The 57,406-nt window shown below is 37.5% G+C and carries 57 protein-coding genes, 2 tRNA genes and 1 pseudogene (2 of these 60 running past the window's edge); 21 read left to right on the top strand and 39 right to left on the bottom strand.

The genetic code is table 11. The annotated features are described in order from the left end of the window. Positions 1 to 192 carry the 3' portion of an START domain-containing protein gene (locus CH361_RS01440; RefSeq protein ID WP_100789040.1) on the top strand. Its footprint begins 492 nt before the window's first position, so the window shows 192 of its 684 coding nt (coding positions 493–684); its start codon lies off the left edge, out of view; its stop codon occupies positions 190 to 192. Between the two features lie 64 nt (positions 193 to 256). On the opposite strand, the gene CH361_RS01435 is transcribed toward CH361_RS01440, so the two are convergent. The 4 genes from CH361_RS01435 to CH361_RS01420 all read right to left on the bottom strand — a co-directional run bounded on the left by CH361_RS01435 (position 257) and on the right by CH361_RS01420 (position 4,078). Beyond that, positions 257 to 913 (bottom strand): hypothetical protein, encoded by a 657-nt coding sequence (locus CH361_RS01435; protein WP_100789039.1) that lies wholly within the window; start codon positions 911 to 913, stop codon positions 257 to 259. Between the two features lie 17 nt (positions 914 to 930). Further along, the gene (locus CH361_RS01430) at positions 931 to 1,647 is read right to left on the bottom strand and encodes a hypothetical protein (RefSeq protein WP_425268656.1); all 717 of its coding nucleotides are present in this window, start codon (positions 1,645 to 1,647) and stop codon (positions 931 to 933) included. A 204-nt stretch (positions 1,648 to 1,851) separates the two neighbouring features. Then, positions 1,852 to 2,202 carry a bleomycin resistance protein gene (locus CH361_RS01425; RefSeq protein WP_100789037.1) on the bottom strand — a complete coding sequence of 117 codons (351 nt, stop codon included), beginning with the start codon at positions 2,200 to 2,202 and terminating at the stop codon, positions 1,852 to 1,854. A 199-nt stretch (positions 2,203 to 2,401) separates the two neighbouring features. Beyond that, entirely contained in the window at positions 2,402 to 4,078 is a 1,677-nt protein-coding gene (locus CH361_RS01420; RefSeq protein ID WP_100789036.1) for an acyl-CoA dehydrogenase family protein, read from the bottom strand. A 132-nt stretch (positions 4,079 to 4,210) separates the two neighbouring features. Between CH361_RS01420 and CH361_RS01415 the strand changes: the two genes are divergently transcribed. Further along, on the top strand, positions 4,211 to 4,687 hold the full coding sequence (locus tag CH361_RS01415) for a crossover junction endodeoxyribonuclease RuvC (protein WP_100789035.1): 477 nt from the start codon (positions 4,211 to 4,213) through the stop codon (positions 4,685 to 4,687). Here CH361_RS01415 and CH361_RS01410 read toward each other — a convergent pair. Then, complete coding sequence (locus CH361_RS01410) at positions 4,679 to 5,431, bottom strand: SDR family oxidoreductase (protein WP_100789034.1); 753 nt, start codon at positions 5,429 to 5,431, stop codon at positions 4,679 to 4,681. The two genes, CH361_RS01415 and CH361_RS01410, sit on opposite strands and share 9 nt — an antisense overlap. 145 nt (positions 5,432 to 5,576) lie before the next feature. Between CH361_RS01410 and CH361_RS01405 the strand changes: the two genes are divergently transcribed. Further along, positions 5,577 to 6,167 carry a TetR/AcrR family transcriptional regulator gene (locus tag CH361_RS01405; RefSeq protein WP_100789033.1) on the top strand — a complete coding sequence of 197 codons (591 nt, stop codon included), beginning with the start codon at positions 5,577 to 5,579 and terminating at the stop codon, positions 6,165 to 6,167. Between the two features lie 66 nt (positions 6,168 to 6,233). Here the strand turns inward: CH361_RS01405 and CH361_RS01400 are convergent, their stop codons facing one another. From CH361_RS01400 to CH361_RS01385, 4 genes are all read right to left on the bottom strand, one after another. Then, positions 6,234 to 6,764 carry a DUF1697 domain-containing protein gene (locus CH361_RS01400; RefSeq protein ID WP_100789032.1) on the bottom strand — a complete coding sequence of 177 codons (531 nt, stop codon included), beginning with the start codon at positions 6,762 to 6,764 and terminating at the stop codon, positions 6,234 to 6,236. A gap of 149 nt (positions 6,765 to 6,913) precedes the next feature. Further along, the gene (locus CH361_RS01395) at positions 6,914 to 8,605 is read right to left on the bottom strand and encodes a HEPN domain-containing protein (protein ID WP_100789031.1); all 1,692 of its coding nucleotides are present in this window, start codon (positions 8,603 to 8,605) and stop codon (positions 6,914 to 6,916) included. Positions 8,606 to 8,660: 55 nt separating this feature from the next. Next, positions 8,661 to 9,521 carry a restriction endonuclease gene (locus CH361_RS01390; RefSeq protein WP_100789030.1) on the bottom strand — a complete coding sequence of 287 codons (861 nt, stop codon included), beginning with the start codon at positions 9,519 to 9,521 and terminating at the stop codon, positions 8,661 to 8,663. Between the two features lie 148 nt (positions 9,522 to 9,669). Beyond that, complete coding sequence (locus tag CH361_RS01385; protein WP_100789029.1) at positions 9,670 to 10,710, bottom strand: SMP-30/gluconolactonase/LRE family protein; 1,041 nt, start codon at positions 10,708 to 10,710, stop codon at positions 9,670 to 9,672. 98 nt (positions 10,711 to 10,808) lie between these two features. Between CH361_RS01385 and CH361_RS01380 the strand changes: the two genes are divergently transcribed. Further along, complete coding sequence (locus CH361_RS01380; RefSeq protein WP_100789028.1) at positions 10,809 to 11,099, top strand: LIMLP_16025 family protein; 291 nt, start codon at positions 10,809 to 10,811, stop codon at positions 11,097 to 11,099. A gap of 88 nt (positions 11,100 to 11,187) precedes the next feature. Here CH361_RS01380 and CH361_RS01375 read toward each other — a convergent pair. Together CH361_RS01375 and sixA are read right to left on the bottom strand one after the other, a co-directional pair. Further along, positions 11,188 to 11,259: transfer RNA gene (locus tag CH361_RS01375), tRNA-Pro, on the bottom strand. Between the two features lie 63 nt (positions 11,260 to 11,322). Next, entirely contained in the window at positions 11,323 to 11,811 is a 489-nt protein-coding gene (sixA, locus tag CH361_RS01370; RefSeq protein ID WP_100789027.1) for a phosphohistidine phosphatase SixA, read from the bottom strand. Between the two features lie 72 nt (positions 11,812 to 11,883). Here sixA and CH361_RS01365 point away from each other — a divergent pair, with 72 nt between their 5' ends. From CH361_RS01365 to CH361_RS01350, 4 genes are read left to right on the top strand one after another with little or no spacing between them, the layout of a single operon-like run. Continuing rightward, positions 11,884 to 12,402 (top strand): RNA pyrophosphohydrolase, encoded by a 519-nt coding sequence (locus CH361_RS01365; RefSeq protein WP_100789026.1) that lies wholly within the window; start codon positions 11,884 to 11,886, stop codon positions 12,400 to 12,402. 21 nt (positions 12,403 to 12,423) lie between these two features. Further along, positions 12,424 to 12,711 carry an acylphosphatase gene (locus CH361_RS01360; RefSeq protein ID WP_100789025.1) on the top strand — a complete coding sequence of 96 codons (288 nt, stop codon included), beginning with the start codon at positions 12,424 to 12,426 and terminating at the stop codon, positions 12,709 to 12,711. Position 12,712: 1 nt separating this feature from the next. Beyond that, a complete protein-coding gene (locus CH361_RS01355) occupies positions 12,713 to 13,729 on the top strand; it encodes an aldo/keto reductase (RefSeq protein ID WP_100789024.1) in 1,017 nt (338 codons plus the stop codon). Positions 13,730 to 13,742: 13 nt separating this feature from the next. Next, a complete protein-coding gene (locus tag CH361_RS01350) occupies positions 13,743 to 14,432 on the top strand; it encodes a hypothetical protein (RefSeq protein WP_100789413.1) in 690 nt (229 codons plus the stop codon). Positions 14,433 to 14,434: 2 nt separating this feature from the next. Here CH361_RS01350 and CH361_RS01345 read toward each other — a convergent pair whose 3' ends face one another. From CH361_RS01345 to CH361_RS01320, 6 genes are all read right to left on the bottom strand, one after another. After that, positions 14,435 to 15,148: a histidine phosphatase family protein gene (locus CH361_RS01345; protein ID WP_100789023.1), complete on the bottom strand. Its 714-nt coding sequence runs from the start codon at positions 15,146 to 15,148 to the stop codon at positions 14,435 to 14,437. After that, positions 15,149 to 15,577, bottom strand: a complete 429-nt coding sequence (locus CH361_RS01340) for a hypothetical protein (protein WP_100789022.1) — start codon at positions 15,575 to 15,577, stop codon at positions 15,149 to 15,151. Positions 15,578 to 15,598: 21 nt separating this feature from the next. Then, positions 15,599 to 16,357, bottom strand: a complete 759-nt coding sequence (locus CH361_RS01335; protein ID WP_100789021.1) for an EAL domain-containing protein — start codon at positions 16,355 to 16,357, stop codon at positions 15,599 to 15,601. A gap of 109 nt (positions 16,358 to 16,466) precedes the next feature. Beyond that, entirely contained in the window at positions 16,467 to 17,486 is a 1,020-nt protein-coding gene (locus CH361_RS01330; protein WP_100789020.1) for a phosphotransferase family protein, read from the bottom strand. 12 nt (positions 17,487 to 17,498) lie between these two features. After that, positions 17,499 to 18,674 (bottom strand): acyl-CoA dehydrogenase family protein, encoded by a 1,176-nt coding sequence (locus CH361_RS01325; RefSeq protein WP_100789019.1) that lies wholly within the window; start codon positions 18,672 to 18,674, stop codon positions 17,499 to 17,501. A gap of 46 nt (positions 18,675 to 18,720) precedes the next feature. Further along, positions 18,721 to 19,623: a LysM peptidoglycan-binding domain-containing M23 family metallopeptidase gene (locus CH361_RS01320; protein WP_100789018.1), complete on the bottom strand. Its 903-nt coding sequence runs from the start codon at positions 19,621 to 19,623 to the stop codon at positions 18,721 to 18,723. A 78-nt stretch (positions 19,624 to 19,701) separates the two neighbouring features. Here CH361_RS01320 and CH361_RS01315 point away from each other — a divergent pair, with 78 nt between their 5' ends. After that, positions 19,702 to 20,601, top strand: a complete 900-nt coding sequence (locus CH361_RS01315) for a CPBP family intramembrane glutamic endopeptidase (protein WP_100789017.1) — start codon at positions 19,702 to 19,704, stop codon at positions 20,599 to 20,601. Further along, complete coding sequence (locus CH361_RS01310; protein WP_100789016.1) at positions 20,598 to 21,359, top strand: hypothetical protein; 762 nt, start codon at positions 20,598 to 20,600, stop codon at positions 21,357 to 21,359. The genes CH361_RS01315 and CH361_RS01310 overlap by 4 nt, the downstream gene beginning before the upstream one ends. A 34-nt stretch (positions 21,360 to 21,393) precedes the next feature. On the opposite strand, the gene CH361_RS01305 is transcribed toward CH361_RS01310, so the two are convergent. Beyond that, positions 21,394 to 21,729, bottom strand: coding sequence for a hypothetical protein (locus tag CH361_RS01305; protein WP_100789015.1), 336 nt, complete (start codon positions 21,727 to 21,729; stop codon positions 21,394 to 21,396). Between the two features lie 21 nt (positions 21,730 to 21,750). Here CH361_RS01305 and CH361_RS01300 point away from each other — a divergent pair, with 21 nt between their 5' ends. Further along, positions 21,751 to 22,179 (top strand): DUF423 domain-containing protein, encoded by a 429-nt coding sequence (locus CH361_RS01300; RefSeq protein WP_100789014.1) that lies wholly within the window; start codon positions 21,751 to 21,753, stop codon positions 22,177 to 22,179. On the opposite strand, the gene CH361_RS01295 is transcribed toward CH361_RS01300, so the two are convergent. Beyond that, positions 22,155 to 22,481 carry a hypothetical protein gene (locus CH361_RS01295; protein WP_100789013.1) on the bottom strand — a complete coding sequence of 109 codons (327 nt, stop codon included), beginning with the start codon at positions 22,479 to 22,481 and terminating at the stop codon, positions 22,155 to 22,157. The genes CH361_RS01300 and CH361_RS01295 overlap by 25 nt on opposite strands. A 34-nt stretch (positions 22,482 to 22,515) precedes the next feature. Then, a complete protein-coding gene (locus tag CH361_RS01290) occupies positions 22,516 to 24,021 on the bottom strand; it encodes a carboxypeptidase M32 (protein ID WP_100789012.1) in 1,506 nt (501 codons plus the stop codon). 83 nt (positions 24,022 to 24,104) lie between these two features. On the opposite strand from CH361_RS01290, the gene CH361_RS01285 reads away from it, so the two are divergent. Beyond that, a tRNA-Gly gene (locus CH361_RS01285) sits at positions 24,105 to 24,175 on the top strand. 376 nt (positions 24,176 to 24,551) lie between these two features. On the opposite strand, the gene CH361_RS01280 is transcribed toward CH361_RS01285, so the two are convergent. From CH361_RS01280 to CH361_RS01265, 4 genes are all read right to left on the bottom strand, one after another. Next, positions 24,552 to 25,160 carry a beta-class carbonic anhydrase gene (locus tag CH361_RS01280; protein ID WP_100789412.1) on the bottom strand — a complete coding sequence of 203 codons (609 nt, stop codon included), beginning with the start codon at positions 25,158 to 25,160 and terminating at the stop codon, positions 24,552 to 24,554. Between the two features lie 322 nt (positions 25,161 to 25,482). Further along, a complete protein-coding gene (locus CH361_RS01275) occupies positions 25,483 to 26,559 on the bottom strand; it encodes an alkene reductase (protein WP_100789011.1) in 1,077 nt (358 codons plus the stop codon). Between the two features lie 97 nt (positions 26,560 to 26,656). Further along, complete coding sequence (locus tag CH361_RS01270) at positions 26,657 to 28,651, bottom strand: SpoIIE family protein phosphatase (RefSeq protein ID WP_244279461.1); 1,995 nt, start codon at positions 28,649 to 28,651, stop codon at positions 26,657 to 26,659. Between the two features lie 29 nt (positions 28,652 to 28,680). Continuing rightward, positions 28,681 to 30,435, bottom strand: a complete 1,755-nt coding sequence (locus CH361_RS01265) for a hypothetical protein (protein WP_208861360.1) — start codon at positions 30,433 to 30,435, stop codon at positions 28,681 to 28,683. A 132-nt stretch (positions 30,436 to 30,567) separates the two neighbouring features. On the opposite strand from CH361_RS01265, the gene CH361_RS01260 reads away from it, so the two are divergent. The 3 genes from CH361_RS01260 (at position 30,568) to CH361_RS01250 (ending at position 34,136) form a co-directional block, all read left to right on the top strand. Beyond that, complete coding sequence (locus CH361_RS01260) at positions 30,568 to 31,839, top strand: PAS domain-containing sensor histidine kinase (protein WP_100789009.1); 1,272 nt, start codon at positions 30,568 to 30,570, stop codon at positions 31,837 to 31,839. An 82-nt stretch (positions 31,840 to 31,921) separates the two neighbouring features. Continuing rightward, positions 31,922 to 33,061 (top strand): hypothetical protein, encoded by a 1,140-nt coding sequence (locus CH361_RS01255; protein WP_100789008.1) that lies wholly within the window; start codon positions 31,922 to 31,924, stop codon positions 33,059 to 33,061. 55 nt (positions 33,062 to 33,116) lie between these two features. Beyond that, positions 33,117 to 34,136, top strand: coding sequence for a pirin family protein (locus tag CH361_RS01250; RefSeq protein ID WP_100789007.1), 1,020 nt, complete (start codon positions 33,117 to 33,119; stop codon positions 34,134 to 34,136). Between the two features lie 25 nt (positions 34,137 to 34,161). Here CH361_RS01250 and ilvD read toward each other — a convergent pair whose 3' ends face one another. From ilvD to CH361_RS01230, 4 genes are all read right to left on the bottom strand, one after another. After that, complete coding sequence (gene ilvD, locus CH361_RS01245) at positions 34,162 to 35,838, bottom strand: dihydroxy-acid dehydratase (RefSeq protein WP_100789006.1); 1,677 nt, start codon at positions 35,836 to 35,838, stop codon at positions 34,162 to 34,164. 69 nt (positions 35,839 to 35,907) lie between these two features. After that, complete coding sequence (locus tag CH361_RS01240; RefSeq protein ID WP_100789005.1) at positions 35,908 to 36,555, bottom strand: hypothetical protein; 648 nt, start codon at positions 36,553 to 36,555, stop codon at positions 35,908 to 35,910. After that, positions 36,552 to 39,206, bottom strand: a complete 2,655-nt coding sequence (locus CH361_RS01235) for a TonB-dependent receptor plug domain-containing protein (protein WP_100789004.1) — start codon at positions 39,204 to 39,206, stop codon at positions 36,552 to 36,554. The genes CH361_RS01240 and CH361_RS01235 overlap by 4 nt, the downstream gene beginning before the upstream one ends. Beyond that, the gene (locus tag CH361_RS01230) at positions 39,203 to 39,784 is read right to left on the bottom strand and encodes a TetR/AcrR family transcriptional regulator (RefSeq protein WP_100789003.1); all 582 of its coding nucleotides are present in this window, start codon (positions 39,782 to 39,784) and stop codon (positions 39,203 to 39,205) included. Before CH361_RS01230 ends, CH361_RS01235 begins: the two co-directional genes overlap by 4 nt. A gap of 115 nt (positions 39,785 to 39,899) precedes the next feature. Between CH361_RS01230 and CH361_RS01225 the strand changes: the two are divergent. From CH361_RS01225 to CH361_RS01215, 3 genes and pseudogenes are all read left to right on the top strand, one after another. Continuing rightward, a pseudogene (locus tag CH361_RS01225) lies at positions 39,900 to 40,589 on the top strand (nitroreductase). Positions 40,590 to 40,729: 140 nt separating this feature from the next. Further along, complete coding sequence (locus CH361_RS01220; protein WP_100789410.1) at positions 40,730 to 42,169, top strand: M20/M25/M40 family metallo-hydrolase; 1,440 nt, start codon at positions 40,730 to 40,732, stop codon at positions 42,167 to 42,169. Between the two features lie 144 nt (positions 42,170 to 42,313). After that, the gene (locus tag CH361_RS01215) at positions 42,314 to 42,808 is read left to right on the top strand and encodes a GNAT family N-acetyltransferase (protein WP_100789002.1); all 495 of its coding nucleotides are present in this window, start codon (positions 42,314 to 42,316) and stop codon (positions 42,806 to 42,808) included. Between the two features lie 133 nt (positions 42,809 to 42,941). On the opposite strand, the gene CH361_RS01210 is transcribed toward CH361_RS01215, so the two are convergent. After that, entirely contained in the window at positions 42,942 to 43,283 is a 342-nt protein-coding gene (locus CH361_RS01210) for a winged helix-turn-helix transcriptional regulator (RefSeq protein WP_100789001.1), read from the bottom strand. Positions 43,284 to 43,387: 104 nt separating this feature from the next. Here CH361_RS01210 and CH361_RS01205 point away from each other — a divergent pair, with 104 nt between their 5' ends. Further along, positions 43,388 to 44,020 (top strand): NAD(P)-dependent oxidoreductase, encoded by a 633-nt coding sequence (locus tag CH361_RS01205; RefSeq protein WP_100789000.1) that lies wholly within the window; start codon positions 43,388 to 43,390, stop codon positions 44,018 to 44,020. Positions 44,021 to 44,181: 161 nt separating this feature from the next. On the opposite strand, the gene CH361_RS01200 is transcribed toward CH361_RS01205, so the two are convergent. Next, positions 44,182 to 44,919 (bottom strand): nucleoside phosphorylase-I family protein, encoded by a 738-nt coding sequence (locus CH361_RS01200; protein ID WP_100788999.1) that lies wholly within the window; start codon positions 44,917 to 44,919, stop codon positions 44,182 to 44,184. A gap of 68 nt (positions 44,920 to 44,987) precedes the next feature. Then, positions 44,988 to 45,482: an ankyrin repeat domain-containing protein gene (locus tag CH361_RS01195; RefSeq protein WP_100788998.1), complete on the bottom strand. Its 495-nt coding sequence runs from the start codon at positions 45,480 to 45,482 to the stop codon at positions 44,988 to 44,990. 24 nt (positions 45,483 to 45,506) lie between these two features. Between CH361_RS01195 and CH361_RS01190 the strand changes: the two genes are divergently transcribed. After that, a complete protein-coding gene (locus tag CH361_RS01190) occupies positions 45,507 to 46,334 on the top strand; it encodes a prohibitin family protein (protein ID WP_100788997.1) in 828 nt (275 codons plus the stop codon). A 49-nt stretch (positions 46,335 to 46,383) separates the two neighbouring features. Here the strand turns inward: CH361_RS01190 and CH361_RS01185 are convergent, their stop codons facing one another. The 7 genes from CH361_RS01185 to CH361_RS01155 all read right to left on the bottom strand — a co-directional run bounded on the left by CH361_RS01185 (position 46,384) and on the right by CH361_RS01155 (position 56,551). Then, on the bottom strand, positions 46,384 to 48,249 hold the full coding sequence (locus CH361_RS01185) for an ankyrin repeat domain-containing protein (RefSeq protein ID WP_100788996.1): 1,866 nt from the start codon (positions 48,247 to 48,249) through the stop codon (positions 46,384 to 46,386). Positions 48,250 to 48,425: 176 nt separating this feature from the next. Further along, positions 48,426 to 51,410, bottom strand: coding sequence for a TonB-dependent receptor (locus tag CH361_RS01180; protein ID WP_100788995.1), 2,985 nt, complete (start codon positions 51,408 to 51,410; stop codon positions 48,426 to 48,428). A gap of 107 nt (positions 51,411 to 51,517) precedes the next feature. Further along, entirely contained in the window at positions 51,518 to 52,090 is a 573-nt protein-coding gene (locus CH361_RS19810; protein ID WP_244279460.1) for a hypothetical protein, read from the bottom strand. 54 nt (positions 52,091 to 52,144) lie between these two features. Next, positions 52,145 to 53,917 carry a hypothetical protein gene (locus CH361_RS01170; RefSeq protein WP_100788993.1) on the bottom strand — a complete coding sequence of 591 codons (1,773 nt, stop codon included), beginning with the start codon at positions 53,915 to 53,917 and terminating at the stop codon, positions 52,145 to 52,147. Positions 53,918 to 54,077: 160 nt separating this feature from the next. Then, entirely contained in the window at positions 54,078 to 54,335 is a 258-nt protein-coding gene (locus CH361_RS01165; RefSeq protein WP_100788992.1) for a hypothetical protein, read from the bottom strand. Positions 54,336 to 54,397: 62 nt separating this feature from the next. Further along, the gene (mltG, locus tag CH361_RS01160) at positions 54,398 to 55,420 is read right to left on the bottom strand and encodes an endolytic transglycosylase MltG (protein ID WP_100788991.1); all 1,023 of its coding nucleotides are present in this window, start codon (positions 55,418 to 55,420) and stop codon (positions 54,398 to 54,400) included. A gap of 45 nt (positions 55,421 to 55,465) precedes the next feature. After that, positions 55,466 to 56,551: a UDP-N-acetylmuramate dehydrogenase gene (locus tag CH361_RS01155; protein WP_100788990.1), complete on the bottom strand. Its 1,086-nt coding sequence runs from the start codon at positions 56,549 to 56,551 to the stop codon at positions 55,466 to 55,468. A gap of 50 nt (positions 56,552 to 56,601) precedes the next feature. Here CH361_RS01155 and CH361_RS01150 point away from each other — a divergent pair, with 50 nt between their 5' ends. Beyond that, entirely contained in the window at positions 56,602 to 56,964 is a 363-nt protein-coding gene (locus tag CH361_RS01150; RefSeq protein ID WP_100788989.1) for a Spx/MgsR family RNA polymerase-binding regulatory protein, read from the top strand. Positions 56,965 to 57,121: 157 nt separating this feature from the next. On the opposite strand, the gene CH361_RS01145 is transcribed toward CH361_RS01150, so the two are convergent. Beyond that, positions 57,122 to 57,406, bottom strand: partial view of an efflux RND transporter permease subunit gene (locus CH361_RS01145; RefSeq protein ID WP_100788988.1) — the final stretch only. It continues 2,937 nt past the right edge of the window; 285 of the gene's 3,222 nt are visible here — the last part of the coding sequence; the start codon falls outside the window, past its right edge — the gene reads right to left on this strand; the stop codon is at positions 57,122 to 57,124.

Genomic DNA, 57,406 nt, shown 5'->3' with positions numbered 1-57,406 from the left:
GGAAAACTAAAAATTGAATACCAAGCACATTTTGAACCAGGTGGTTCCGTCCCACAATCGGTAATTAATCTTGTTTTAACAGATACTCCTTATGAATCCCTTCTCAACGTACAAAAGTTAGTGGAAGAGGGAAAACATAAAGACGCAAAATTTGATTGGATCAAAGAACCGGCGAAAAGTAATTCCAATTAATTATTTTTAGTTAGTTCGAGGAGTTGATTCTGCGAGTGTTTTGTTATAGATTACACTTGCGGAATCAAAAACTAGTTCTGAATCCATAACTAATAAAATTGGATCCACAATTAGGATCAGGTGGGCAATAAAGTCCAAAAATTCCTGACCGGTGATGAACCCGTAAAAACAGTTCCGTTTTTCTCTCGAAAGGTAAATAAGAACTAAACTCGACCATCAAGTAATTGAGTAGTGCTCGTGATTCAATGGCATCTTTTTGCAAACCATCTAAATAATATCCTTTGGCTTTGTTCTCTAGTTTTGGGTTTTCGGATGCAAGGGACAAACCTTCACCTAATGATAAACTAAAAGGAGAATCAAACATTCGATCAATTTTGACAATATAAAATCCGTTCAGCTCCCAATGGTTCATCTCACCAAAATGTTTGGTCACATTTCCTTCCCATAAAAAATCAAACCATCGAATCCGGTAATCAAGGGGGCGAGAAATTCCCACAGTACCTATATAGGATTTTTTATAATCAGTATCTTGTCGGAGTACGATAGGGAGTAGGTCCGTGGTAGTAAAAATTCCTCCATACAAAACCAAACTCCAATTTTCTTTTGGAATCGAAACAGAATTAAGATCTCTCAGAGGAAGAGTCGTTCCGAATAAAACAAAAGATAGAATCAGAACCAATTTACGAAACGGTTGGAATTTAAGTTTTTTTATCTGAATCAAATGAAACTATCCTTAAGTTAAGGTTGGAACCAATCCTGGTTTCTTTTTTCCCATTCCTTTAATTGTGAATGGATGGTATCATAATTTTGCAAAAGAAGTCTTTTTAAGAACGTTCCATACTCTTTACAATTTTCAGACTGTGATTGGTTTAATGCCTCTCTCAGTTTTGTTGGTTTTTCTTGTGTACAGTATTTTTGTAAAATGGAGGGATAACGGTTAGAATTGACAACTGGCCCTACAATACTCGAGCCAGTTCCAATATAAAACGGCATAGGAGCCCAGATCGTTTCATGGGTAGATAAAAAAGAAATTCTATGAAGATTTGTTTCTCCAGATGTCCAAACTAGTTCGGCTTCTGTTTCCATAGTTCCATAATATAACATCGTTAATGCGAGTAGACTAATCCCTATGCTATAAAATGGTTTTTGGCTTTCTTTACGAATGACGATTGTCAGATTATCTATATTGGATAATTCAAAACCACGATCCCATCTAGGAAGTTCATTGGGATTGATTGGTTTTTCTTCCTTTGGTTTTGGTGCATGGTCTGGGTTTGGTTCAGGAAGTGGGACCGTCGTTAAGTCGACTACATTTGTTGTTTCATCCAAAAGAATGGCCGGGGGAACTGGAAAAATCTCGTTAAATACTTTTGCCAAAATTGGATCAGTAGTTGTCCACCTTATGGAAATCATTTTTCCTTTAGATAGTTTTGCCTCTGAACTTAGCTCTGGCATTGGAGTTTTGCAAGAGAGATTAAAAATCAGTAAAATGATAAAATAAATAATCGGCTTAAGATTCATATTCGATTAAAGTTCATATTCCCATTCTGTAACATGATTAACTCCTCAAGTATCAAAACAATACTTAAAAAATGCAATTAACACATATCAGATTATCATCATATCCATTAGACAATTAAATATTAGTTTTAATTTTTGTTAATTTTCTATCGTTTTTCCAAACTTTAATAAATTGCCATCCAAATCCAAAACATAGAATTCTCTCATACCCCAAGGTTTATCCGAAAGATGGGCATTTTTATGGACAATTCCTTTGTTATTGTAGTCTGCATACATAGAATCTATGGAATCGACATGATAGTAAACACTAGAATTCTGAGGAATGGATGGATCATCACATAACCATAAATGCAATTCGAATCCATCTTTTTCCAATAAAAGAATATCATCGTACTCTTTTAGAGTTTTAAATCCTAATTTTTCTTCATAAAATTTTTTGGACTTTAAAAGATCTAAAGATGGTAATTGTGGAATTGATTTTTTAATCATCTATTTCAGTTAGTCTCTAATTCAAGATTCAAAGTTTCCAACTTTATTTTCCTTCTATTTTGCTGTATCTGTTTCTAAATGAAAACCACTTCTAACAAAAAGGCCAAACCAGGGCATAAAAAAAGCCCGATTTCTCGGGCCTTTTCCCTATTATTTACCGAGAGTGATCCTCTCGGTAAAAACTAAACTTAGTTTCTAATTAAGAAGCGAGCGCTTGGTCAAGTAAGTCTTTCGCTACTACGCGAAGAGCCATTACTTCTTCTGCACCTTCAAAGATGGAGAATACACGAGCATCCACGAAATAACGTGATACAGGATATTCTTCCGCATAACCCATACCACCATGAATTTGCATTGCTTCTCTGGTCACCCACTCAGCAATTTTGGATGCATACAATTTAACAAGTGTTGCTTCCATTTGTCCCTTGTGGTTGTCGAGTAAAGTTGCTACATAGTTAGTGTATTGGCGCGTTGCTTGCACAATCATTGCCATCTTTGCGATTTTAAACTTAGTCAAAGTGTAATCGTAAATTGGTTTTGCGAATACTTTACGTTCTTGGGAATAACGAAGTGCTGCTTCTAGAGCGGCTTGCATCACACCATTGGCACGAGCTGCTGTTTGGATACGACCACCAGCAAATCCTTCCATTTGGAAATAGAATCCTTTGCCACGTCCTGCATCCCCACCAAGAAGGTTTTCTTTCGGAACAAAATAATCTTCAAAAGATACTTCATAGGAGTGCATTCCTCGGTAACCGATCGTTCCGATTGCTTTTCCTTGGATGGTTCCTCCACCGTCTTGTTTGTAGCTGAACTCATGTCCGTCAAAACTAGGTTTTTCAGCTAGAATGATGGAAAGACCTCTGTGTTTGAGACTTGGATCAGATTCTGTACGGCAAAGGATGAGAAGTAGATTCGCATAACCTGCAAATGTACACCAAGTTTTTACACCGTTAATCACAAATCCGCCGTCCACTTCTTTAGCAGTTACGGAAACACCAGCGACATCTGAACCGTAGTTAGGTTCTGTTACCATGATTCCTGCAAATTTTTCACCAGATGCAAGAAGAGGTAACCATTTGTTTTTTTGTTCGTCCGTTCCCCCTTTGAGGAGAGCCTTAGACATGATTTCTGGTCTTGTGATAAGTGATCCTGCAGCACCAAGGGAACCACGAGAAAGTTCTTCTGTTACCACTAACATAGAAATGTTATCTGGACGATCATCTGGTTGGATTCCACCAAATTGTTCTGGAATACAAAGTCCAAAACAACCCATGTCTTTTAATCCATTGATAATCTCTGCCGGAATCAAATCATCATGTCTATGGATGTGTTCTGCATGAGGAACCACTACGTTTTCAGCAAAATCTTTGAAGATTCCACGGAAGTTTTCATGATCTTCAGAAAGACCATAAGCACCAAAATGTCCAAGATCTACGATCTTATCCACGATTGCTTCGTAGTTTTCCATTTTCGATGCTGCTTCTACATAAGCATTGATTTCATCGGAAAAAAGTTTGGAGAATAGTTCTTGGTAAGTAAGTTCATATTCAGCGGGGCGGGCTGCAAGCTCCGAACGAATGTTAGATACAGTTTCAGCCACAAATGTAAGGGCCATTTTTTGTTCCAATTCGCCTGTTCCCTTGGAAGCATCCCAAGCATAAACGATAAAGTTCTCAGCAACACGTTGTTGAGCTGTCATCCAAGCCAATTGGTAAAACACGTGTTGTGTTTTGTCCATTTTGCTTACGGATACTTTGCCGTTATCGGAATTTTTCTGAGCTAGTCGTTTGGTAACTTCATTGAGGAGGGCGGCTTGGGCACTAAGAGCCTTCTCCGCCTGGGATTTTTCGAGTTTCACTGCCGTTGCGGTCATGTGTTTAACGTTCCTGCGGTGGTTTTCTTCCACTATACGGAAGGAAAGTACCTTGTCATTTTCATTTTTAGGCTAGGTTTTTGGGTTGGGGAGGTCCAAACTAGGCAAAAGTACACACTAGGAAAGAAATGATTGAAAATCATCGGCATCGACCCTGGATCCCACCGCGTAGGATATGCAATTCTTTCCTTTCCCGAAGGGCAACGTCGCAATCCAGAACTTTTGACATATGGAACCATTGAAGTGGCTCCGAAAACCCCTTCTCCGGATAATTTACTGCAAATTCGGAAGGAACTCATGGGAATCCTTGAAGAATACAAACCGAACGCTGCCGCCGTGGAAGAGCTATTCTTTGTTCAGAACACAACGACCGGAATGAAGGTTTCGGAATCTCGGGGGGTCATCTTACTTTCTCTTGGCGAAAAACAAATTCCGAGTGTTTCTTTAACGGCGACACAAATCAAAAAAGGAATCTCTACCAAAGGGAACGCCACCAAAAAAGAAGTTCGCGCAGCGATCCAAATGATTTTGGGATTTAAAGATCTCAAAGGCCACGATGACTCTTGGGATGCCATCGCTTGTGCCTTTGTCGGTCGCTCTTTAGTTTAATCCATTACTGCGAGCAGTGTTCATAGACAAAAAGATTTCATCCTTTTGTTCCCTACTGGCATTTGCGGAGACTGTGGAAAAACCAGTTGTGATTTCTAAATCTCCTTTGCGTAATCCTTCAATCACTCCATCTGCATATTCATCTAGATTTAATCCCGCCGTATGTGTGTTAGGAATTCCTAAATCCGTATCGACCATAGGTGGTGAAACTTCAATCACTTCAATTGGCTGGTTACGAAATTGAAATCGTAATGTCAATGTGAAGGAATGTAAGGCCGCTTTGGTCGCACTATACACAGGAGCATAAGCCAGTGGAATATGCGACAACCCAGAAGTTGTATTTAAAATTGCCGCATTTTTCTTTGCAAACAAGTGTTTAGCGAATAACATGGAAAGATGGATAGGAGCTCCGAAATTTAAGTCGATTTCTTTTCCTAAGTCCGCCCAAGGTTCTGGTTCACCAAGTTTGGGATACCTCTGCATACCCGCATTATTGAATAACACATTGAGTTCTGGATAATCTTTTGTTGTCTCGCGAAACAAACGTTCCCTTTCCTCTGGCCTGGAGATATCAGAAAGATAAGTTCCCCAATGAGGATAGTTCTTTTTGATTTCTTCCATCTTCTTTGCGTTCGTACCGCAAATTAAAATTTGGTTTCCCAAATCAGAAAATCGTTTTGCTAGTGCGAGTCCGATCCCACTGGTTCCCCCAGTGATGAGAATTGTATTTCCGTTTAATAACATGGTTGTACCATTTCCTTATTCAATACTTACATTTATATTATTTTGTAAGTTACAAAAAGTCAAGTCCGTAAGTTTCAAAACTAACATTTTTTTCATTTTGTAATTTGAGATTGACCCTCTCGACTCTTGGTTAGATCCTTTCCTTATGCCAAGAACGGGCCTCAGTGCATCGGAAATTCAGGACAAAGCCGTAGAAATTGCCATAAACCAGATGCGGGCCAAAGGTTTTGAAAAGGTTCGTTTGGTGGATGTGGCCAAAGAAATGGGAATTAGCCATGCGGCCCTCTACTCTCATTTTCAAGATAAAACCGCTCTTCTGGATGCAGTTTCCGAACGTTGGTTAGTGAAGTTGGATGAGAAACAGGATTTACTTGTGTTAGAGAAACGAGATCCAATTCAGAAGATTCTCTCTTGGTTTCAAAATCTCCACAGGATGAAATTGGAAAAAGTGAAACTGGATCCCGAATTGTATAAGGCATTCGATATGGCAGCGGAAGAGTCCAAACCTTTCATCCAAACTCATTTATCCAATATGCACCGCCAAATGTCAAAGTTGGTCACAGAAGCCATGGAACAAAAGAAGTTAAAAAAACGCGATGTGAACCAAATTACAGAAATTTTGATCTCAGCGGGAACTGCTTTCACACACCCGAAACTTGTAGCACAACATTCGGATGAGAATAGAGAACCATTATTACAACAAACTTTGGAAGCGGTATTAAAAGGTTTAGGTTAGAAAATGATTCTTTGAATGACTCTGTTATTCCAATCATATCCGAAAGATTGGCGCTACCGATTTGTTTTACTTTTTTTCTCCTGCTAAAAATCTCGCGGTATTCACATTACGTATGGTCATGGACTGATACAGTTTGTGACTAATCAATTTGGCAAGTTGGCTTTTGTTTACATTTTCTCTTTTGATATTCCAAATGAGAGCTCCCTTACAATAAAGGATCTCTAAAAATTCTTTTTTAAGTGGTAAGTCTTCAATGATTTTTTTGGAATCTGCCTCTGCAAACAGATAGGCAACATCCGTCTTTTGGTTATCATCATTTTGCCATTCTTCAGGAATCATAGCGGCAATTTTTTTCATTTCTTTTTCCGTCTTTAGAAGAGTAGGAATTTCAAAATCAAAATTCTTTTCTAAACAAGTTTGTATTTTTGAGAAAACTTTTTTTGTATCAAACTCTGATTCAAAGATAATATTTCCGGAATTGATATAAGTGAAAACTTCAGTAAATCCTAAGGACTCAAAAAGTATCTTAAGTTTTTTCATTTCCACTTTTCTATTCCCTCCGACATTGATTCCTCTAAATAGTGCGATGTATTTCATGATGAGTTAAATCCTTTAAATATAGAAAAATGATTCATTATAGGAAAGGGAACCGTGAATAAAAATCAACATAACAAAATAGAACGCTTGATGTCGTTCACAATTAAGTTCCATCGATGCAACCCAAGCAAATGATGTAACAATCAATCTTATTTAATTGAAATTAAACACAAATAATCTATTTTTATTTGGCTTTGCATATCATCAGTTTCAACATAACCTATTGAACAAAATTCGACTTGTGCATCTTCATGATACATTTTTTGGATTACTTTCCGTAAATCGTAGTTCTCTGGGCCAGAACTAATATTCCAATTATCATATGCGCTAACTGAATATTCAAAATTCAATTTGTATTTTTTCTTTAATTCAAGTATAACCAATGAAAGCTTGTTTTCCTTTATTTTTTTAAACTCGGAATCGGTTATCTTTATAAAAGGAAATTTTTTACTTAATCGATCAAGTAATAATTCGTTTAAATTTGAATTTCTTATTATTTGATTATAGCTATTAGCCATGCTTTCTAAAAAAGCATCATGCTTTATCCCTAAGTCTAATAAGATAAAATAAAATAAAAGAATCGTAATTTTGTTCTTAAGTATGTTTATTTTTGTATAATCTATTTCTTCATAATTTATTGTATTTGAATGTGCAATATCGTCTCTTAGCTTTTTAATAACCTTAAAATCTTCCTTACTTAAATCAATGATATCTATCAAGTTCTTATCTACAGAATTTAAAAGAAATTCAAAGTTCTCATTAAATGTTCCCAAAGATGAAATTTTTAAGCTATTAATTTGATCTCTTAATACTTTTTTTATTTCTTCGCTTTCTAATGGTTCTTTTTCTATAATATCATTAAGCTTAGTTTTTAACTTTTTGAAGTAATTCTTCGAGATACTTCGTTTTGGCCTATTTTTGGATGCGAAATTTGAAACGTGATGATCTAGTAAGCTAACGAATCCGATAAATTCATAATCCCAGATGCCATTGTAATCAAGTAGACTATAAATTTTTGACCACTTATCTTTGAATACTGAATACTTTTTATGATGAAAATAATTATGAATGATATCAGTAAATGAATTTTCTTTTAATAGTTTCTTAATATCAATTAAAGAAAACAATCTACTATATTCAATTTTTTTGCTAGGTTCAATTCTGGGAAAATAGAAACCCAACCAGGTTTTATTTTCTAAAACCCATACTAACTCTGGAATAATAGGTAGGCCGACTAAAAAGGTAAACAAAAGCGAAATATCGTGAATAAGATTTTCAATTTCCGTTAAGTTAAAATTGCCAGAATTACTCTTAATGTTGATTGTTGGGTATTCTTCGATAATTACTTTTCCATCTTTATTTACGGTACTTTGATTATAGCAATTATATAATGTAATTGATTTACCATTAAAATCTATACTTGTTTCAAAGCTGTAAAAATCAACTTTTCTAGAAAAAGTATAATTTTTGCGACTATACTCTACTTCATACTCATAAAACATTTGGGAAAAGAATTCGTTATAAACCCCGATCTCCTTGAATTCAGTATTTAATATATCCGTACCTTCTGATTTTATCAGAAAACGCGAATAGATTTGGCTGTGTTCTATTTCGTTATCACATAGCAAGAATGTTTTGGTGTTGGATTTAAATATGATTTTTTCAGAACATATGTCTTTTAAAAATAACTTTGAGTATTCAATATCGGAACTCTCTAAAGAAAAGATCGGAAATTTGTTTGGATGCAATTCAAGTTCTCCATAATGTTTCCTTCCTTCTGAATTAAGTATATAGCCAACTATCTTTTCTTTAGCTGATAATTCAAATTTGTTATATTTCATATAAGAAAATCTTTGGTTTTACAACCAAAAGTCTTTTATCCGCATTTGTGAATAATCAAAGATTACTAAACCACTCATTTTTTATTTCTATTTTTTCTACGATTTCGATTTCCAAACCTAGTTTTAATTCCTTAAGTTTATCTATTAATGCATCTCCATCAATTAAGTCAATTGGAGGAGCGCCATCTCTTGTTGCTTCTTTAATTGCATCTCTTGTAAAAGAACTAGTAGTTACAAATAAGCCTTTATCTGCCCTACCTTGTAATGCTCCTCTAAAATCTCTAATTTCTGAAGAAGTGATCGAGTTTTCTCTATATCTTTTACATTGAAATAATACATTAAAGCTAATGAATCCAGCTATTCTAAAAATTCCTTTTCCATCAATACCGCCGTCTCCACTCTTACCTGTAACTTCAACTTGATGAAATCCAGATTCTCTAAGAATTCTTTTAAAAAGTCGTTCGAAGGCATCGGGTTTTATATCAAAGAGTATATTTTTTAATACACTTCTCCAATCTTGGAATTCTTCTGGTGCATCAAGATCATTGTTATCGAAATCAATGGTTTCTTCTTTTTCCTTTTTTACAGTTTTGGTTAAAGATCTAACTAGATTAACAATATCTTTTGGATTTAACTCCGTTTTATCTTTGTTTGCTTTTGTAAGAGCCCAAACACCTCTAGATGAATTTTCTAAAAATCCTGCTCTTTTGAGGTAAGTTCTGGTCCATGCCAGTCTATATTCAACTTCGCTTCGAGAGCCTTTATCTCCATGTGGAATCTCAAGTATATTATTTGGAATTTTCATTAGATTGAAAACTCTTTCATTTATTTCATCAATTGTTCCTGATCCGCCTAATTCTTTTAAGGCATCTAAAAGCGGGTTCATCATTTCATCGTATGTTGGCAATTTCGTCATATTATTTTAGTTTAGTTTCAATATTCCCATTGAACAAATTTAGATCCAAATTCATCAATCGCATCAATCTGCAAAACCTCCACCCAACCCAACTACGACAGCCTCTTTCAAGACCATCGTATCTAGAATTAAATAAAACCCTTTTTTCCTAAGGCCTTGGACAAACCAAAAGAAAATCCTCAAACACTTGGGAAATCAATAGTTTGTTTTTGAAAACAAGCCCTGTACTTCCTGCAGAAATTTCTGCCCCTTCGTTCGCATAAACTTCAGTGACTTCTTTACTTTCTGGATTGATTTTGAAAACACGAGTGGGAGCTAAATTGGTTCGGTTCATCACATGACGAATGAATTTATAAGTAGAATCATGGGCGGCAAGCCAAAGCATTCCATTTTCATCCTCTAAAATATTGTCTGGACCAGCACCGATGGCAATAGATTCCAAATATTTCAAGTTGATCTTTCCTGAACTGCGATCCACTTGATAAACCCGAATGGCTTTTTCAGAAAACACAGAACGATACAGTAATTCTTCGTTTCCTTTTTTGCGAATGTAAATTCCATTTCCAAGCATCACAGGAACATCGAGCACCTGAAAAGATTTTCCATCGTAATAAGCAATATCGGCTCGGGCACTGCGAATGATCATATCCCAATACTTACGGACGGCATTACTCGTTCCATTGTCATTGGATGCAAAGATCTCTCCAGCTTCATTCATAAAGATATCGTTCGGACTTGTAAGACTAGAATCTGTTAAAGTTTTTGTATGAGTCCATTTACCCGACTTAGCACGTTCAAAAATTTCAATTGTATGTGGATTTTCATCAGCAAGTGTATGAGAAATGACAGCTAAAGTATCCACTCCTTTTACCTTCGCATAACTAATTCCATGCGGACGAAAGTTTTCCGGATAGTTTGTTTCAATTTTTTTTACTTCTAATTTCTGATTGGGATTGGCTAAGGAAACTTCGAATAAAGCTCCAATATCTTTCAGTCCATTGCGACGTTCATGAGAAGAAACAATGACAGTGGAAGTATCCCGAATGAGATCCAAATCTTCAGGCCCTGGAGTTCCCGAAATTCGTTCACAACCGGCAATTGGTTTTTCTTGGATGGGACCGCCACAGTCAAAAATGAAGAAACCAAGGGCGGAAAGGGAAAGGAGAGTCCATAGGGTTTTTACGCGCATCCGACCATTTTAGCCCAGGATTTCAGATCCCTCCAGAAAAATCTTTCTAGACATTATTGTGCACTGCAAAATAATGGAAACATAAGGAGTAACATCCGATGAGCAATGTGGAAAATAAGCTGCAAGATATCGTAAATGCTGGAATTGGCGCGGTAAAGACTTCCAAAGAAGTTTGGGAGAAACTCGTCGTAGACCTAAACGAGAAAAAAAGCAAATTCGAAACCAACTTTCAAAAGCTAAAAGAACAAGGTGAAAGTGACACCAGTGACAATGCTTTGAAAGTAAAAATGGGTGTTGCTTGGGGAATCGTTCGCTTTGATGAAATCAAAGATAATGTAGTTAAATATTTAGATAAAGTCAAAGAAGGAAACGAAAACAAACCTTCTTAAGTTTTAGTTTTTTTTGTATCTCACCATCCTGAATTTTCTTCCGGCAGGTTTTGTTCGCAAGGCCTGCTGGGTTTTTTAAATCTGAACTTCGGAGTGACCGGATTTGAACCGGCGACCCCTTGCCCCCCAGACAAGTGCGCTACCGCTGCGCTACACCCCGTGTTCTGGAATCCAAAAACCTTACGATCACGAACGGGTCAAGTCTTACTAATGAATTAGGAATTCAGACGCCTAGATTGTCTGGAGAAATTGCCCAGATAATTTGACCATGTGCAAATCTTTCACGGGCCACATTGATCGCGATAGTAGAACCAGGTTGGAAAATTAAGTTTTCTACGGCACCGGAATTTCCTAAAAGTTTTGCCGCGAAATCTGTGATGTCTGGGTTATGACCAACTAACAGAACTGTATCGGAATTTGTAAAATTAACCAAACAAGAGATAATATCTGTACAACCTTTTCCGGCTACGAGATCATCGGAAGGAAGCATTTTACAGCCATATTTTAGTTCTTCAGACAAAATTTCTGCAGTATGTCTCGTTCTTGTGTAAGGACTATAATAGACTTGTTTGACAGCTAAAGAAGAGTTTTTAATAAACTTTCCGATTTTATGAATATCACTGACACCTTTGTCGGTTAGATCCCGTTGTGAATCAGAAATGGTTGGACTTGCGTTTTCAGCCTCACCGTGACGAACCAAAATGATCTTCATAATACTTCCTAAGTCCAAGATTGGAACCTCGGACTAGCGGAGAAACAAAAAATTAAGGAATTTCTTGCGAAAATGGATGATAGAGCCATTCTAAGGAATATGACAGACAAACCCTACCGCAAAAACGTAGGCATGGTGGTTTTTAATTCTCTTGGCAAAGTGATTGTCGGAGAAAGGGTTCAGTTCCCAGGTTCTTGGCAGTTCCCTCAAGGTGGGATTGACGAAGGCGAAGATTATTTAGAAGCCGCTAAACGAGAATTATATGAAGAACTTGGAATCAAAAAAGCAACTTATGTAACCGAATACCCTGATTGGATTCCGTATGACTTTCCCAATTCTCTTGGTCTCAACTCTCATCTACAAAAATTCCGCGGTCAGTTACAAAGATGGATTTTGTTCTACTGGGACGGTGGTTTGGATGAATGTGATTTAGTCCATCATGAACAAGAATTTTTGACCATTCAATTTATGGAAATAGAAGATACTGTCCAAGCGGTTGTTGAATTCAAAAGAGAAGTGTATGCGAAGTTTGTTCCTATTTTTAAATCAGCCATTCAAAATTACATTGCAGAGAATTCAAAATCCAAGTAAGTTCAAGAAAGGAGACAATCTTTGGCAAAATCAGAAGAAGCAAGAGCGAGAATTTTAGTACGGGGATTTGTACAAGGGGTCGGATTTCGTTACTATATCCTCCAAAAGGCCCAAGAAATGAGACTCAAAGGTTACACACAGAACTTACCCAATGGGGAAGTGGAAGCAGTTGTAGAAGGTGATAAACTTTTTATCGAAGATTTGTACAGAGCTATGCAACGTGGGCCTACGAAAGCAAAAGTAAAGGATCATGTCATTGAATGGAGTGATCCAAAAAATCAATTCAGAACTTTTTTAATCAAAAAATAACATGAAAAAACGAAGACTTGGCAAAACAGGGATGGTGGTATCCGAAATTTGTATGGGTACCATGACTTTTGGTTCCTCATGTAACGAAGATGAGGCGTTTCGAATTTTGGATCGTGCTTATGATGCCGGAATCGATTTTTATGATACAGCAGAAATTTATCCGGTTCCTCCTCAAAAATCTTGGGTGCATAGAACCGAAGAAATCTTTGGAAAGTGGTTAAAAACAAAACCCCGGGATGGAATCATCCTCGCAACAAAAGTAGCAGGACCGGGACACGGTTGGTTTAGTCCTCCCTTGCGAGAAGGAAAAACAGCTCTAGATAAATACCATATCCGCCGAGCCATTGAAGGTTCCTTACAAAGATTAGGTGTAGAAACCATCGATTTGTATCAAACACATTGGCCAGACCATGATGTATCTTATGATGAAACCATGGAAGCTTTGACTGAATTAAAAGAAGAAGGGAAAATTCGATATGCAGGTTGTTCGAATGAAACCTCTTTTGGTCTTATGAAAAGCCTTTGGACTTCAGACAAATACAATCTCGTTCGTTATGATTCTATTCAAAATAATTTTTCCATTCTGAATCGGCGATTTGAAGATGAGTTAGCACAAGTTTGTCGAAAAGAAGGAGTATCCTTACTGCCTTATTCACCACTTGCTGGTGGTGTACTTACCGGGAAATACAATGGATCCGTTCCACCAGAAGGAGCAAGGTTTGTTCGTTATATGGCAGAAGGGGAAAGACAAAGACGTATGTCTAACCGGTTCTTAAATGAAAACACTTTGGCTTCCACAGCAGAACTCGTGACCATTGCTGAAAAATATGGAATGAGTTCTACAGTTCTTTCGGTGGCTTGGAGCAAACAACATGACTATGTTGCCTCCACCATCATTGGTGCCAATACGGTTGCTCAATTAGAAGAGTCTTTAAAAGCAACGGATGTAATTTTGTCAGATGAAATTCTGTCAGAAATCAATCTTGTTTCTAAAAAGATCCAATACCCAATGGGTTAAGGTAATAAAAGCAATGAGTACCAATCCTTCTGACCAAGATTTAGAAAACCAAGCGGATGGAACAAAATTTCCAGCGGAGAAAAAAATTTCAAAATTTGAAAAGATCACCTCGGGAATCTTTCGAAAGTTTTTGATTTTATTTTTAATCACCTACTTGTTTCCAGAATGTTCCAGTTTCGGACCGAAAAATGCGCAAAGTAGTCTCATCATAGCTCATATGACAATTGTTAAAGATGAAATGGTTTTAGATGAATTGATCGATCCAAGGTTTCAAAAAGTAACTCTCAAAAAAGGGGACAAAACTTTTGAATACAATGAAAGTTCTGAACATTACTATTACTTTCAAAATTTAAAAGAAGGCCAGTATGAAATCCATGATGCGGTACATCTACTCAATCGTGGAGCTTCAGATTTTGCATTCGGTAGTACAAAACAGCCAACTAAAATTGATGTCGACTTTGATCGTGCAGAAATTGAAAAATCAAGAGTGGATCTACAACCGGGAACTGTTGTGTTTTTAGGAAGTTTTCATGTAACTGTTGATTTTAAATTCCAAGAAGAACCAAAAATTACCATTCGTTACAGTAAATCCAACGAAGAAGAACTAGCGGCCATGGAACATTTGTATAAGAATTATCCTAGAACCGGTTGGGGACAAAAGGCAAAAAATAGAATGAAACTCCTTTCTTCTTTTGCACAATAAATTCAAACTAAAGTCACTAAATCTGGGTTTTGTAAATGGGGAGTACCATTCCAGCTAACAGGTTCCCAATGACCATTTTCTCTTTTAAATATACTGAGAGAGGAGTTGGTAATCGATTTCATAAATACAGGAAACTCGACTGGTAACATTTTACAAGAGAGGCCCATCATAATCGCGATGGGAGTACTCGAAGAAACAACGAGTGTGCTCTTTACATCCAATGGAATCTCTTTTGGGCCGACGGATACCTTATCTACATACTCCTTGAATGTATAGGGTTCGATAGGATCCCAAACACCGTGAACCCAATCATGTAATACAATTTGAATGAGTTCTTGGAAATAGTCTCTAGTTTCTTCTTTCCCTTCTTCCCAAGCTTTTTTATAAGATTCAAATAATTTGGCAAAATCAGCATTCGCATGACGGATCTTAGCTGCAAGACCGAGCCACATTTTAGAATCAAATTCGTCCCAGGCAGAGTTTTCGATTGGTTCAGGAATACAAAACTGATCCTTGGAAAAACTTTCGATGATACCTTGTGCCGTTTGTTTTTGCCGATTGAGTGAGCCAGTGTAAACAGAATCAAACTCGATTCTTTGATTTTTGAAATATTCTCCGAGTAGTTTTGCCTGTTTCCAACCGTGTTCGGTTAGTTGGTCATAATTTTTTCCAAGACGATCAGCTTGCCCATGGCGAACCAAATACAATAAAGACATTTAAGTTTGGAACCTCGGATTGGAAATACTCAGAGTTTCCTTTAATTGATTTTTTGCAAAATCCCAAATAGGTCCACCTGGTTTTAAATCCAAACTTTTATTTTTTGTTTGGTTACGAATCTCTTTTGCAAATTCCAGGTTCCATTCCAAAAGAAGATTGTATTTTTCCTTTCGGCTCAAACTCGCAAATTGTGCAGAGTCGACCTTTTCTTCTAAACTAGAAATTTTTAAATTTAAGTTCAGAATACGAGACCAATCAGATTCAAGTTCCTGTGATTCGGTTTCTCTTGCAATGACACCAAGCATGTTCCAAGAAACTAATGCCTTATAGGATAATAAATCATCTCCCTCTAATTTTGGAAGAAGATCCTTCATTAAAAAATCCTGAATGGCTGAAATCAGTTCCTTTGTTTCTGGTCTATATTGCACAATTTACTCCCATAACAATACTTAAGCGACTACTTGTAACGTTCCGTATTTGAATAAAAAACCTTGGCCCAAATCAAAACCAGTTTTTGTAGCGATTTCCAAATCTGCCTGAGTTTCAATTCCTTCCAATATACATTGGATTTTTTGCAATTTTGCAAAACTTAAAAAACCCTTTAAAATCTCGGCATAGTTTTTATCTGTACGAAGTAAAGACAACCAACGCCGATCAAATTTTAAATAACTCGCACCTTCTAAAAATTCAAAACAAAATAAATTGTTTTTTCCACCAATATCATCCAAAGCAAATGGAATATTCATTTCTTTAAGGTGGTTCATACAAAACTTTGAGTCCTCAACTGAGGCATAGTCTGTGTTTTCAATTAATTCGCACACTATGTTTTTTTCTCTCTTAAAAACCGATTCCCAGTGATCTGAATGAATTTCCTTACTATAAACATGGGCATCCATATTCAAAAAAAGCGGATATCCTTCTGGCCGATTTTGAATTTGAAAGTTTTTCAATTTTTTCTCAAAATCAAAAAAGAATCCAGGATCATTGTGTAAAATTTGAAAGGCTCGGTCAGGAGCAATTTTCCCACTACCTGTATAAAACCTGGCCAGTGCTTCATAAGCCACAGTTTTCTTTTCCAAAATAGAGACAATCGGTTGGTATTCTGAAGCAAAACTACCATTCCAATATATGGTTTCCAAAGATTGATACTCTTCCCAATACCTTGGTAACTGGAAAACATCCATTCCTAATTCTAGAGTTTGTTCCATAAGAACCTCCGACTCTTTCCAGGAAAAGGGGCCTAGGCCTAGAGTCAAGGTAAATGATTCTGATTCTCAATATCTAAATAGACATAATATTCAGAATATTCTTTGAGACTTACAGAGATTCAATGAGTCGCATGGCTTCCCATTCCATTTCTGCTGTCCGCCGGCCAATGGCTGCGAGTTCGATTCCCTTGTCTTTTCCAGAAAGATGTCTTTCCGTTTGTTGTGCGCTTCCAATGGCCCAACGAACATTCCCCATAATCTCCCAGAAAGTCACTTTGAAAGGATCCACTGGGATACCAGATGTCCTTTGGTAGGCTTCGTAAAAATCTTTACGATCTCCAAAACCACCCACCTCTTTGCCAAGCCGACCAAATCTCCAATCCCGCATACAGAGCCAAGCGATGTCTTCATGACGATCACCAAAGTGTGCGAATTCATAATCTAAAATTCCTTGGAGTCCTTCCGCATTCATCATAAAGTTTCCCGTGCGAAAATCTCCATGAACTAGAACGATATCATCAATCGAAGGAGCATTGGATTCCAACCAATGTAAACATAATTCAATGGCCGGATGGGCTTCCGCAAGTTCGTCTAACGATTGTCTTAGATCAGAGATTGCAATCGATGCGTAATTTTCGATAGTAACTAATTTTAGTTTTTGTTTTAGCTCTTCATCCAAAACCGAACTTGGTTTTACCGTATGGAGTTTGGCTAGGTTTTCCGCTAGATCTGAAACCATATTTGTTTTACGGTAAGAATCTAATTCTTTATCTTTCGTGATGTATCGGCCTGTTGCCTTACCACCAATTTTTTCCATAAGAAAGAACGGGGAACCTATCACATCTGATGTTTCTTCTAAAAACACAGGAGCAGGAGTTTTCACACCTGCTTTGTAAACAAGTTCAGCCACTTTGAATTCGTCTCGTTTGGACAAAGAAGATAATAAACTAGCTCCCTTATCCGTACGTAACACTAATGATTGTTTACCGGATTTGGAAACTAGGTCTAATGAATAATTATCCTGGCAAGCCCCTCCACTTAAGTGGTGGATTTGGGAGACCTTTACGTTGTCTTTCCAAATCGTTGATAAATGAAGTTCAACTTTTTCCTGTAGTTCCTTAATTTCCATACTCTAAAAACCTCAGAAGTCCCATTTCTCCGATACATAATTTCGGCCGATCACCATTTTATGAACTTCAGATGGACCGTCGGCAATCCTTGCTGCTCTTGCATCTCTGTAAAACAATTCTAGAGGGAGGTCTCTTGAATACCCCTTACCCCCACAGATTTGGATTGCCATATCGATGGTATTACATAACGACTCACTTACTTTCCATTTCGCCATAGAAGTTTCTTGGCGGGCATCCTTTCCTGTTTTTAATAACCAAGCCGCTTTTAGTGTGAGAAGGAAGGCCATTTCAATTTCTGTCGCACGTTCTGCAAACATCCACTGGATTCCTTGGTGATCAGCTATACGAGAATTAAAAACTTGTCTCTCTTTCGCATAACTACGCGCAATCGAAAGAGCTCGTCTTGCCATCCCAGTCCAACGCATACAATGAGTCAAACGAGCAGGACCAAGTCTTTCTTGAGAAAGTCGAAAACCCTCGCCAATACGGCCAAGAATCATATCTTCCGCAACTTCTACATTTTCGAAGTTGAGTTCGCAGTGACCACCTGGCCCATGTGAACCCATAAGTTCAATCTCCCGAACCATAGTGTAACCTTTGGCATCAGTCGGCACAAGGAACATCGTTGTTTTGCGGAAACTTCCGTTTACCTTTGCCATCACAATCAAATACTTTGCACCATTAGCCCCAGTACAATACCACTTACGACCGTTGAGAATGTATTTATCCCCTTGTTTTTCGGCATTGGTTTGTAAAGTGGTGGGATCTGACCCGGCTCCAGGGGCAGGTTCTGTCATAGCAAAACCAGTTCGCAAATCCCCTTTGATTAACGGATGTAATATGAGTTCTTTTTGTTTTTCTGTAGCAGCAAGTGAAAGTAAATGCATATTCCCTTCATCCGGTGCGTCACAATTAAATATGTAGGGAGCAATAGGTGAACGACCCAGTTCACTAAAAATAATACAGGTTCCAATCAAATCCAAACCCAGTCCACCTTCTGATTTAGGAAGGTGCGGAGTCCAGAAACCAGCGGCTTTTACTTTAGCACGCGCTTGTTGGTTGATATCTTCTGGCATTCGACCTTTTTCATAATCATAATGTTTTTCCAGAGGAATGATTTCATTTGTGATGAAGTCTTGGATGTTTTTGCGAAGTGTTTCTACTTCTTGTGAAATTTCAAAGTCCATTGATTCCCAGAATTACAAGAATCAATGAGTAACGTAAAATCTTTTTTTAGTGAGATCGAAAAATAGGTCTTTCGCGTTTTGAATTTCTTCTAATTTCAAAGTGCAAATGTGGACCGGTCGCTCTACCTGTTTGTCCAACTTCCCCAATTTTTTGGCCCTTTTTTACTTTCTGACCTACGTTTGTATTAAAATCAAAAAGATGTCCATAACGAGTTTCATATCCTAAACTATGTTTGATGATAATTAAATTCCCGTAACCACCTTGTTTGCCTTTAAAAATTACTTCACCTTCCATGGAAGCAAATACATCTGATCCTTGTTCGGCGGCCAAATCAATCCCACCATGAAATGTTTCTTTTTTTGTAAATGGATCTAAACGTTTTCCATAACCGGAAGAAATACGAGCCTCTGTTAATGGAAATTGAAATCCGAACCCATAAAAGAATGACTTCTCAGATTTACCCATAGAAATTCCAGGTAAAAACCATTTCTCGCGTTCGGAATCATATTGTAATTTATTAGAATCGAGATTATATTTTTCAGCTAACTTTAATTTGGTTTTTTCATCACCGGATAATTCTTCGGGATGAAAGGTTCCGCGCATATTGGGAATTTCCAAAACCATACCTGGGGACAAATCATGAGGAGAACTTAGTTCGTTTACAGAGGATAGAGTTTCTAGATCCATACCGGTTCGGGCCATGATTTTAAAGAAGTTATCTTCTTTTCTCACCTTATATTCATAATACTTGAGGGGGATGAGCTCCTCTCGTTTCGTTCCAGATTTGGAAATCCGTAAGTTCTCTTTGATTTCCGTCCGAAGATTTTTCAGCGAAGGGTTGGTATATTCCAAATTTGCCAACGTGAGCGGACTCGAAATCAGTGTAGGAAATCCACAGGTAAAGCAGAGAAACAGGACCCATTTTAGAAAATCGACGGTTTTAGACATAATCCCTTACTTTGAATATCGGCCATTTTCTAAAAAAACGGTGACGATTCTTGCCGAAATTGAGGAACTGTAAGGCAGATGCAGAATCGTTTTTTTGAGATCTTTCGGCTGACTGCCTATTCTTTAGGTCTCGTTTATGTATGTTCCTTCTTTTATTCCGTTATTTTTTTAGCCTTCGTCAATAATTCGGTACTCAGCGATCGAATTCCCGAAGACCAACTACTCCCTCTCTATGAAGAGTATTGGGAAGGTAAGATGGACTTTACTACCATGCTTGCCGAATATGAAAAAATTGTGACCCCCATTAAAGAACAATTCCAGAAAGAAATTACGGAAAACCCAAGTTTGCTTTTGTCACAATTTTACGATAAAGTATTTTCAGAAAAACCTCATTACTTGTTAGGACATTCGATTCCATGGTTTTTATGTTATGTGGGTCTTGGTTACCTGCTTTATAAAAAAGTATTACAAATTCCTGTCACAAATCTGCAAGATGAGTTATCGATACCTATTTTACTCAGAGGAATTGCTAACGGTTTCTTATGTTTTATCGTCGTGGTTATCTTTGGTTTGATATTGGAACGATTATCAGTTCCTGTGGAATCAGGAGTGTTCGCCAAAAAACTCTATGAAGCCATTCATGGAAATGGATACTTACTGGCTTGGGGAATTTATGTTGTAGGTATCATTACAGGAATTTTAGAAGAAATCTTTTTTAGAGGTTTTTTACTCAAAGCTTTTATCGATAAAAATCTAGCCCAAGAAGGATTGTTTATCGTTTCTTTACTTTTTGGTTGGCTGCATTATGGTGAGGGAACTTCTATTGCCATTCCATTTATTATTTGTGGCGTGGGAATGTTCTTCGGATATATCTATATCAAAACAGGAAATATCTGGATCGCTATGGCCTGTCATGCCACATACAATTCGTTAGGTTTAATTAATGCTTACCTTCAACTCCCTGGAGTCCAGTCATGAATTTTATTTTAAAAGGATTTCATTCCTTTGTTTTTTATTTTTTGTTTTTAGTTTTATTTTCAACCAGTGGGGTTAGTTCCTTATTTGCTGGTGAAACAGTAGAAATTTTGGGTGGCCCAGAAGACGTTAATCTTCGTTTGGTTGCTCTTCTAAACAAACTTGATCCTGATTTTTATGCAGACGAAAAAACTCAAGGTTTTGTTTACAGATATAAAAATCGTTGGAAAAACCCCTACGACTTTAATATCTATGTTGGAAAAGTTGGAAAAACATCTCCTGATTCCATCATTCGTATTGAGTCTCCAAGAAGAGGCCAAGAACGGATGTGGAAAGAAATCTTCGAACAAGAATTACTTCAAAAACCTCCACATGAATCAGCAGTCCCACTATCAGAAAAGTATCATGCCATCTCACAAGGTTTGAATTTAATCACTCCCATGGCTTCTGTAGGTTATAACTCTTGGAACTCTCCTTTATTCAGCAACCGAGATACATTAGTAAGTATGAGCATTTATTTACTTTGTGATTTGATTTTGGCCGGTGGAGCATATATGTACGCTCAAGAGAATCTACCTAAAAAAAATATTTGGGACAATATGATGAACACCAAGGGACCGGGGAATGTTTGGGAATCACCAAATGCAGTGGGGGTATTTGCGGCCCTCGCTGTCACAAGAACCATTCGTGCTTTCGATGCTTGGGAAGATACAGCAGCACATAACAAAACAGCACAATTTGGTTGGTCCTTTAAGTTTTAATCGTTCTAAGATTCCAACCAAATCTAGCGTATATTTATGATTTGAATAGATCCCTTGCGGCGTCTGCAGCACTGGATCTTTCGAAATCTTCTCTCTCAATTAAAGTTAAATCCAAACCTTCTTTATCAATTCTACTTAGAATCTTTCCAATATCTGCCACCTTACTCAATTTAGTTGCCAAATACTTGAATGTAACTCCGCAATCAGGACATTTTTTATCCTTTAAGTAATTTAATCCTAATTTTTTACAATTCCCGCAAGTTCCATATAAATCGTCGATATACAGTAGTTGTTTTTTTACATCTTCCACATTGAGTTGTCGCCAAACTCGAACAAATTTAGTATTCTTTCCGGATGCATCTGAAGTCATAGGCAATAGGAAGTATCGTTTATGAATCTTGTCAAGAAGCAATCCTCCGCGGTTTTAATCCTACTGATTTCTCTTTTCGGCTTTTTAGCTGTTGCCATCGGTGCCTTTGGTGCACATGGACTTAAAAAAATTATCGCTCCTGAGCTTATGGTAATTTTTGAAACAGGAAATCGTTATCATTTTTACCATACGCTAGCTGCACTGATAGCCTTTATACTACTCCAGTTATCATTACAATCAGATGCACCCGCAAAAAGTAAAAAGTTCTTAAACGTCGCAACTTGGATGTTTCTTGTTGGGATCTTGATTTTTTCCTTTAGTTTGTATGCACTTACAATTACTGGTGTCAAAGTTTTAGGAGCCATCACTCCTATTGGTGGAGTGAGTTTTTTAATTGCTTGGATTTCTTTGGGAATTGGATCTTTTTATCTCTTTGTGCCAAAGAAATAGTGACCTTGTTTACTAATTAAATTTCTAGAAATTAAGCCGTCTGCGATGAGTAACAAACCTTCGGCGGCGGCTTTTTTGGCATCTTCAGAACTATCTTTTTGAAGAGCCATTAACTCATGTACATACTTTCTTTTTTGTACATCCAAAACTCCGAGCATTGACCCTGCGATTTTTTCATCCATTTGCATAAATGCAAGCGCAAGTGTTTGTGGAGGTGTTTCTATACATAGATAGTATAATGCGAGATTATCAAAATATGATAATTGGCTTAGTTTTTCTAATACTTGTTCTGATCCTGACATATAATTCCCTTGTAATTTGATATTCGAAATTGATTTATTTTGTTACTTCTTCGATTTTCCCATTCAAATAAGATATTAAATATTTTGAATTCGCAGATTCACCTGTAACTTGTTGCATTAAAGTATCTACATCATATATTTTTCCTTTAGAATGAATATTTTTTCTGAGCCAATTTAATAGATCAGAAAAATCACCTTTCGTTGAAAATTTGTTATGCGAATCAGGGAATTCTTCTGTAAATTTTTTGAAAAACTGCGAACTGAAAATATTTCCGAGTGTATAGGTTGGAAAATAACCAAACGCCCCCATGGACCAATGAATGTCTTGTAAAACACCTTCTGCATCATTTTCGATTTTGAGTCCAAAACTTTCTTTCATCTTTGTGTTCCAAACTTCAGGCAAATCTTTTACTTGGATTTTTCCGTTGATTAGATCTCTTTCAATTTCAAAACGAAGAATGATATGAAGATTATAAGTCACTTGGTCGGCTTCGACTCTAACTTTTGTTTTTTCTGTACTGTTGATGTATTGATACAACTCTTTAAATGGAAGTTCTTTGTCTGTGAATCCAAAATCGGAAAGAAGGATAGGGTAAACAAATTCCCAAAATGGTAAAGAACGACCTACTTGGTTTTCCCACAATCGACTTTGTGATTCATGAATTCCTAAACTTAAAAATTCTGTAATCGGAGTCGGCCAATCTGGCATTGCAGAAAGTCCAGATTCATAAAGAGAATGACCCGTTTCATGTAACACACCAAAAATAGATGATAATGGATCTGTTTCAGAATACCTTGTAGTAATTCGTTTATCACCTTTGCCTAAACTGGTAGAAAATGGATGGTTGCTTGTATCTAATCGAGATTCTTTGGTAGTGAGTCCCAGAAGAGAAGGCAAACGATTACAAAATTTAGTTTGTTTGTCTATCGAAACTGGGCATGGAAATGGATTTTTAAATTTTGGAGCTGTAGTCACGATAGGAACTAGTGACTCTTTCAAATCAGAAAACAAAATTTGAATTTGGTTTGCTTTGGCACCTTTTTCATAACTATCGAGGAGTGCATCATAAGGTTCTGTCGTATAACCAAAGTAATCTGCTTGTTTTTTTGATAGTTCTACAAGTTCTTCCAATCGTTTGGCAAATGTTTGAAAGTTTTTTTCCTTCTTTGCGGCGGCCCATTCAGCATGAGAAAGATTGGTTACCCTCGCAAATTCAGAGACAAAATCCGAAGGCAATTTATCCGCCTTCTCCTTCTCTTCCATTAGGACTTCTAACTCGCGGTTCCATAGTGACCGCTCTGATTCAGGAATTTGGCTGATTGAGTCTTTTGCTAATTGGATTTGGTTTAGAAAAGATTTATCGGTCATCCAATCATGGGTGAGTTCTGCCACAGCAGCAATCTGTGCCGATCGGTATTCACGGCCTTCTTCTGGCATCATCACTTCTGAATCCCAATGGAGAACTGATGAGATGTCTTGAAACAGTTTGATTTTACGATATTGTTTTCGGTAATTTTCGAGTGCTTGGGGCAGAGCCATAGTCTCATTTTCTTCCTACCACACTTTCTGGAACCAAAAATCATTGACCCCTCACCCACAAACAAAACTATGTATTTACTGTCGCGGGTGTGGTGTAACGGTAGCACAGCAGCCTTCCAAGCTTCTGGCGAGGGTTCGAGCCCCTTCGCCCGCAAAAGACAGATCCTTTAACTTTTCCAAATATCTAATTTTAATCTAAGTATCATTTCGAAGGGATCGAACTGTGACGCGACTTGGAACAGGAGTGACCCATATAGGGAACGACTGTTACAGTAAGAAAGCCACGAGGACGAGCGGTGCCGTGCCCAGGAGCGCAGTGAGAACAAGATATGTCCGAGACCAAGTCCCTTCGCCCGCAAAGCTGGTACAGATTGGATATAAGTATCCCCGCCCGATTGAGGGAGGGGAACTAGACCCGCCACCCAATGACTCCCTTCTACTACAATCCCCTCATTTCAGATATCCAATTCTAAATACTCCTGAAATTATTCCCAATAAGTTCATATTTTATAAACTTATTGTTTTCTGGCTCAGGAAGCCCTTCCAATCTTTGTGGCTTCTTTCACTTCTACTAGTTTTCCTGTTTTGACATCATAATAGTATCCATAGACAGGAATGTCTTTAGGGATTAGAGGATGGTTTCGGATGCGTTTAACATCGTCGATCACACTTTGTTCTAGATTTTCAAAGGTTAAAAACGGAATAAACTTCGCTTCGTCTGAACCGCCAGATTCTTCTAAGTTACGCCATCCATTAGAATCAATGGTTGCCGTTTTCAAACTTTTAGAGAGAAGGTTACGAATGATCGGATCAGTGAACAATTGCATCCCACAATCGGAGTGATGGATGACAAAAAATTCTTTTGTCCCTAATAGTTTGTAAGAAATCACAAGAGACCGAATTGCATCATCGCTTGCACGTCCACCGGCATTGCGAATCACATGGGCATCTCCTTCCGCAAGTCCTGCATATTTTGCAGGATCAAGTCTTGCATCCATACAGGTGAGGATGGTAAAACTTCTCGCGGGAGGGAGGGCGAGTTCCCCTTTCTTCCCAAATTCCGATGCGTATTTTTCGTTCGCACCAATGACTTCACTATGAACTTTGCTTGTTTCTTGTTGTATGAGTGTGTTTGACATAGTGGATAAAAATTTCAATATAACGAATTAGGCAAGAATTCAATTTCCTGGGGATGGATTTCCTTTCTAAATCTGTACATTGGATTTAGCAAATGACCAAAAGATTGGAGAGGAGGGAAAGACTGAATCTATTTTTGTTAGATGTTATGTTCTGCGCCAGGGATACGGAAGGCTTGGTCGCCTACCATCGTTAGATGGAAGGTGACGGGAGCGAACGCGCACCCTGGAATAGCCCGGTCAAGGCAACTCTAGGGTTTTTGTTTTGGGTCCATTTGAGGCGCTAAAAAAACATTCACTTAAGATTAGTGAATGTTAATCATTGTTAGTTTGCTAGTGAGTAATCAGTATACCCTTTTTCACCAGGTGTATAAAGAGTGGTTTGGTCAAAAGAAGCTAAGGTAATATTTTTTTGGAATCTTGTGACGAGATCTGGATTGGCAAGGAAAGGTTTTCCATAAGCAACAAGGTCAGCGAGTCCTGACGAGAGGTCTTTTTCCGCACGTTCCACATCATAACCACCACTTAAAATCAATGTTCCTTTGAATGCCTTTCGAATGTTCCCAACAGTTTCTGGTTCCACAGTTGGTGCACCCATTGAGGAATGATCTACTAAGTGAATATAAACAATTCCTATTTGGTTTAGCTTTTCGGCTAACAATGTATATTCGTCGTGAGTTTCTGGGAATGGGAAAAGGTCATTAAAAGCACCATAAGGAGACAAACGAATCGCAGTTTTTTCTTTTCCAATCGCTTGGCTGACAGCTGTCGCTACTTCTACGATATATCGAATCCGATTTTCAATCGATCCACCGTATTCATCTGTTCTTTGATTAGAACTTGGATGTAAAAATTGTTCTAACAAATATCCATTGGCCGCGTGTAATTCCACTCCATCAAAACCTGCTTGGATGGCATTTTTAGAAGCCGTCACAAATTCTTCTAAAGTTGATTTTAATTCTGCTTTAGACATTTCCTGTGGTGTGGGATGGTCTTTCATTCCTTCTGCATCGGTCCACATTTGTCCTTTAGCAAGAATGGCGGATGGGCCAAGCACCTTAGCTCCTTTCGGTAAATTGAGTTCATGCCCAATACGACCTGTATGCATAAGTTGCACAAAAATTTTGCTTCCTTTGGCATGTACTTTATCGGTTACTTTTTTCCAAGCTTTGGTTTGTTCTTCGGAGTAAATTCCAGGAATTCTCGCATAACCAAGTCCATTCGGAGATGGAGAAGTTCCTTCGGTAACGATAAGTCCCGCTTCGGCTCTTTGTTCGTAGTAAGTTGCGACGATATCTCCTGGGATATTGTCGATGGAACGGGAACGGGTCATGGGTGCCATGACCACTTTGTTTTTTAGGGAAAGATTTCCTAACTTCGCTTCTGAAAATAATGATTTCACAAGGTTCTCCAATATTAATTTATTATTGGAAAATAGACTATAACATCAAGTCATTTGATATATATTTATTTAATATTAAACTAATTTCGAAAAAAATTTAAAAATCGATTCCGAGAATGGTTAGGTCGTCCTCACGATCCTGACCATTTAGGAAAGTTTGTAGTGTTTTTAGGAGGTGATCCTCTGCTTCCTCTAAACTCAAATTCCTTGTCGATTGGAAAAGATCGTAAGCTTTTTCTTCCCCAAACTCTTCTTCTTGGGAATTAGAGACTTCGAAAACACCATCGGTAAACAAAAAGAGCCGGTCTCCCGATTCCCAATCGAGTTCCGATTGTCCATAATGGATTTGTTTTTTCAATCCCATCATTCGGCCGGTTTTTTCTAAAAGTTGGATTTGGTTCTTTTTTATAAGAACCGCAGCCGGATGACCGGCCGATGCAAATTGAATCGTTTTTGAATTGAAGTCGATATCAACAATCAGCGCAGTCAAAAGGCTATTGAGAGAAACAAAGTTATCCATAAACTCTTCATTAAAAATTTCCATCACTTTGGAGGGACTCAGTTCAAAGTTTTTGATATTATCATACAAACCTTTGATGGCCATCGTAATCATAGCCGCATGCACTCCGTGACCAGTTGCATCAGCGATTAAAATTCTAAATTTAGAGTCACTCAGCTGGGAAACATCAAAAAAATCTCCGCCAACTTCCGACACAGGAAGATAACGATACACAAGATTTAATCGTTTGATCAGGTTTGGATCTGTGATGAGAGAATTTTCTTGGATTTTTTTAGCAACAAAAAGATCTCGTTTCATTGCAGTTAAAGTTTTATTCAAGGTGTGAGTTCTTTCTTTGACCTTTTCTTCTAAATCTAAATTGGACTGTTCTAAATTAAACTTTGCAAGTGCTTCTGCTGTTTCTTTTTCTCTGATAATTGTATTGTAGCGATCGGCAAGGGCAAAGGCAAGTAACAACATTTCGGCGGCAGACCCAAATTGTGGGCCGTCAATTGTAAACGAATTGGTGGGAATGAAGCCCAGAGCTCGAAGTGTGGAAACAATCAAAGCAAAAAATAAAAATGCAAATGCCAGTAGGAAAAAATATGCGATTCTTTCTTTTTGGACAGAACACATAATCGCAGTGAATAAAATCCAAAATGCAGTGAATGAATGACTAATGACAATCATTTTGATAAAGGTATGAAAAGATAAAATATACAAAATCGGCAAAACAATTTGAACAAAAATCAAAAGTTTACATATAAAGTCCAACTTTGGAACTAAAGTATCTGTATTTAATAAATTTCGCATAAAAATCAAAAATAAAATCAACACTAGAGAAATCAAAAGATTGATCGAATACTGATCCAACCATGGTGAATTTTTCCATAAATATTCCGATGCGATTCCGTTATACGATGCAATGGATAAAGCCGTTGAAAATACCAACAAAACATACAGTAGATAGTTGGTATCTTTTAAGATAAAAAATACAAATAAATTGAAGATGACCATTGCAAATGCAATCCCGAAATAGATTGCCTGGATGACATGATCATCAATTTCGTGTCGATCATAAGCTACTCTTTCCCACAATTGAATGGGGAGATTGATTGCATTAGGTGAACTTACCTTTAAATAGATTTGGCCGATGGAATTTTCAGGAAATGTAATGGGAAAAACAAAAAACCGACTTTTGTACGGGCGTTCTGACAAAGGAACAAGATAACCTGAGTTAAATTTTTCTAACCCATTTTGATTCTGAAAGTACAAATCCATTGTTTGTAACCTTGGGTAAGCGATAACAATGACAATGTCTTTGGATTTAGGATTCGAATTTTGTAATTGGACACGAAGCCAATATGTAGATTTTGAATAGGAAAAATTAAATGCTTCGGTTGATGAAGGAACTTTTAAAAATTTTGATTCATAATCAGGTGAGCTTACCGTTTCAAAATCTAAATGATTGCTTGGATCTTCCAAAACCAAGATAGAACTAGGAAGATAAACAGGAGTTGATTCTATATTTCCTAGTTCGATGACAGAAACTTCCCCAAAGATTCTCCCGCTTCCTAAAAATAGGAAAATCATCAGAGAAAAATATAATTTAAAAAATCCTTTCATCCCAAAAGGTCCGTTGCAAATAAATCTACCGAAAAGATTTGGTTACCCTTTGAAAAAAGGGCAATCCCATTAAAACTCACAGACAATCCAGCAAAACTCGGCAAAGTTATTTCTGTAATCCTATTTCCGTTTGGAGAAAATAAAATTAATTCCACTTGGCCATCCTCGCTATAGTCATCGTGTTTGGACAGAATGACGACGGAATGTTTTCCATCAAAAGTAAAAAGGGAAATGACTTCTGAATCAATTTGTTTTTCAAAGATAAAATTTCCTGAAAAGTCGATCATGTACATTCCAGAATAATCGTTAGTGATAAAGATTCTATCTTCTGTAACTAAGATTGGATTTTTTTCAATCCCAAAAGAGTGAGGACCGATTGTGTTCGTTGAGGTAAAGGGAAACTCTTTAATGATCTGCAAACTAGAATCTAAAAGAAAAGATTCATCTAAAGAAAAGGGTAAATAAATCCCACCCGGAAATTCTACAGGTTTGGAGGAGAGCTGCCGATGCAAACTGATTCCAGAAGAATGTGTTTGTTTGAATTCTATTTTTTCACTAGTGTTTGCTGATTCAACAATGGAATAATAATAGTACAAATTAAACTGGGAATCAATTAACACAGGATGATAATGTGATGAATAATGAAAAATTACTTCATCAATTAAATTCATTCCCACAATTCCTTTTAAAGTAAAAAATACAAGTTGTTCCGATTCGGTTTCAAATGCTTTCCCAGAAAAAATTTCCCATCCAGGAAGGGAAATGGTTTTAAATAGAGAACCTGTTTTTAAATCATATACTTGAATTTTAGATTGGTAAGGAATGTACAATTTGTCCGATAGAATCGAAAAACAAAAATTATGTACAATACGATTTTCAGAAACATCTCTTTCTTCCGTAGATAAAATTTCGTAACACTGGAATTTAAGAGAAATTGATAAAATCTGATTTCCTTTCAAATCATAGATGCATAAGGTCTCTGGCCGATTGAGTTTGGAATAATATTCGGATCCTTTTTGAAAACCCTGATACAAACAAAGATAACCAGTTTGATAAAAGAGAATGGGAATTTGTAAACCTTCCAAGAAGGGTCTTTTTATCTTTTTTTTCCAAAGAATTTGTTTGGTTTTTAAATCATAAGTTTGTAATTTCCACGCATCCCCTTCTCCATTACTGATCAAAACAAATTGGTCTATCGATATAAATTCTGAGACAAGGGCAGTTTCTTTTTCGTCGAAACTAAAAAGTTCACTAGAAAAAACGGGGATTCCTTTTTTTTGAATCTCTTGGAATTCTGATGGATAATGATTAGAAAACCAGTCACGTAACCAACGTTTCACTGCATTAGAAACATTGGGTTCTTTTCTTAGATATAATTCCTTTACACTTTCTTTTTCCTTTACTGATAGAATTTCAAGAATCTCTGCAAAAAAAGAATAAGGAAAAGAAGAGTCTTTATGAGTGATCATCCCTGCCACTGTGGGATTTTGAATCAATTCTGAACGCTGATCATCAAATCGTTCTGCCGTTTGTTCGTAGAACTCTGGATAGGTGGATCTAGGATCTCCTGTTCCACGTGTTTTGATCCACCAAAAGCTATGGCAATCCTTACATTCATAAATTTCTCTGAATGGGTTAAGGGAATTTCCTACAATATCATCTATGGGAAAAGAAGGTGTTCTTGTTTCATCTATCGCAGGCTCTGACCTCGAAAAACTAGAAGATCCTTTTTGGCAAAATAGACATGACATATCGTTTCAGGGAGTCAGGTCTATCTAGGAATTTACTTTTGGTCAAGTCGGATTCATTCTGAATGAAATAAACGTAAACACTCACTTAGTTCTTGGCAATTTGTTTTATCGATTATATCCTATCATTAAGCCATGTCTCTATTACCCAAGACATACGAAGTTCTACTAGCCGACCTCAAACGTTTGGAAGAAGAAAACCAAATCTTAAAACAAACTAGTGAGACGAGAACTTCAGACCATTCCAATTTAATCCACGCTCTACAGTTCACTCAATTTTCGATTGATACAATTTCAGAAGCCATCTTTTGGACAGACGAATATGGAAATTACGTTTTTGTCAATGATGCTGCTTGTAAAAATTATGGTTATACAAAAGAAGAACTACTTTCGATGAAAATGTTTCAAGTTGATCCTTTGTTTACCGTCGATAAGTGGAATGCTCATTGGCAAGAAATTTTAGATCGTAAATCCTTTTCTATTGAAACTTTAAATCGTAGAAAAGATGGGACTTCCTTTCCGATCGAAGTAACTGTCAATTTAGTTGAATATGACGGCAAACAATACAACTGCGCCATCGTTCGCAATATCACGGAAAGAAAACTTGCAGAAAATCATTTAAAACAATCCGCTATTCGTTTGGCGGAACTAAATTCTACCAAGGATAAATTTTTTTCTATTATTGCACATGACTTACGAGGGCCACTGGGAACTCAAAAAGAATTTATCAAGATCCTTAGTCAGAAAGATTCTTCTTTCACAGAATCAGAAAGAAAATCTTATCTCAAAATGTTGGAAGAATCCTCTGACTTAGTATACTCCTTACTAGAAAATCTTTTGGACTGGGCTCGTTCCCAAACAGGATCCATCCAATTCCAACCAGTTCCGATTCCTTTTTATGATTTAGTACAACGGGTGATTGGTCTTTTAAGTCTTTCTGCAAATAAAAAAATGGTGACTGTTTCCAACCAAATTCCAGAAAACTTAGAAATCATTGCCGATCCTTTTATGATTGAAACTGTAGTTCGCAATTTAGTTTCCAATGCAATTAAGTATAGTAAGGCGAATCAAGAAGTAATCATTGGCGTCTTAAATCCATCCAAAACAAATCCCGATTCTATCGTAGAGGCGAAACAAAAGTTTCCCGTTCCAATTTATCCGACGGAAATCACTTTTTTTGTAAAAGATATGGGTGTGGGAATGCAAAAAGAACAGATCGAAAATCTGTTTCGATTGGAGAAAAAAACTTCAACTCTTGGTACTATCGGTGAATCTGGAACGGGTCTTGGACTCATTCTATGTAAAGAATTTTTGGAACAACATAATGGTTCAATTTGGGTAGAAAGTGAACCGAAAAAGGGTTCTACTTTCTTTTTTAAATTAGGACAAGTCACAATGATTTCTTAAATTCAATTTCGTTTTAATGACAAATCTGATCTCAATCAATTTTTTATAGATCCTATGTTTTATAAAAAAATGATTGGTCTGCATGAAGTTGTTTTTCAATTTTCTTTTTATCATTCTTACCGTAATCACCTTTCCTCTTCTTTCTCAGAATGCCAAAACCAATTCTGGAAATGACACCGATACATCAAAAAATTCATCATCCATTTTTGGTTCTGGGTTAAAAGTATTAGAGTTTGCTGGTGAATTTGCACAGACTCCTTCAGAAGGTGGCCCACAATCTGTTTCGAGTATCTTAAACTCATCCCGAGTGGCATCTAGTTTGGTAAACTCTGGATCTTCAAATAACCTAAACCCACCTGGGATCATTACAGAAAGTTCTGAATCCAGACCAAGATCAACCATCTCTCCCCGAATCAAATACTCTCACCAGTTTACAGAAGACTTTTATATAGGATTTGTGTACGCTAAGGGAGAACAATACAATGATACAAGAACTAGCTTTAGTACAAACGGCCTTTATTTAAATGACCGTATTCGTTCGGGAATTGATGAGGTTGGATTTAAAATTGGTCTTGGTCCCTTAAATTATTTAACAAGTTCCAGTTCTAGTGAATTGAGTTTCACCTATTCAGAGTTATCTTCTAAAGGACCGTTCCAATCCTTTCAATTAAAATTTCCTTTTTTAAGAACAGGAGATCAAACTCTAACAGAAGGTTATGCGTTATCTACGGGAACTGTGGAATTTAAAACAAAAAACTACGGAATGGATTATGGATTTGCAACTTCCATGACTGACTGGTTGAATTTTTATATGATTGGGAATGTTACAGTTTTTTCGGGGCAAATCAAACTTGCCTCTTACGGAATTGAAACTTCATCAACAGGTTCATTAAATTCAAATAACCAAATTACTTTTAGTGCCCCAGTCACAAAATCGGACTTAACCGTTTTTCAATCAAAAGAAGGTTTAGCACGAGGACTGGGAGGAGCTACAGTATCTCTCGAAATGGGTCTTGTTTGGAAAATTTTTGAAACTCTCGGAGTGAAATATGGTGGGTTCTACCAACTTTCCTCCTTCAGTGTTTCTGAAGTGACCGGATACAATGTAGGAACTGGCAAAACACCTGTCGAACTCAGTTCGGTTCCAGACCTCAATTCCTCGCTGAGTTCAAAACAATATGGAGCTTTTGGAGTGAATGTTTCTATTGTGAAAAACTTTTGATTCTTTTTTCCTGTCTTATGAATAGCGAGAGAGATCGCAAAGACAGGATTTTTAGATGAAACACAAATCAATATTATACGCCCAAAAACTCGATTTCCAATGGCCTACATCGGATCCATTTTTGTTTTGTGTTCACCACGAGGACTTTTATCCAAAAGGGAATGGAAAGTTTGGCCCGGAAGTGGCTTCCTTACAAGGAAGACAAATCGGCCAAGACTTTGCTGGGAAAGATGGATGGAGGATGTACCACGGGGAAACCATTCCTGGATTTCCTGGCCACCCCCATCGCGGATTTGAAACTGTTACTGTAGTCCAAAGAGGTCTCATTGACCATGCCGATTCACAAGGTGCTGCCGGTAGGTATGGAGATGGCGATGTACAATGGATGACTGCAGGTGCCGGAATCCAACATTCCGAAATGTTTCCTTTGGTGAACGAATCGGGTGATAACACTTTGGAGCTTTTTCAGATTTGGCTCAACTTACCTGCAAAAAATAAGTTTGTCGATCCTCATTTCAAAATGTTTTGGAACGAAGACATTCCAGTAAAACTCGTAAGTGATGCCAATGGTAAAAAGGTAAAAATCAAAACGGTCGCAGGATCGTTGTTTGGCGAAAAACCACTAGATCCTCCCCCAGATTCTTGGGCCGGTGATCCTAAAAACGAAGTAGGAATTTATATTTTAGATTTAGAACCAGAGGTTAGTTTTGTGATCCCTGGAAGTGCGAAAGGAAACAACAGAAATCTTTATTATTTCCGTGGAGAGGGACTAGTCATAGATGAGGTTGTGGTTCCAGGCAAACATATGTACAATCTAGAATCTGAAATTTCTGTTACACTGAAAAATGGATCAGAGCCCGGTCGTATTTTGATTTTGGAAGGAAAACCCATTGCGGAACCTGTGGTTCAGTACGGGCCTTTTGTGATGAACAAACAAGAAGAGATCCAACAGGCCTTTGACGACTATCGCAAAACACAGTTTGGTGGTTGGCCTTGGGATTCTTATGATCCAGTCCATGTTGGTAAAGGAAGATTTGCCAGACATGCCGACGGCAAAGAAGAAATTCCTACTTAAACAAGTAGGAATTTCTCTGGAACGCCTAACGATCTGTTAGGCAACCAGTACTTGCATCTTTTACCATCTGGATGTATTTCCAAAGATATCCAGTGGTGATGCGGTATGGTGGTTTTTTCCAAGCGGCTCTCCGTTTTTCTAGTTCCTCTGGGGATATTTGGAGTTCGAGTTTGTTGGTGCGAGCATCGATGAGGATTTTGTCCCCATCTTGAACCAGTGCCAGTTCTCCACCTTCCATCGCTTCTGGTGTGATATGACCCACCACAAATCCATGGCTTCCCCCGGAAAACCTTCCATCTGTAATCAGAGCCACGTTGTCCCCAAGACCCGCTCCAATGATGGCAGAAGTGGGTTTTAACATTTCCGGCATTCCAGGGCCACCTTTTGGCCCCACATAACGGATCACAACGACATGGCCTGGTTTGACTTTCCCATCACGAATTCCTGTGTTGGCTTCTACTTCGGAATTAAAACAAATGGCTTTCCCTTCAAACATTTCCCCTTCGTGGCCTGTGATTTTTGCCACTGCGCCTTTTTTGGCGATATTGCCATAAAGCACTTGAATATGGCCTTCTTTTTTAATGGGGTCACTCACCGGTCTAAGTAAGTCTTGGTCGCTCGGAAGGTCAGGGAGACCCTCTAAGTTTTCTGCAATGGTTTTTCCAGTGACAGTCAAACAAGATCCGTCAATGAGTCCTTCGCGTAACATAAATTTCATGATCGCTGGGGTTCCCCCAATGGCGTGAAGGTCTTCCATAAGATACTTTCCACTTGGTTTCATATCTGCTAGGAGTGGGGTTGTATCGGTTACTTTTTGAATTTGTTCTAAGTCCAGAGGAATTCCCATCGTACGAGCAATGGCAATCATATGGAGAGCCGCATTGGTCGAACCACCAAGAATGGTTACCACACGAAGAGCATTTAGAATGGATTTAGGAGTGATGATATCAGAAGGTTTGATATCCTTTTCTAAAAGATTGTACATATACTTTCCAATATTCATACATTCTTTCTTTTTTTCTTCACTGCGAGCAGGAGAAGAAGAACTATAAGGCAAACTCATTCCCATCACTTCAATGGCAGTTGCCATTGTATTTGCGGTATACATTCCACCACAAGCTCCAGGGCCAGGACAGGAGTTTTTAATCACTTCTTTAAAATCTTCTTCTGTAATTTTGCCGTTAATTTTTTTTCCGTAAGCTTCAAAGGCAGAAACAATATTTAATTTTTCACCTTTATGATGACCGCCGTTGATCGTTCCACCATAAACCATGATAGATGGCCTGTTGAGTCTTGCCATAGCCATGATGGCTCCTGGCATATTTTTATCACAACCTGCTGTAAAAAGAAGACCATCATAATAATGAGCACCAGCGATTGTTTCAATTGAGTCGGCAATGATTTCTCTAGATGGTAAGGAAAAACGCATTCCATCATTTCCGTTGGTAATTCCATCACTCACTCCAATGGTATTGAACAAAAGGCCGACCATATCTTTTGTATCCAACACACTTTTCTTTTGTAGGGCAGAAAGAGTGGTTAAATGCATATTACATGGATTTCCATCAAATCCCGTACTTCCAATTCCTACGAAGGGTTTGTTTAGATCTTCATAAGGAACTCCAGATCCAATGATCATTGCTTGGGAAGCAGGAAGGGATTCATCTTGGGTAAGAGTGCGACTGTATCGATTCAAAGTCATAAAATTCAATTTCCTTTGGATTAAAGACAGAATGTAAGGTGCCAAGGTTAAGGAAAGCGGATTTTGAATTTACGGATGAACGATTTCGACCAGGATTTTATTTTCGTTATTTCCTTGTGCTAGGTCTTTTTCCCAATCCTTAAACTCCAATTGCAAACAGCTGTTAGCACGATCTCGATTGGCCTGTGGTAAAAATCCATTTGCTGCGATCGTTTTTGCACCTTTGGCAATTTTCCCCCGAGCCGATTCCAACCACTGGATCTCCGAAAAAGTAGCAAATCTGGCACTTGCAGATGTTTGAAAACCTTCTAACTCACAAGTCTCCGCAACTTGGAACGTGTACTTTGATTTTAGATTCTCAGTCTCAAGTGCAGTGGTTGCTTTTAAACTTAAAATCCCTGATTGCAGAATGGATTCTTGGCAATCGGTAGTTCTATTTTGGATGGTTCTCATCTCATTCAAAATTACATTCAATTCACTTTGTGTGAGGATGAGTTGATTTACCGAACAAATTCCCAGTGGACGCCTACTACAAAAGCGATTGTTGTTCGTGAGTGTGGTATCGGTTTTGATACAATTTCCAGACTCTCTTATCAAATACAAAGTGGTGAGAAAGATGGTTTCTTTGTTTTCCTTTTCTTTTTGTTTCTCTTCCCCACTTTCAAAACAAGAGATCAAAAAAAGTATCAAAGATAAATGAATGATGATTCTTTTCAAAATCTTACCTCGATACCAATATTGACGAGAGGAATGATCGCCATTTTTCCGTTAGGCGTCTGCGAAACAATATAGGGAGAGTTTACTGTATCATAAGTTGGTGCAGGGTTTTCATTTCTTTGGTAATTTTTTGTGTTATCAAACTCAAAACCAGCTTGGTTACGACGACCGTAAAAATTCACAAATTCTATATAGGTATTTACGTAACCCCAAGAATAATTCTCGATTCGATCGATTCGTAAGTCGAATTGATGAAAGGGCAAAAATCGATCACTGTTGTAATTTCCCGAGTAGTTCGGAAAATACAAGTTCAAACCAAAAGTTGCTGCTTGGTTTGCTCGTGTAGCGCTTGTAATGGGAGTGTAAGGAGTTCCTGAAAAATACCGAAACCGTCCTCCTACCATCCACTCGGGATTGAACTTATAACCAAAAACAATATTCAATATATGGGTTCTGTCTAAATCATACAACTGCTCTTTATCATTATTGTAGATCACTTCTAAATTATTATCATCATAATAATTAACGTAGTTTGTTCCCATCTTCATTTGTGCGAGAAGAGTTCTGGAATTATTGAGTAAAGTGCGGTTTCTCGTTTCATCACTATTCAATCTGGATTGGTTATTGATTCTTTTGGTGATGGAATTGGTATAAGAGATCCAACCAAATAGTCCGGATTGTTCTCTCGGATCTTTTGTTTTTTTGATAAAGATTTCAACCCCTTCGGAATGCCCATACCCGGCATTGGAGTAATTTAAATTTTTGGGAGTCACAGGGTTTGCAAAAACTTTTGCCGTTTCATTCACAAAAATCCGTGTATCATTATTGAGAGCATATGGATCTACAATATAAGCATCGGGGACAATGATGTTTTGAAAGATATTACGAAACCCTTCAATTTTGATTTGCCAGTTGTTTGCAAACTCTTGACTCACACCGATGGAATTGTGTTCGGCACGTTCCATAAAAAGATTCGGATTTCCTGATTTTGCAGACAATGCTTCCACAGAAACTGGGGCGTTATAATGGATTCCATGCCCTGCCATAATCCCTGTTTTTGTGGATTCAAAAAGGTAACCTCCCGTAATCCTCGGAGCTAAATTTGTTTCATTGCTACCAGAATAGTTGTCTACTCGTGCACCAGGCGTTAGGCGAAAACCAGCATATTTAAAAGGAAGTTCCGCATAAGCAGATTTTTCGCGGTAACGAATCCGGTCTCCATCAATCACAGAACGAAAGGCCGCATTCGAATTCAAAAGGTCATTAAACACATTATAGAATAACCGGTTGTAGGAGGAGATATTTTCTCCCTTTAAAGTTGTCTCTCGAAAGCGACCTTGCACCCCAGCTTCCAATTTGAGGTGTTCTTCCCATAGTTCCCATTCAAATGCATTCTGAACATAGGTAATGGTATCTGTGGTTCGATTTTGTAATCCAAAGATATTTTCTGCAGTCAGTGGATTCGTAAATTTTAGTTCAAAAAATTCATTAAACGATGTCCGGGAATAAGAGATTGTATTTCGAAAGGTTTTCCCTTTCCAAACATAACGAATGGCATCCGTGCGAAACATTCGATCAAGGCCGGTAGGAGGGCGCGGGTCATCTCCTCCTCTTTCCATATCCGCTTGGGCTTTGGTATAAGCCTGTCTATCCCTTGTTCCAAAGGTTTGGATGGAAAGCCTATGTTCGGCATTGATATCCCAAATCATTTTCCATTGGAAGTCACTGTATTCTGCGTACTTTGCATCCTCAGGAATCCCTTGTGGATAGGCTTGTAATAGAACCACATTGGGATAGTTTTTTCTACCCGAACTAATCATCGCAAGACCAGGGAGGATTTTGGATTGGTTATAGATATCAGATAAAAACAAATTGGTGTTGATGACCGTTTTATTTTCATCCACACGGTCGGTCCCTTCAATGGCGATAATTCCACCAGTCGCATAACCATATTTAGCCGGAAATGCCCCAGTAAACACATCGAAGGATTTAATTAAGTTGTTATTTAGAACGGAAGACTGGTTTCCCAAATGGAAAGGATAAGGAAGGGGAAATCCATCGAAGTAATATTGGTTTTGTCTTGTCCCACCACCTCGTAAGGAAAGGTCACCCCTTTCACTATTGGAATAAGGATTTCCTGTGAGTAAATTGGTTCCAATATTTGTAAAGACTGATGGTAAAATTCCCACAGGGGCACCAATCACAACACCCGGAATGGTTTGGAGAGCTTTTAAGGAATCTCCTGAAACCCCAGGAAGGCGTTTGATTTCATCCTGGACTAATCCATACCGCGAAAGTGGAGTTTTGTCTCTTTCCCCGCTGACTAAAATTCCAGCAAGGTTGGATTCTGAAATACTGACAAGGATGACTTGTCCTTTGAACCGAACTTCCCGAAATATTGATTCTGTTCTATCAGCTGTCGAAATTTTAATTTCATAGTATCCTGGTTCGGGAAATTGAAGTTTGGCGATTCCCTCACTATTCGAGATTCCACTTGTTTTTCCCTTTTTGGAAATGACGACAGCATTGCTGACAGGTTTTCCTGAGTTGGATTTTACAATTTGAAATACGACCTCTATGTTTCCCTCTGCAAAGATAGGATACAGAATTGAAAAATAAAGAAAGAATATGAGGTATCGAGGGATTTTCATTTAGAAGATGGAATCAAACTCTCTGCAATTCGATATAATTCATCGAGTGACCTTTTATCATCAAGCAAACGATATCCTTGTAAGACCCCTTCATAAACAAAAAATAAATGTTTGGCGAGAAGACGACAATCCACTTTAGAAATTAAATGACCATTTTGGACCGACTCTTCCAGATACTCAGCCAAACAATCGATGGTTCGATTTGCAATTACTTCAATTTCTTTCTGGATTTCCAATTCCTGGGGAGCAATCTGAGCGCGAAAATTTGCCATTCCACAACCAAAAAGTTGGGACATCCTTGCTTCACGAGATAGAATCCGAACCCAAGCCTTCACGAAATCCAAGGGTTTTGGATTTCGTTTCATTAGGGACTTAAGTAAGGATAAATTTTCATCAGAATAAATTCTCAGGACCTCTTTTCCTAACATTTCCTTAGAAGAAAAATGTTGGTAGAGGCTTGCCTTGACCGTTTTTGCTTCTTCTACAATTTGATTGAGCCCTGTCCCCGAGTATCCTTGTTTTAAGAAAAGATTCCGGCTGACTTGCAAAAGGCGTAAGCGGGTAGGTTCTTTTTTCATATCCCCTACAGATTCCAAAAGGAAAGAAACTTAGCAAACATTATACCAACCGGTATGTATGAAAAGTTCTTGCAAATACATACCGACTGGTATGTATGTTGTTTAGGAGCATCCCATGAACTCTGAAATGATATCCATCCATGAAACCGCGACCACAGTTTCTGAAGCCCTAGAAACTAGACATAGCATTCGAGACTTCCTTCCCAAACCCATTCCAGAAGAAATTTTACAAAGAGTCTTTGGAAAAGCCTTACGTTCCCCTAGTTGGAAAAATTCCCAACCTTGGAAGGTACACATTGTCAATGGAACCAAACGAGAGGAATTAGCAAAGGATCTAGTCCAAGCTGCTCGTCAGTCCCCACCTAGACCAGAACAATTGGCCTGAGTCCTATCCCAGTGATGCTAAAAAACGAATGTTTGATTTGGGGATGAAAATTTACGGAGTGGCCGGAATTGAAAGGAAAGATAAAGAAGCAAGAGATCAGTTTATGCTTCGTAACTTTGAATTCTTTGGAGCACCAACTGCCGTTTTTATTACATCCAAGTTTGAACTGAATTATTTTGTAGGAATTGACTTGGGTTGTTTTCTCCAATCAATTCTTCTTTTAGCAAGAGAAGAAGGGTTGGGAACTTGTCCGCAGGCAGCTCTTGGTGCCTTTCCTGATGTAGTAAAAATGCCCTCCAATTGCCAAACGAAGAAAAGGTAATCTTAGGACTTAGCATTGGTTACCCAAAACCTGAATCGGATCTAAATCGTTTTCACACACCAAGAGAATCTGCCGAAGAATTGATTCGTTTCTACTAAAACAATATTTTGATTTAAGATGTTTGTCGTTTAAAAACTTACGAATGGATTTTATCCGAAAAAATTAAATCAGTTTTTACTTTTAAGTTTTGAAATTCATGATTCTCTATTTTCTTAATAGTGGAGGAAGAATGATTAATATGAGGTTATGGATTTCAACTTTGGTGATTGCGGTGTTTGCGTTTCATTGTTCCTTTGGTCAGAAAGTAAAGTATGCTGAACTAAAAAAGAATTATCCCAAAGTGAATTGGGAAAACCGTAAAGCAGAGGCGGTAAAACTACTTTCTGATTTATTAAAAATTCCTTCGGTTCGTGGAAATGAAATCCAGGTAGCCAAATACATTCAAGGAGTCCTTTCCAAAGAAGGAATTCCTTCACGACTTGTCTTCGATCCCAAACATCCCACTAGACCTAATTTAATTGCCGAACTCCCTGCCACAGTTCCCAACCCAGAACCAGGGATCATTCTTGCTAACCATTTAGATACAGTAGAATTTGATTCCAAAGAATGGAAAGTGAATCCTCTTTCAGGAGCTGTCAGTGACGGTCGCGTTTGGGGTCGTGGTGCCATTGATATGAAAGGAATGGCTGTTATGGAATTACTTGCCTTCCTAGAAATCAAACGTTCTGGACTACCAAGAACTAGAAACATTATGTATTTGGCCTTGGCCGATGAAGAATCAGGTTCGGTGTTAGGTGGCAGGTATATGACGACTGTTCAAAAACACTTACTTGCAGGTTATGAGTATGCCCTCAATGAAGGTGGAGTCGCCACGAGAGATATTGTAATTCCTGGGGCGACAATCTTTAACGTTCAATATGCCGAAAAAGGAAACATTTGGTTACGGGCAAAAATTACAGGAACTAGCGGACATGGATCAACTCCTCCAAACCAATACCCTGCTCTATCTTTAATTCAATTCTTTAATGAAGTTCGGGAATTAGAATCCGATATTCGCATAACAGAAGAAACCGATGCTTTCTTTTATCAACTAGGAACGATTAGCCCCTTTCCTAATTCGTTTTTTCTAAAAAATGCAAGGAACCCGTTAATCAAACCTTTATTACATGGAACCATTCGCAGTAACCGTCACCTAACTGCAATGACAACCAACACTAAATCGATTACAGGATTTAGAACTACAGAAGGGGAAGGTGGAGAAAACGTAATCGCTGGAGAAGCATCAGGAAGGTTGGACATTCGAACTTTGCCCGGAGTAGACATTGAAGAGTTTGCAAAAAAAGTAAAAACCATTGCTGAGAAATATAAGGCAGAAGTGACTTTTACCGATATCAATCCTACTGATATATCTCCCATCAATACTAAACTTTTCAGCACACTAGCTGCCGTATCTGTAAATAAATTTCCAAATAGTACGGTGACCCCATTCCTTTCTCCTGGAAAAACGGACAATTCATACTTACGAAAACTTGGGATTAAATCCTATGGCCTCATTCCTGCAGTTTTAAAATCAGAAGATATCGATACGATGCATGGCAAAAACGAAAATATTACAGCCGATAATTTGGAGCTGGGAACTAAAATTCTTTTTGAAACTTTAGTCGAGATGAATCAGTAGGAACGAGGAGATTTGAACGGTTCCAAAAAATTGGTTCAATCGTATAGAATTGTTTGATAATGATTCATTCGAAAAACAATTCTATACTAATAATATAGATGTTTCTATTCTTACCGCTGACAAAATGGAATTAGGTTTTGGATAATGGTAGCAAATATAAACAAAGAAGAAATTCAAGATGTTCAGATCGTTGAATATGAATCAAAATACAAACAGGCTTTTAAGTCCCTCAATGAAGAGTGGATTTCTTCCTATTTTGAAATGGAAGAAAATGATTACAAAGTATTAGATCATCCGAAAGAATTGATTCTAGACAAAGGTGGAAAAATATTTGTAGCCTTGTATCAGGGAAAACCTCTCGGAGTCTGCGCTCTAGTAAAAATGAACGATCCTAATTATGATTATGAACTTGCTAAAATGGCTGTCTCACCAAAGGCGCAAGGAAAAAAGTTAGGTTGGTTATTAGGAAAAGCAATCATCAATTCTGCCAAAGAATTAGGGGCTTCTAAAATCTACTTAGAAAGTAATACTGCTCTGACACCTGCAATCAATTTGTATTATAAATTAGGATTTCAGGAAATTAAAGGCCGCCAAACGTCATATAAACGAGTTGATATCCAAATGGAATTAAATCTTTAAAATAAATTAGATTCAAAAGTGCCAGGATTAAACTAAGTTATTTTAAAAAATTTAAGTTAACTCTTGCAAAGTGTTTATCTAAACTTTATAGACCACAACTAGTGAAGAGAAAATCGTAAAATATTTTTTCTTACTACTCTTCTTCTTTAGTTATCGATTCTATTTTATCCGCATTTTTTATCGCCCATTCAAATAATGAGTCCAAAGGTTTAACAAGCGTTCTTCCGATAGGCGTTAACTTATATTCAACCCCAATTGGTATTGTGTTTAAAATTCTTCTCGTAATTAATCCTCTATTTTCAAGTCTACGGAGAGTTCTTGTTAACATTCGTTGGGAAACATCACCAATTTGTCGTTTAATTTCATTGTAACGCTGCGGCCCGTCAGAAAGGATTCCTATCGTTGCCACTACCCATTTATCTCCAATGAGAGATAAGATATCCCAGAACTGAGAACAATTTTCATGATTTTTCATAAAAAACTCCGAGGCACAAAAAAGTGCCTTATTGACAGCTAATTTAATTAAGTATATATTTGATAGCAAGGAACAAATAGTTACTTAGTATATTTGGAGTAGGTATGAAGATATTATTATTTGGTGCGACCGGCGCAATTGGAAAGCTACTTGCGGAAAAGTTATTCAAAAATGGGCATGAACTCATTGTTTATACCCGCAGTCCAGAAAAGTTGAACATAGAAAATGTCCGACTGAGAGTTGTCGAAGGCAAACTAAACGAGTTGCATTTACACGATTCTATTTTTGATCAAATAGATGCAGTCGTAACTGTTATGGGACCTCCACTCAAGAGGAATTATGAGGGGATGGAACTAACGGAAGCCCATAAGTATATTCTGCAAGCGATGATAAAACATAAAATCAAACGTTTTATTACACTAGCAACACCATCTGTTAGATTTGAAAAAGATAAAAATTCACTGATGACCTGGTTCCCACCTTTCTTTGCAAGGCTTGCGTTTCCGAAAGCTTACAAGGAGATTACTGCTATCGGAGAAATGGTCAAAGAAAGCAAACTTGACTGGACTATTGTTAGAATTATAGCTCCTATAGACAAACAGACAAATCCATATAAAGTGTCTTTTGGAGATTCCAAAATATCTTTCTCTTTATCAAGAGAACAGATTGCAGAGTTTTTTAAAGATTCTTTGGAACAAAAAAGCTATATTCATTCTATGCCGATCATCGGTTCATAACAAATCTTTACGCAATTGAGTATTTTGTAAGACAGATTTTAGCTTTTAATTGGAATAACGAGGATAAAGATTGTTTCGGAAATTACTTACTTACGAGGGAAATTATTGTATGTTCTTTCAAATTATCGAAACGAATTTAAGATGCTGTAATACAGCAGCCTTTAGTTCCAATGAAAAGTTTTAATAATATTGATTATTTTAGGTATGATGATTTCGCTATTTTTTTCAGAACTTATCTTCACATAACTATTATTATTTTCACTTAATATGATAGTCGAAATACCTTTCAGAATCATTACTTGTACATTATTGTTCTGACAAATTCTTGCAATGGAACCTGATTCTGGATCAGAAGCATTGAATAATAAGGGAAGTTTGCTGATTTTAGAAGTCTCTAACTTTGAATTAGTTGAGATAATATTGGAGGGGATGATATCATCAGGAATTTTAAAATTCGAGTCGACGTTGATTTCAGTTCTATATTTATCAAAGTTTATTTGAGTGAGTTCTTTTTCTTCCGAAAAATCATAAAGAAAGGTATTTTTTGCAACGACGAGATCGAATAATTTAACTCTTTTATAGAAACCAGACGTGGAGCCAATGTTAATGATTATTTTAGGATTTAGGTTAGAGATAACCATTTGAGTGGAAGCAGCAGAATCAATGGATCCAGAGCCACCATAAACAAAGATAATTTTTTCATTATGTGAATCTAAAACCTTGTCTGCGAAAAAAAATTCTCCGTAAGGAGAGAATTGAAGAATCGCTGGATCGATTTTTAAGTAATTCTTAAGAGCAATCCATTCATAATATCCTGAGACTATGATAACAACTTTCTTTTCGGGGGAACAATGATTAACAGTAAAAAGTAGAAGAAAATATATAACTATTTTTTTCATAAAGTTGTTTTCAGTTATATTTCATATAACACACGATAAACCTATCATCATCGTGATTTCAAAATACCCTATTTCAAAGAACTCAGATATTTCAAAATCCCTTCTTCTCCTCTTTCTTCGGCTAATTCCGCAAGACTAATCCCACCGACAGTTTTGACTTTTGTTTCTGCCCCGGCACCTACCAAAAGTTTAACCAAATCGAGATTTCCTCGGTACACAGCTCGGTAGATCGCTGTTTCTCCGGTGAGATTGCGAAGGTTGACATTGGCACCTCTTTGGATCAAAAATTTAGCGATCACTAATTCTTCTTCATCCGCCGCTTTGATGAGAGGGGAATTACCTAAAGAATCTTTTGCATTGATGGAAACACCTTCGCTCAAAAGTTCTTTTACTAATTCTAAATTTCCTTTTTCCACAGCGAGAAAGAGTCGGTGCTCCCGGCTCATAGGAGCTTTGATCACTGTTTCGTCTTCCGTACAAGAGAAACTAAACCCAACCAGTAGCAAAAAAATGACAAAGGAATGGATTTGGATTAAAAATCGGCTGGATAGAACTTGTAACATCAGTTTTAGTCTAATGGTTTAACTATGAAACGTCGATCCATTTTTCCAACAAGTTTCCAGTTCCTACCCATTTTAGGGGTGGGCCTTTTCTTTGTTTCCTGCCTATCGATCATTACCCCTGGGGAAGTGGGGCTTATGTGGCGACCGTATAGTACGGGACTGAGTCAAAAACCCTTAGAGTCACGGGTACAAACTTATATGCCCTGGAACAGCGTTTATGTTTACTCGATCCAATGGACAAGCCACCAAGAAAAAGTGGAAGTACTCACTCGCGATGATTTAACAATCACTGTGAGCGCAGCAATCATCATCCGGCCGATCCAAAACGAAATTTATGATCTAGAAATGGAAATTGGAAGAGATTATTATGATAAGGTAGTCAAACCACAATTCCGAACCGCAATTCGAAACATTCTCTCTGCTTACAATATGGTTTCTATTTCCAAAGAAACACCGAACGTTTCATCACAGATTAAAAAGTCCTTAGCAGAAAAGTTAAAAGACAAACATGTCGAAATCGATGATGTGATCATTGATGATGTTGAATATAGTCCTTCCATTCTAAAAGCAATTGAAAGCAAACTAACCAAACAACAAGAACAAGAACAGATGAAGTTCGAAATCAATATCGCGAAACGAGATGCAGAAATTCAACAGATCACTGCGGATGGTAGAGCCAAAGCTGTGCTTATCGAAGCTGAAGCCCAAGCAAAAGCTCAAAAGATGATTTCCGAATCATTAACTCCTAAATACATCCAATTGAAAGCTATGGAAAATCCAAATAACAAAATGATCTTTGTTCCTAATGGAAAAGACGGGTTACCAATCATAGTGAATCCTGAGGGGAAATAAAGGAGAAATGGATTAGTTCGTCTGATTCACTTCCAAGAAAATTGGGAAATCAATTGATTGGTTTTCCCAATTGATTTAGATTATGATTGAATCCTGGTGGTTCAATCTCTGATCGAAGATTCCTTCCCTGAATATTTATATTGAATGGGTTTTTAGGATTTGGTGTTTTCGTCATAGATCTCGACAATGCCTTAGTCAATGGTTGTAACAAGGCAACAATTTGACTATGTCCTCTAACTTCCGATAATCGAAGAGCATTCCATCCATCTACAGTAAAATCTGTATTTGCATGATAGGAAAGAAGTGCTTTTACTGAATCGGTTCGTCCAAAGTATGCAGCGTATAACAAAGCTGACCAACCTTCATACAATGCATTTGGATCTGCTCCTTGACTCAAAAGCGAAATTGCTTCAGCTTCATTTCCATTATAAATAGCTGCAATCATAGGTTGGTTAAGTTTAGGATCCAATTTTATATTCGCTACTGGTGATTCGATATCTACATTTGGTGAAGCAACATTAAGTTCCTGTTTGTAAGGTGATACTAAAACAATTTCTAATTGGTCAGCAAACCCAGTCAGATCGTTAACCCAACCAAAACGACCATCAGGCAACTGGAAAAAACGTGCCGCTGCACGAAAAAATAAATTAGGTGAACCGAAGTTTTGTGGTTTGGAAACTAAGTTCCCGTCTTTTTTGATCAAACAAACTTCCAGTTTCATCTTTTCTATTTTGGGAAACCATTTGTCTTTATCGTTGCCATCATCTGTCATCCACATAAGAAAGAGATGATCTTTTCCATATGGAACAATTCTTGGAATTCTTTCTCTCTGTTTCGTTGTATTGGTTAAATAAATGGGTTTAGAAAGAACTTCATCTTTTTTAATCATTAAACCAATATCATAAGATGAACGATCTAAATTAGAATCAAATGTAATCCAAGTTGTACCATCTTTCGAATATAAATCTCCTGTTGATATTGGAACATATTGGTAAGTTTCATTTGGTCCTGCTTTGGGAACCACAATCGGTATTTCACGGTTTTTATTTGGAAAACTATCGACAACGAGCCCTCTTGGATAGGCATCCCCTACCGTAACCATTACCAATTGTTTTCCATCGTTAATAAATCTTGGCCGAAAACTATGACTCACATTCCAAGTAAAACCTTCTGGAGATTGATTATCCGACTTCATCACTCTGTTTCCAGAACTGTCAAACAATGCCAAATACTCACTTTGATGGGTAACACCATCGTCCCACTTTCGATAAGTTGAAAAATAGGTCGCATAATAATTGTCAGCTGTTTTTTCCAGAGTTAAAGTTCCAAAAACTGTATCGATACCTTGGTCACCAACTTTTTTGTATTCTTTTGTTCCAACTATTTTAATACTAAAGTTTAATTTTCCAGTAGTTGTGTATTGATTGATATAAGCCGAATGAAAATTTTTAGTTTCAAAATTTCCTTTTTTTTCCACATCAAATGCAGATACTAAAAGAGTTAGTCCATTTGAATCGGCAATGGTATCTTCTATTCGAAAATTTTTTAAACTTACGAGTTCTTTCAAAATTTTAAATTTAGAATTTAAACTTACAATTCTGCCATTAGAATTACCATCATTATAGACTAAGTAATATTCTTCTGTGCCATTGTGTACGATCTTGGGAGCAGGAGTTCCATCAGACATAGCATTTGTATAAGAAGTAGATGTCGTCGTAAGATAGGAATGATCAGAAGGTAACTTAAGTGAAATACGTTCTGTTTTTTCGGCGATTTGATTGATGTCTAAAACGATGTCTGATTCGGCAGAAAGAAAGGAAAGATTAGGAACTAAAAGACAACTTAAAACAAATTTTAAATTCCATAAGATAGCAAATTTCAAAAGTGAAGAGCTGGCATTTGTTTTCTTTTTCATTTCAGAATTCTGTATCTGAAGTTCTAGAAAAACAAGGAAGAAATTGATAGGTGATTAGGTATTGTACTTATCTATTGAATCTTATTCAATGGGGAAGAAGTATTTAATAAAAAGAAAGAAATTGTCTAGTTTTAGAATGAGAGAGACCCCGCAGTTGCAGGGTCTATGAAATTATTTTAGAATTTATATCCCATTGACATCGAAAAGGAAACCCCTTCACGATATGAACGGAAAAGTTTTTCTTCGTTAAGCAATTCATCCTTTACATAAATTTTAAATCGTTGGTCCGTTACGTTTTTTGCCGCAAATTTAAAATCAAGTTTATCGTCTATTTTATGGGAGAAAACAATATCCGTTAAACCAACACCACGTTCATAGGCATCTGGAGTACCGTTCGCACCAACGACAAAGATCCGGTCACCAAAGTAGTTGTAGTATAAACCAATCGTGGTTGTTTTTAGTTTATTCAAATACACATCAAACTTCAAGTTTGCTACGAAGTCAGACTGTCCTTGTAATGGTCTTCGAATGTTTGTGGGATCGTAAGAAAAACTTCTATCAATTGGATCTAACAATCCTGCTTTCGAAATTGTATATTGTTCCCAAGAGATAACATTTACAAGAGATTTGATAAAGAACACATTCGTTTCAAAACGGAATTTATCAAAAAACTCTCTTCGGAAATCTAATTCAACACCTCGAATGGTTGCCCGACTAGCATTTGCATAAGTGAAGAATGGCGAAATTTGACCCGCTACTGGTTGTCCAATTAGCTCGATAGGGTTAGAAAGATCTTTATGAAAGACTCCCGCTCCGATATAGTTTGCACCACCCATAAAGTATTCATAACGAAAGTCAAAGTTATGAATGTAAGTTCTTTGAAGATTTGGATTACCTCGAATTCGATCTCCACCGAAATAAGGAGTGAATGCGAACGGAGACATTTCGCGGAAATCTGGTCTAGTGAGCGTCTGAGTATATCCAAACCGTAAATTTTGGTCTTGTAGAAATTCATATACAAAATTTACACTCGGAAGAACGTCTTTTGTTCTTATTTCACCAACACCATTATTATCTGCAGAACAAATGTTATTCTTTACTAAAAGAATTCGTTCTCCTTCCGAACCTGTATCACAACCATAACCTGGTCGTCTGACATCGAACTGCTCTTTAAGCACAAATGTTTTTACTTTTTGATAGGAGTCTTCATAACGAGCTCCCCCAATGAATCGAAATTTAGGAAATAATGGAACATCAAATTGAGAAAAATAGGAATGTAACTTTTGATAAGCATCATAAGCATTTGGCTCTACTTGTCTTTCGGAAAAAGTCCTGTTTGCAAGCCCTGTACTATTTGTTCGCAAGAACTCTATAGGATTATAAACAATTTCTCCAGGTACCGGGTATAAATCAGTTGTAGAGGCCCCAACGTTTGATTTAGACCCAAATTCTCTAAAAGTAAACGATTTAAAGCGATCTAATGCTGACCCACCAAATTTAAATGAGGATTTAAGTCCGTTCCATTGATCAAAAGGAATTTCATAAGCAACACTAAAACTTCTAACGGTATCATTGGAAGTAGAGTAAAACCTTGAACCATCGGGGTTATTTCCCAGCCTTGTTGGAACGGTTGTTACAGAACTTGTTTGAGGTCTTCGCCATACTTGTTGAGTCAAATTCGGCTCATCTCTTTTTGCCTCACCATAGTTCACTTGCCAATCAAGCGTATGTGGCCTACTCAAAGACCCCAAATTGATCGCATGTTTTCCTCCAAAACTTGAGTTAAACAATTGTCTACTAATGAAGTCATTGGTTTGAGAGAAAAATTGGAAATTATCAATATTATTTGTTCCTACAGATTCTCGAACTGATTTCTCGGATGAAACTGAATAAAAATTCTTCAAGAAGAATTGTTGGCCGCTCATCGGTTCATAAGCAAAGTTTAAATTATTTCCGAACAATCGATCTTCAACATAGATATCAGCATCTTGTGTTTGCAATGGTGAAACAGTGGTTAAATCTTTAGCAGAAAGAGACACTGGGTTTGCAGGAATGTATCTCACATCTTTTTGACGTCTAAACCGATAATCGACAGAATGGGTAGTACCAAATATAACACCAAGTCTTTGTCCAGATTCAGTTAATTTAAAAGTATTTCCTACAGTTAAGTTAAAGTTTTTGTCATAAGGTGCTTTTGTAGTATCTGGTGTCCATTGTGATGGAAAAGAAGTACCACCTACGTTAATCAAAGTAGGATTGATTCCACCAAAACGACTTCCGGGTTCAAAAGGTAAAAAATCGGGAACAGCTTTTACAGCAGAAGGAAGTTCCTGATTGGCAGTTGGCCTTCCAAAGAAATCTCCACCTTCGAACGTTTGCCATTTCTTTCTCGTAGTATTTCCGTTATAACCAACTCCAAATCCGACTTTCATCGTAAATTCATCAGGATATTCTTTCGTTTCAATTTTAACAAGTCCGCCAGAGAACTCCGCCGACTCTTCCGGCACAAAAGTTTTTATTACGCGAATGTTTTTAATTAAATTGGCTGGAAACAAATCTAAAGGTACTACCCTTTTGTCTGGTTCCGTGGAAGGAATGTATGCATCATTTAAATATGTTGATGAATATCTTTCCCCTAAACCTCGAACAAATACATACTTACCACCAATTAATGTAATCCCTGTGACCCTTTTAATCACATCACCAGCGGATGAATCTGGTGATTTTTTAATCGATTCAGCACCAATTGCATCTGAAACCGTTGCTGATTTTTTTTGTAATTGTAGTAAGGAAGAGTCCGATTCATTGATTGCACGATCCTTCACTTCAACAGTTTGTAACACTTGAGCACCAAATGTTACATTCATACTGACAGGTTTCCCGGCAGATACGACAATCGTTCTATTTTGCGGGCCATAACCATACATTTGATATTCCACCTGATATGTACCCGGAGGAAGTTCTAAATTATACTTTCCATCAAAATCAGTTTTTGCAAATTTTTTCTCTGATCGAACAACGATAGTAGCACCAAATACAGGTTCTCCGTTTTCTGAATCAATGATAGTTCCTCGAATTGATCCATTACTTTGTGCATATAAGCTAAAAGTTGAAAAAAAGACCAATAAGGATAAGGTAAGAAGTGTCTTGATTGATTTCATAAATTCCTTCAGAGCCAAGCTTCTAGAATTTACGTGTAAGTAAATGAAAAGGGGATTCGATTGAGTTACGTTTATGTGAACTAATTATTACAATCAGATTACAAAATTTAAGGTCCTATCACTCCAACTTTATAACCAGATTTTGTTTCAAAAACCATTTTGATTTGATCAAGGACAATGACTTGATTATCAATTAGGATCTTAATTGCTTTCGGTTTATGGCCTATCATCTCACCATACATTCTTGGTTTTTCCCAATCAAAAGATGAGATTCTAAATTTTTTGCTCTGGATGCGATTTTTGATTTCTGTGATTGCAAATGATTCTCGTGTTTCTAAAACTTTTTTATATTCAGCCAACGGTGTCGTATCGAGAAGAGTGCCTTTTCCCAATGTATTAGGAAAAATTACATTTAGTTTTTCTTCCCAGCTCACATAATATTCATTTGATGAATGATTTTGAAATACTTCATTCAAAAAATTTTGAACCGCAAGTTCTTTAGATTTGGAGGACTTAACCCAATCACTTTTCTTAAAACCATTCTCTTTGATAAGTTGATGGTCTTTTTCAACTCTAAGAATGACTTTTTGATTTTCGACTTCCATTTGTTCGCGCCAATCTTCTTGGTTACAAAATGAAAAACTTAAAAGGGAGAGTATAATTAGGAGATTACGCATCATAACGTCTAGTGGCCTTAGGTAAGGCCACCAGGTAAAGTTTTAATTTTGATTTAACTATCTTGCCCGATAGACAGTCCAGTCCTTATACCATTCAGTGGAAGCACCACCGACATAAGTTCCAGAAAGAGAACTGATGGTTCTGTAGTCAGGTTTTGAATCTCCAAACCCACATTCTGCTGTTGATCCGTCAGAATTGATTGGAGTTGCAGAGATTGTAGTCGAACCAGTTGGAGTAATCGCAGTTGTTTTTCCAGTTTGGTAAGCAAGGTTTGAAATAGTTGCAGTGATTGCTGGATAAGTTCCTGATGTCGATGTACTGACTGCCGCTGCGTCTGCAAAACCAAAGATGATAGCTCTGTTGATTGTCCCGGCAAAACCTTCTCTCAATCTCATTCCTTGGCCACCAGAAATACCTGCTCCAAGTAAAGTCACATTCGTAATGGTTGGATTCGTGCAAGTACCAATTGCATTAGAAGCACAGGATGCACCTGTTGATACGTCCGTCCCGTCCATTTCAAATCCATGTGGATCGGTTGAGAAGGATCCACCACAAGATGATGGGTATTTATGACCGATTAAATTCGTCATAGTTCCACTAAAGCCTTCATCCAAGTCAAAGTCATCATCCAATCCACCCGTTGCTAATAGGTTTGACCAAGTTCCCGATCCACCCCAAGCCTCAAATCCATCATCCAATCCTCTATGGACTTGCACGAAACTAAGCACTGATTTAGAGGCGTAAATCGACATGTTATTCAATTCGTCTCCAGGTGCTACTTCGTTTCCGGCAAACTCAACAATGTTGTAAGACATATTCAAATTTTCAACGTCCGTACCTTTTGGTCCGCCGTAACCTGTTGGTGTTGTTCCCTCTGTGTTTGAAGCTCTCGATGCACCACTTGTTCCAATGACAACAATTCCACCCCAATCACCAGGAAAACGAGATCCGAGGGCAGCTGCAGAAGACCAGCAAATTGGGTCAGCAGCGGTTCCGTTCGAAACTAACTTTGATCCTTGTTTGAAGAATATGGAAGATCCTCTTTGGCCAAAAACTGCCGTTCCAGGAGTAACAGTGATAGTTGCACCAGATTCCACAGTGACAGTTCCTTGGAGGAGGATACCACCAGACCATGTCTCAGATCCAGAAATAGAACCGGATTTAATTACAGGACCACCCGCTAGTCTTCGTCCGTCGCAAACATTTTCACCAACCGTTGGATTAACAATTGGATATTCTCCTTTAACAAAAACTTTAACTGCTTTCACAGTGATCGAATAACCAGTATTACCTGATAAGGAAATTTGGTTAGTATTCGTCCTATCATCTAAGTTCAAGTTTACTGACAATATTCCAGGTGCACCAGTTACATTTGTATAATCACTAGCAGGTAGATCTAATATGTACGTTGTTCCGACAACCGCACCCGAACACGCATTCGCATTCGATGCAGATGCAGCATCATTTGGAGTAAATGTTAGTTCACCACTAAGTGATGAAACTTTAAATAAAACTGTGAACTCACCATCTACGGTACCGTTGGCAGGTGGTGCCCCACTTGTTGCGCATGTAGTAAAGTCAGCAATAGTGGATTGGCCACTAGATAAAAAACTTCCGGAAAGGGTAACTTTTCCATCTTTCATCGGTAAAGTATCCGCTCCTCGCAAAGTTCCAGTTAATACAACTGTGTATTCAGGTTGATTGAGCAATGCTGCTAAACCAAGAAGCATAGCAGTATCATCTTTCTTCTTTCCTGGACAATTCATCATAGTGAATCCCATCAAAATGATGGAAAGAAACACCAGACTTTTTTTGAATGAATTTTTCATTTTAAATCCTCTTTCGAAAAAATCGAATTTGTTTGGCTAGCGGGTCTTCCCGAAAGGGATTCGCAAAAATTCTCCCTCTAGCTAAGGATAACTATGTTCATTATTTGTTACAGTGGGATGACAAGCTGGTGAAGGTTTTATGAAGGTTTGGTTAAGGGGACTATTTTCTGACGCGGTTTAATATCTTCACCAAATTACTTTTGATGCGACGGATCTGGTCTGGGGTGAGCTGAAGATCGCCTTTTTCTGCCTTTTCAATCACAAGCTCTGCTTTGGATACAAAGGTTATGGCTGCTTCATCGATTGCTTCTTTTCGCTTCTGCTTCTCTCGGTAGGCATCCAAAGCCTTTTGTACATCCAAAAGTTCCTTAGAAATCCCACCGATAGCAATATTAAGTTCTACAATGTTTTCGGCCATTGAATGATTATCCCACTAAAATAGAATCAGCAAAACCAAGCTTTCAAGGATTTCAATATTACTTATTGATATAATACATCGATGAATTTCTTTTTTGCTTCCAAATGTTCTTTGAAGGTTGCAGAAAAATAATGTGAACCATCTGGTTTTAGAAGGAAAAATAGTTTATCCGACTTCTCTGGTTTGAAGGAAGCAATGAGTGCCGGTAAACCAGGATTAGAAATTGGTCCAGGTGGCCATCCACCATTGATATAAGTATTATAAGGAGATACAATCTTTAGATCAGATTCAAAAAGTCTCTTTTTGGGTTTATCAAATAAATACTGAATGGTCGCACATGATTCTAAATTGATATTTTTTTCTATGCGAGTGAGAAAAACACCGGCCATCATTGGCCTTTCTTCTTTTCTTACTGCTTCTCTTTCCACAATGGATCCAAGAACCACTCGAAAATGAAGGTCTGCTGGTTTGATGTCTTTTGCTTCTGGAATCGATTCTAGTTTTTTATAGAAGCGTTTGATCATCATTTCAGTAATTCTTTCTAAAGGATAATTTAAAGGAACAGAATAAGTTTCTGGAAATAAATAACCTTCCAAAGTTTTTGCCGGGATATTGTACTTAGTAATTAAAGCAGGACTCTGAGCTACTTTTAAAAACTCCTCCCGAGAGACTGCTAGTTTCTTAGAAACTAACAAATCTCCAATCTGACGATTGTTATATCCTTCAGGAACAGTAAAGTTTACAAGTTTGACTTTTCCGGAAATGATGACGTCTAAAATTTTACGGGAACTCATTCCGTCATTAATATCATAGACCCCTTGTTTAATTTTATTACCAGCTCGTGTAAATTTCATCAGATAGTTGAAATAAACTGATGACTTGATCATTCCAGCAGCAGCTAACTCTCGCACAACGCTCGAAGAAGGCTCTCCTGAATCTATAATGAGTTCATATTTATTTTGACCATCACCTACTGCCCCACCTTTGATTTCGTCTATTACGAAAAACCCAATCAATGCTAAAACAAGTAGTAAGGCAACACCAAGTCCTGATAAAATCAGGTATTTTTTAAGTTTTGAGTTCATTCCATCCCCATTCTCTTTGTTATATCGACAATTACCAAATCTTTTTTAGGGTCTTACGACCGGTTCCATTTCCAATCGAACGGAAAATTTATCAAATACACTCTGTCTGACTGATTCAGCCATATCTAAAAGTGCGGATGTTGTTCCCGCTATATTGATTAGACCTAAACAATGGTTTTCTGAGATGCCCACTCCACCCGGATATTTTGTCCCTTTTTGGATTCCTGAATTTTCAATTAACCAAGCAGCCGAAAGTTTTTTGAATCCTGGAGACTCAGGATATACCGGTGGGTTTTCAAAACCATGATTTTTAGCTGTTTTTAAGAATATCTCTACTTCTTTTTCCGATAAAATCGGATTCGTGAAAAAAGAACCAGCAGATCGGGTATTGGGATCTTTTTCATCCAGGATCATTGATTTTTTCTTTCGAAGTTGGATGACAAGATTTCTAAGTGTTTCCATTTGGAAAACACGCAAATCATTGTTAGGTGGATTGTTAAGATTTAGATTGGAAAAAAAATTTTCCCAGGCATTTTTTACTTCAGGATAACGGAAACAAGGAGAAGCTAGTTTTGATAATTGAAACGTAACAGATGTAACAATATAATCTTTGTAAACTCCGGATTTAAATTCACTATTCCGGTAACGGAACTTACAATCATCCTTGGAAATAGTAATCAATTCCCCCGATGGATTCATACATTCTACTTTTAAAATAGAGTCTTTGACTTCTTGGCCATAAGCTCCAATATTTTGAATGGGAGATGCACCTACGGAACCGGGAATTCCAGAAAGGCATTCAATTCCAGCTAATCCTTGTTTTACTGTAAATTCAACAAATTGATCCCAAGGAACGCCGGCACCTACTTGAAAAATAGCAAAATCCTCATTTGCATCCAAACATCGGATTCCTGGAATCTGCATTTGAAGTATAACACCAGGAAATCCAGAATCCCGAAAAATTGTATTCGATCCACCACCCAAAACAAAATAAGATTTTTTTTCCTTTGTGCAAAACTCAAGTGCCTTGGATAAATCTTCCGTTGTTTTGATTGAGACGAAAAATTTTGCTTCACCACCCAACCGAAATGTAGTGAGTGGAGCCAAAGGAATATTGTTTTGCACCAACATAGTTCCAATAAAAAGTTTCCGCAAAAATCGTAAGTAAGAAAATCAGTCGTATGAGTCGTTCCAATCCCAAAGTTTACGAATATTCTGGATGTAGCACCTGTCGCAATGCTCTCAAATACTTAAAATCTAAAAAAGTTGATTTCCAGCAACTCCCTATCCGCGAAACTCCGCCAACTGTCTCCGAACTAAAAAAAGCAAAACAATACTTAGGTGACATTAAGAAACTTTTTAATACCTCAGGGAAGGACTACCGCGAAGGAAATTGGAAGGAAAAATTAGGAAATCTCTCTGAAGAAGAAATTTATAAGGAACTATCTACTAACGGAAATTTGGTCAAACGGCCTTTTGTTGTGGGTGATGGTTGGTTTTTGGTCGGATTTAAGGAAGAGGAGTGGAAGGGAAAGTTGGGGTAGGCGTGGGTACAGGATCCCCGCCCGACAGAGGGAGGGGAACTAGACCCGCCTCCCAATGAGATCCATCTATCACAGCTCTCCTTGAAACACAATCACTCGAGACAAAATCCATTTTTTTTGGCGCAAAAGTTCATGTTTCAAACTTATCGATTACAAATTATTTCCGCTTTTGTTTGGATTTTGTTTCTGAGGGCGATTCTGACTCCTCATCATGGTCACCGATATCAATTTGGATTAACTTCGAACTTCGGCTGATTCGATTTTGTTCCTTCACCAATTTCCTTTTTTCATCCAATTTCAAAAGTGATTCCATAACAAAAGGTAACACTAATCGGGAAAGAGCAGTGGCAACTAACACACCAAAGATGACAACAGTAGCAAGTGGCCTTTGAACTTCCGCACCTGCCATCGTAGATAAAGCCATTGGCAAAAATCCAATCGC

Origin of the sequence: Leptospira brenneri (genome assembly GCF_002812125.1) — a bacterium.
Taxonomy (GTDB): domain Bacteria; phylum Spirochaetota; class Leptospiria; order Leptospirales; family Leptospiraceae; genus Leptospira_A; species Leptospira_A brenneri.
Note: the sequence above shows the minus strand (reverse complement) of the source record. Positions and strands in the feature narration are given on the sequence as shown.

What these genes read in the sequence shown, in the direction of transcription:
- CH361_RS01430 (WP_425268656.1), bottom strand. Translation starts at nt 1,647, where the DNA reads ATGCCAGAGCTAAGTTCAGAGGCAAAACTATCTAAAGGAAAAATGATT.
- CH361_RS01425 (WP_100789037.1), bottom strand. Translation starts at nt 2,202, where the DNA reads ATGATTAAAAAATCAATTCCACAATTACCATCTTTAGATCTTTTAAAG.
- CH361_RS01420 (WP_100789036.1), bottom strand. Translation starts at nt 4,078, where the DNA reads ATGACCGCAACGGCAGTGAAACTCGAAAAATCCCAGGCGGAGAAGGCT.
- CH361_RS01410 (WP_100789034.1), bottom strand. Translation starts at nt 5,431, where the DNA reads ATGTTATTAAACGGAAATACAATTCTCATCACTGGGGGAACCAGTGGG.
- CH361_RS01405 (WP_100789033.1), top strand. Translation starts at nt 5,577, where the DNA reads ATGCCAAGAACGGGCCTCAGTGCATCGGAAATTCAGGACAAAGCCGTA.
- CH361_RS01400 (WP_100789032.1), bottom strand. Translation starts at nt 6,764, where the DNA reads ATGAAATACATCGCACTATTTAGAGGAATCAATGTCGGAGGGAATAGA.
- CH361_RS01395 (WP_100789031.1), bottom strand. Translation starts at nt 8,605, where the DNA reads ATGAAATATAACAAATTTGAATTATCAGCTAAAGAAAAGATAGTTGGC.
- CH361_RS01390 (WP_100789030.1), bottom strand. Translation starts at nt 9,521, where the DNA reads ATGACGAAATTGCCAACATACGATGAAATGATGAACCCGCTTTTAGAT.
- CH361_RS01385 (WP_100789029.1), bottom strand. Translation starts at nt 10,710, where the DNA reads ATGCGCGTAAAAACCCTATGGACTCTCCTTTCCCTTTCCGCCCTTGGT.
- CH361_RS01380 (WP_100789028.1), top strand. Translation starts at nt 10,809, where the DNA reads ATGAGCAATGTGGAAAATAAGCTGCAAGATATCGTAAATGCTGGAATT.
- sixA (WP_100789027.1), bottom strand. Translation starts at nt 11,811, where the DNA reads ATGAAGATCATTTTGGTTCGTCACGGTGAGGCTGAAAACGCAAGTCCA.
- CH361_RS01365 (WP_100789026.1), top strand. Translation starts at nt 11,884, where the DNA reads ATGGATGATAGAGCCATTCTAAGGAATATGACAGACAAACCCTACCGC.
- CH361_RS01355 (WP_100789024.1), top strand. Translation starts at nt 12,713, where the DNA reads ATGAAAAAACGAAGACTTGGCAAAACAGGGATGGTGGTATCCGAAATT.
- CH361_RS01350 (WP_100789413.1), top strand. Translation starts at nt 13,743, where the DNA reads ATGAGTACCAATCCTTCTGACCAAGATTTAGAAAACCAAGCGGATGGA.
- CH361_RS01345 (WP_100789023.1), bottom strand. Translation starts at nt 15,148, where the DNA reads ATGTCTTTATTGTATTTGGTTCGCCATGGGCAAGCTGATCGTCTTGGA.
- CH361_RS01335 (WP_100789021.1), bottom strand. Translation starts at nt 16,357, where the DNA reads ATGGAACAAACTCTAGAATTAGGAATGGATGTTTTCCAGTTACCAAGG.
- CH361_RS01330 (WP_100789020.1), bottom strand. Translation starts at nt 17,486, where the DNA reads ATGGAAATTAAGGAACTACAGGAAAAAGTTGAACTTCATTTATCAACG.
- CH361_RS01325 (WP_100789019.1), bottom strand. Translation starts at nt 18,674, where the DNA reads ATGGACTTTGAAATTTCACAAGAAGTAGAAACACTTCGCAAAAACATC.
- CH361_RS01320 (WP_100789018.1), bottom strand. Translation starts at nt 19,623, where the DNA reads ATGTCTAAAACCGTCGATTTTCTAAAATGGGTCCTGTTTCTCTGCTTT.
- CH361_RS01315 (WP_100789017.1), top strand. Translation starts at nt 19,702, where the DNA reads ATGCAGAATCGTTTTTTTGAGATCTTTCGGCTGACTGCCTATTCTTTA.
- CH361_RS01310 (WP_100789016.1), top strand. Translation starts at nt 20,598, where the DNA reads ATGAATTTTATTTTAAAAGGATTTCATTCCTTTGTTTTTTATTTTTTG.
- CH361_RS01305 (WP_100789015.1), bottom strand. Translation starts at nt 21,729, where the DNA reads ATGACTTCAGATGCATCCGGAAAGAATACTAAATTTGTTCGAGTTTGG.
- CH361_RS01300 (WP_100789014.1), top strand. Translation starts at nt 21,751, where the DNA reads ATGAATCTTGTCAAGAAGCAATCCTCCGCGGTTTTAATCCTACTGATT.
- CH361_RS01295 (WP_100789013.1), bottom strand. Translation starts at nt 22,481, where the DNA reads ATGTCAGGATCAGAACAAGTATTAGAAAAACTAAGCCAATTATCATAT.
- CH361_RS01290 (WP_100789012.1), bottom strand. Translation starts at nt 24,021, where the DNA reads ATGGCTCTGCCCCAAGCACTCGAAAATTACCGAAAACAATATCGTAAA.
- CH361_RS01280 (WP_100789412.1), bottom strand. Translation starts at nt 25,160, where the DNA reads ATGTCAAACACACTCATACAACAAGAAACAAGCAAAGTTCATAGTGAA.
- CH361_RS01270 (WP_244279461.1), bottom strand. Translation starts at nt 28,651, where the DNA reads ATGATTTTCCTATTTTTAGGAAGCGGGAGAATCTTTGGGGAAGTTTCT.
- CH361_RS01265 (WP_208861360.1), bottom strand. Translation starts at nt 30,435, where the DNA reads ATGTCATGTCTATTTTGCCAAAAAGGATCTTCTAGTTTTTCGAGGTCA.
- CH361_RS01260 (WP_100789009.1), top strand. Translation starts at nt 30,568, where the DNA reads ATGTCTCTATTACCCAAGACATACGAAGTTCTACTAGCCGACCTCAAA.
- CH361_RS01255 (WP_100789008.1), top strand. Translation starts at nt 31,922, where the DNA reads ATGAAGTTGTTTTTCAATTTTCTTTTTATCATTCTTACCGTAATCACC.
- CH361_RS01250 (WP_100789007.1), top strand. Translation starts at nt 33,117, where the DNA reads ATGAAACACAAATCAATATTATACGCCCAAAAACTCGATTTCCAATGG.
- ilvD (WP_100789006.1), bottom strand. Translation starts at nt 35,838, where the DNA reads ATGACTTTGAATCGATACAGTCGCACTCTTACCCAAGATGAATCCCTT.
- CH361_RS01235 (WP_100789004.1), bottom strand. Translation starts at nt 39,206, where the DNA reads ATGAAAATCCCTCGATACCTCATATTCTTTCTTTATTTTTCAATTCTG.
- CH361_RS01230 (WP_100789003.1), bottom strand. Translation starts at nt 39,784, where the DNA reads ATGAAAAAAGAACCTACCCGCTTACGCCTTTTGCAAGTCAGCCGGAAT.
- CH361_RS01220 (WP_100789410.1), top strand. Translation starts at nt 40,730, where the DNA reads ATGAGGTTATGGATTTCAACTTTGGTGATTGCGGTGTTTGCGTTTCAT.
- CH361_RS01215 (WP_100789002.1), top strand. Translation starts at nt 42,314, where the DNA reads ATGGTAGCAAATATAAACAAAGAAGAAATTCAAGATGTTCAGATCGTT.
- CH361_RS01210 (WP_100789001.1), bottom strand. Translation starts at nt 43,283, where the DNA reads ATGAAAAATCATGAAAATTGTTCTCAGTTCTGGGATATCTTATCTCTC.
- CH361_RS01205 (WP_100789000.1), top strand. Translation starts at nt 43,388, where the DNA reads ATGAAGATATTATTATTTGGTGCGACCGGCGCAATTGGAAAGCTACTT.
- CH361_RS01200 (WP_100788999.1), bottom strand. Translation starts at nt 44,919, where the DNA reads ATGAAAAAAATAGTTATATATTTTCTTCTACTTTTTACTGTTAATCAT.
- CH361_RS01195 (WP_100788998.1), bottom strand. Translation starts at nt 45,482, where the DNA reads ATGTTACAAGTTCTATCCAGCCGATTTTTAATCCAAATCCATTCCTTT.
- CH361_RS01190 (WP_100788997.1), top strand. Translation starts at nt 45,507, where the DNA reads ATGAAACGTCGATCCATTTTTCCAACAAGTTTCCAGTTCCTACCCATT.
- CH361_RS01185 (WP_100788996.1), bottom strand. Translation starts at nt 48,249, where the DNA reads ATGAAAAAGAAAACAAATGCCAGCTCTTCACTTTTGAAATTTGCTATC.
- CH361_RS01180 (WP_100788995.1), bottom strand. Translation starts at nt 51,410, where the DNA reads ATGAAATCAATCAAGACACTTCTTACCTTATCCTTATTGGTCTTTTTT.
- CH361_RS19810 (WP_244279460.1), bottom strand. Translation starts at nt 52,090, where the DNA reads ATGATGCGTAATCTCCTAATTATACTCTCCCTTTTAAGTTTTTCATTT.
- CH361_RS01170 (WP_100788993.1), bottom strand. Translation starts at nt 53,917, where the DNA reads ATGAAAAATTCATTCAAAAAAAGTCTGGTGTTTCTTTCCATCATTTTG.
- CH361_RS01165 (WP_100788992.1), bottom strand. Translation starts at nt 54,335, where the DNA reads ATGGCCGAAAACATTGTAGAACTTAATATTGCTATCGGTGGGATTTCT.
- mltG (WP_100788991.1), bottom strand. Translation starts at nt 55,420, where the DNA reads ATGAACTCAAAACTTAAAAAATACCTGATTTTATCAGGACTTGGTGTT.
- CH361_RS01155 (WP_100788990.1), bottom strand. Translation starts at nt 56,551, where the DNA reads ATGTTGGTGCAAAACAATATTCCTTTGGCTCCACTCACTACATTTCGG.
- CH361_RS01150 (WP_100788989.1), top strand. Translation starts at nt 56,602, where the DNA reads ATGAGTCGTTCCAATCCCAAAGTTTACGAATATTCTGGATGTAGCACC.